Source organism: candidate division KSB1 bacterium (genome assembly GCA_022562085.1).
Taxonomy (GTDB): Bacteria; Zhuqueibacterota; Zhuqueibacteria; order Oceanimicrobiales; family Oceanimicrobiaceae; genus Oceanimicrobium.
Window position 1 is genome coordinate 1 of record JADFPY010000003.1, and the last position, 48,587, is coordinate 48,587.

A 48,587-nucleotide genomic window follows, 5' to 3' on the forward strand; every position below is an offset into this window, starting at 1 on the left:
CTCCTCTTCTTGTGCAGATAATGAAGTAGAAAAAATTAACAGAATCCCCAATATTAAACAAACAGATTTCATCAACCTCATCTAATACCTCCGATTTAAGATACCTACTTCGACTCCATCCTCCTAAAAATTCGTCCTCTTTTTAGTCATTCATGCTTCGCTGTCATTGAAAGAAGTGAATTTCTCCTATCTAAAATGACGTCCCGACGCTTCGGGACAACTGACCTAGTGACTTAATGACGAGTATTGTCATTCGCTTCGCGTCAGTTAAACATTTAAAGTGCAAAGTTCAGGAATAATATTATAAAAGTACATTAAGACTGCTTTCCCTGGGATAAATCAAGGCAAAGCATTTCTTTTTGGTTGCGCACGTAAAGCATTCCGTTAACTAAAGTCGGTACTGTCCAGCATCTGCCCTTTAGCACTTGCGCGCTGGCTTTTTGGACGAATGCCTCGGGAGTGGCCTCAACTAAAACCAGCAAACCTTTTTCGCTCAGCACAATCAGGTGCCCGTCTGCATACATGAGCGACCCTTTGCTGAATCCCCGTTTCGCCCATTTTGATTCCTGGGTGTTCACATTAACACAGCGCAGGGTTCCTTCATCGAACCCATACAAATGGTCGCCAACCAATATAGAGCTGGAAAAAAAATTACGCATGATGCGGCTCTTCCAAAGTGCCTCAACTTCAACCGTACCATTAGCAGCTTTCATTTTTAAAACCGCTGCACCCTTGTTGTTGCCGGAGGAAATGAACACTTTATCCGGCTTGATAAAAACCGGTGTGGCCGCGTTTACATCATAACTCGTTACCCATGAATAATGCCAATATTGCTTACCATCTTTAGGGGAAACGGAGACCAGCGCCTTACCGGCAAAAGAAAGAATCTGTCGTGTGCCATTTACAGTAACCGCAATTGGGGCTGAGTAACCCGGGATTCCGGAGTCGGATTTCCAGATCACCTTGCCGTCTTTCTTGTTAAATGCAACCAGTCCATGGCCGTCCTTGCCGCCGACATCTACTATAAGCATATTGCCTTCCACCAACGGCGATGTAGAAACTCCCCAGGTTGGGATTTTGCCGCCATATTCATTGTGTAAATCATGTCCCCAGACTTCTGTGCCTTTGGTGGCATTCAAAGCAAACAGCTTTCCTTTGCCGCTCAAAACGAAAACCAGATTGCCATCGACTGTGGGGGTAGCGCGGGGTCCGTGGCCAAAACTATTCGTGAATTTTGAACCCATCCTGAAACGCCAAAGCTCTTCACCGCTTGCGGCATCCAGGCAAATTGCGATTTCGTCCGAACCCTGGCCATACATTGTATAGAGCTTTCCGTTCGTTACTGACATTCCGGAATAGCCATCTCCCGAAGGAGCTGACCATAAGACTTTCGGGCCGCCTTCCGGCCAGGTTTTCAAAATACCCGTTTCTTTTGAAATCCCGTCGCGGTTTGGGCCGCGCCACTGCGGCCAGTCATTTTTGGTTTTTTTACCCGGGCCGGATGCAAAAGCAGCAACGGTCAAGCAACCCAAAAACAAATAGGCGAAGTATTTGAATTGGTTCTTCATAATGGCTCCTTGTTTTCATTTTATACACTTTTTAAAGGCCACGGATTTTCACAAATTATTTGAAAATTGAAAGAGTACTATTTTTTAATAAAAGAAATCAATGTTTAATCAGTGTAAATCCGTGGCTGAACACTTTACTTCATTGTTTTCTTCTTCAACGGAAAAAACGTCTCCAAAATCTTATCCGTGCGGTTGCGCCAGCTCGCCCAACCAAAACCATCGTTTACTTGCCCACCTTCAACAGAATATCCTTTTTCTTGCAGTGATTTCATGAAGTCTTCATTAAGCTGTATCCAGCTTAAGCCGTTTTGATAGGTGAGATCATACTTGCCCCAGTCCATGTAGATGTTGATGGGTAGCTTTTTAGACTCACTAACAATTTTTGTCAGGGCATCACCGCCCGCTGGTTTATGCAAATGTGTCGACTGCCCGCCAACATTATGGAAAACATCAGGATATTTGAAAGCAGTATAAAAAGCAGCAAAACCGCCTTCATCGCCGCCAGTCACAACTCGAGAATCGGCGTCGGCTTTCGTTCTGTATTTTTGGTCAATGTGCGGCACGAGCTCTTCTGCAAACATTTGAGCGAATTTATCCCGTCCATTTCTTGAATATTCCCTGGATGCCTGTCGCCGGTTTGATGATTGCTCTACAAAGACAGCAATGACTGGCGTCATTTCTTTTGCAGCGATAAGGTTATCAAGCGAATTCGGCATGAGCATTTGGTCTTTCGCACCCTTGCCGTTGTTGACGTAAAGAACGGGATAGCGATCCTTGCTGTCTGCATAACCTGCCGGCAAGTAAACATGAACATTCCGTTTGCTTTTTGAAATCTCGCTTTCGAACTCAAATGTTTCAATGGTACCGCGAGCGACGCCTGCTTTAGGCTCTTGAAAATGAGTTGCGGGTTTCCATTTTGGCATTCTCAGATCTGAGGCTTCTCCTTGCATATTAGGACCGCCGTCTCTAACTTTGTGCGGGTTCAAAGGATCGGTTATTACATTCTCAAAATGTTTCAACTGATAAGAGACTCTCGCATCCGGTTCCAGTTCGAAAGACAAGAAGAAGAAGTCTGTCCCTTCGACACGATTCATAGCGACATCCTGCCGAAAATTGAACATGTCCCCGGTAACCGCGACGTCTTTGGTTCCTATTTCATGATGAACAAGATGGACAAAGCGGTTATCCTCAATAACAGGAAAACTCTTCTGCGATTTCATAAACTTATCAACGAGCATTTTCTTGTCGTTTTCAGAAGCCGAGTCAACCTTATTTAAGAATTTTGCAAAGTCGCCATCAGGGTTGAGCAACTCAACTTCAGGTTGATCGAGGGTCAATTGATCTACTTTGGCGATATCAACCCGGGCAATTTCATAGAGGTTGCGCAGGTAAATACTGCCGTTGGCAAAGCTGGGAGCGGTCCAGGTTAAGCCATCAAACACCTTAATGCTTGCCAGCTCGATGTAATCTTCAGGAGATGCTTTTGCAACATGCAGCGTACCCTGTTTGGTGACAATCACCAGGTGATCGTCGACCATAATTAAAAAGCCATCGCCCGGAGGACGGGATTTCCAAACCTTCTCCCCGGTATTTGCGTCCACACAGGTAATAAAACGGCCGCTGTAACTATACAAATATCCGTTATGATAAACAGATGCATTAAACGTTTGTTTAATATCGCGGCTCTTCCAGAGTTCTTCAACTGAATATTTGCCATTCTCCTTTTTGACCTGCAGCATAAAAGATTCCCCGGGCCCGAAGACATGGTTCAAGAAAATCTTATCATTCTCGACAACAACCGGATTACTGCTGCCCGAGCCGTTGTTGAAGCGGTGTCTCCAAAGAACGTTACCGGACTTCGGATTAACGCCAAAAATTTGATGATCGCCAACACCGATGATTTGATCCTCACCCAGCAAATTCGTAAAAATCGGAGACTGGTAATTTACAGTATCGGAAATCGCCGACCATTGAACTTCGCCGGTATCTTTGTTGAACCCGCAAACCGTTCGGTCTGCCGTACCGCCAACCTGGCAAAACAGAATATCGCCAACAACAAGCGGCGATGATCCAAAGCCCTGCACCGGCTCCTTAGATTCTATTTCTTTGGTGACATCATGCGACCAGATTAGGCTGCCATCTTGGGCGCTCAAAGCCAAGAGCCTGCCGCGGCGAGTATAGGCAAAAACCTTGTCACCGGCGATAGTTGGTGTCGAGATTTGACCATTATGAGAACCGCCGCGAAATTTAAAGGTCGAGTCGATCTTAAACCGCCAGAGCTCGTCGCCAGAATTCGTATCCAAAGCAATCACATAATCAAACGTGCTGTCGGAATACATAGTGACCGCACGGCCGTCTGCAATGGAAACGCTGGAATAACTCGAGCCCAGCGGCTTCTTCCAGCCAATTTTCAAGCCGTATCCTTGATCAAATTTGAACACGCCTTTTTGGGATGCCTTGCCATCAGTGTCCTTGCCGCGCCAGCTCGGCCAGTCGTTGTCACCCGAATCGGAGCTGTGAGTGAACCCTGCGGTGAGTAAACTTGCAATAGCGACGAGTAGTATGATTCTTACGATCTTCATTTTTTACCTCTTTTTTTTTAATGATTAATAAAGTTACTTCTTTGATGTTTTGATTGGAAAAAACGTCTCGAGAATTTTGTCTGTACGGTTGCGCCAGCTTGCCCAGCCAAAACCCTGGTTCCACTCTCCGCCAGCAACTTCGTACCCTTGCTGCTTCAAAAACTTGTTGAAATCTCTGTTCAAATCCGTCCAGCGTAAGTTGGCGTTGTAGTTGAGATCATACTTGCCCCAGTCTTGATAAAGCTTAATTGAGACGTCTTTTTTCTTCACGATGAGCTCTCTCAATTCGGTGCCTCCGGCGTTGGGCATCAAATGGCCGGACTGGCTGGCAGCATTGGCAAATACTTCCGGATAGTTAAACGCTGTGTAGTACGCAGCATAACCACCTTCATCCCCACCCACTATTACCCTGGAATCCGACTTCGCAATAGTGCGATACTTGCTATCAATCATCGGAGCCAGCTCTTCGGCATACATACGCGCGTGCTGATCCTTCTGGTTTCGTGCATATTCGCGAAATGAGTTAGGAGCTTCAACGAAGACCGCAATGGCCGGCTGGATCTTTTTATCAGCAATCAGATTATCTAAAGTGACCGGGATGGCCTGAAAATCTTTGGCTCCGCGACCATAATTAACAAACAACACCGGATATTTCATGCCGCTGTCCGCATATCCAGCTGGGAGATAAACATGAACATTGCGCGTATTTTCCAAAATTGTACTCTCGAGTGAATCGGTTTCAATGGTTCCCTTGGCCACATTTTCGCGTGCTACGAAGTGGTTAACTACCTTTGCTTTCGGCATTCTAAGTATGGAGGCGTCACCTTGCAGTGTGGCGGGACCGCCGGGAGCCGTGCCGTTTTGATTCATCGCATCTGGAATCACAGTGTCAAAATCCCGGCGGATCTGATAGGTGATCTGCGTGTCCGGCTCCAATTCAAACGAGGCAAAGAAAAAGTTCGTGTCCGCGATACGGCGCATTGCTTGCTCCTGTCCGACGTCCAACATGTCTCCAATGACCGCGACGTCTTTTACTTCGCCTTGAAAAATGATATGAGCGTATTTATCCCCCTCGATGATCGGAGAGGTCTTATGTGATTCCATGAACTTATCGATGATGCCCTGTTTCTCAGCATCAGAAGCAGTTTCGACCTTTTTCACAAAACTCGCAAAATCGCCTGTAGGGTTGACATATTCAAATTTAGGTTTATCAATAGTCAAATCCATCTCAGCGACCTCGGCAATATCGACGCGCGCGATCTCGTAGAGATTCCGGGCATAGATACTGCCGTTGGCAAAACTCGGCGGCGTCCAGGTCAAACCAGTGAAGACCTCGGTGCTGGCCATTTCAATGTAATCCTCCGGTGAGGCTTTGGCCACGTGCATGGTGCCGCGCTTGGTCAAAACAACCAGATGACCATCTACCAGAATGAGGAATCCATCGCCGGGTGGGCGCGATTTCCAAACTGTGTTACCGGTCTCAACATCCACGCAAGTGATAAAGGAACCACTATAGCCGTAGAGATATCCTTCATGATGCACGGTTGAACTATAGGTCTGGCGAATATTTCTGTTTTTCCACAACTCTGAAACAGAATATTTTCCATCCGTCTTGCTGAGCTGCAGCATCGCCGACTCTCTGCGTCCCTGATTGATGAAAATTTTGTCGCTGCCAATAACAAGCGGATTGATGCCGTCGTAACGGCCATTATGACGATATTGCCACAGCATCTCTCCCGACATGGGATTAATGCCATAAATGTGATGGTCTGCCACGGCAACGAGTTGATCTTCGCCGAAAAAATTTGCAGTAATTGGAGACTGGTAATTGATGGTATCCGAACCGGTTGACCAGAGCAACTTACCGTCGTTCTTGTCGAACCCGCACACGGTATGACCGTCCGTACCGCCTGCTTGGCACATCAGCACATCACCAAAAACAATGGGTGAAGTACCAAATCCGTGAAACGGTTCTTGCGGCGAGATTTCGCTTTTAACATCACGCGACCAGAGTTCTTTACCCGTTTTGGCATCGAATGCCAACAGCTTACCCGTACGTTCATAAATGAAGACTTTATCTCCATCGATTGTTGGAGTCGAAAGTTGACCGTCATGGGAACCATCGTGGCCTTTGTAGGTTGAATCCAACTCGACTTTCCAGAGTTCGTTACCGCTGTCTACATCGAGAGCCACGAGGTATTCGAAAGTGCTGTCGGAGTACATGGTCACAGCCCGACCATCGGCTATCGAGATGCTGGAGTAACCGGAACCCAAGGTTTTCTTCCAACCGATTTTCAAACCATGACCTTCTTTAAAGACGTCGGTTTGCAGCGCTTTGCCATCCATGTTTTTGCCGCGCCAGCGAGGCCAATCGTTTTTACCCGAATCAGAGCTGTAAATTAAACCTGCTGCCAGTAAACTTGCAATAACGACGAGTAATGTAATTCTTACCACCTTCATTTTTTACCTCTTTTTAGTGACTAAAAAAATTATTTCTTTGAAGTTTTAATTGGAAAAAACGCATTCCTAAAGTAGGGTTTAAGTTGGTTTTAAGTATAACGTGAATTTTGATATTTCTCCTCGTAAAACTCGGGGAGCAAAGAGTCAACCTGAAGCAAGCCTTTTGGAGTCAGTTTTATTTCCCGACCGTTCAACGTTACCATGCCTTCTTGTTCTAGTTTTTGGTAAGACTTGGAAAATTTGCTTTGGATGTCAGAACCAAATTTTTCCTGAAAATATTCAGTGCTGATTTTGCCGAGTTTCAATTGTAAGATCATTTCGCGAGTTAGTCTTTCTTCATCATTTGATACAAAAGCACGGCTGAGCGGCAATTCACCTGATTTAAGCTGAGCAACATACTTGTCCCAGGAAGCGGTATTCTGAATGTGGACATGGCTCATGTGTCCGAACGAAGCCACACCGGTGCCGAGCATGTCCGTGCCCTGCCAAACGGAATCACGATAGACGAACTTGCAGGGTTTGTCTTTTTTAACCATTGTGTAAGCGCTTGAAATTTCGTAGCCAACTTTGGCAAGCTCTTCAAAAGCAAACTGGTTCCAATCCCGTTTTGTTGGCCAGTCGGCAACATGAATTTTTCCTTCCCCCAACTCCTTTGTGTAGACGGTATTAAACGGCAGCTCCATCTGGTAAATCGTGACGCTGTCGGGATTCAGATCGATGGTCTTTTGCACGTTGTCTTTCCAGCTCTCCCAGGTCTCGCCGACCATGCCGGCGATCAAGTCGATATTGAGCTGATCGAAATCAAGCTGGTTTATCCAGGGCATGACTTCAAAAATTTCTTTGGAAAGATGGGCACGACCGTTCTCTTTTAAAATGAAATCGTCGAAGTTTTCAATACCGAGACTCAGACGGGTCACACCAATTTCCCGGATAGCCTCGAGTTTGGATTGGGACAAAGTACCCGGCTCACATTCGAAAGTGACTTCTTCCGCGCCGTCCCACGAAATACTGGATTTGAGCTTTTCAGCAAGGTTTTGCAAATGCTTGACACTAATATAGGAAGGCGTGCCGCCACCGAAGTAAACGAATTTCAGCGGGCGATCTGCAACAGAAGTAAATTGACTGTAGATTTCTACCTCTTTGGCGAGGGCAGCTAAATACTCTTCAATTTGCGAAGCATTTTTATCCGTATAAATCCGGAAATAGCAGAACTTGCAGCGCTTCCTGCAAAACGGAATGTGCAAATAAAGTCCAAGCGTATTTTCAAGAGGCGGCGAGTTCAAGGCCTCGAAAGCTTCTGGAAGTTTATCCTCGCTCCAAAATGAATAAGGCGGATAATTGGAAACGAAAACGCTGCCGGCCTCGGTTTCTTTAAGATCGAGCCGTGAAGTTGCTGGTTCAGGTTGTGAAGTTTGTGGATTTGAAGTCATAAAATATAAAAATCCCAAAAATCAAATTCCAATCCCTATGTGAAATTTGGTATTTGATAAATTGGAATTTACCTCTCATTTATTTTTTTCCAAAACAAAAAACGATGCCATCATCGTTGCCGATAATAAACTTGCCGTCAGCAAAGCTCGCTGACGACGCAATTGCTGAGGCTGTATCGAATTCCCAAAGCAGTTTGCCTGAGTGAATATCAAAAATAAAAATGATGCCTCGAGTCGAGGCAATAATTGCTTTATTTCCTATAATGACAGGCGAGGATTCTATTTTAGCTTTCGCCTGATAAGTCCAAAGCGATTCGCCGGTTTTCGGATTTAAGGCATGAACCATCTTGTCCCGTCCACCAACAATGACCACTTTCTCAGTTACTGCTGCTGATGAGTAGTAAGGAAATTTCCTTTTGGGGTGCTCATATTGCCAGGCAATATTAGACTTTTTTAAATCAATGCAATAAACCTGATTTCCAAAAGAGCCGAAATATGCCCGATCGTTGTGAACTGCAGGACTTGCAGCCACATAGGCTCCCAGGTCGATTTTTTGCACTTCTTTTCCCGAAGGAATATCAATGACCCGAAAATAATAATCGCAGCCGGTAACAAAAGCATGGTCGTCCAAAATCGCCGGGGTACCGTGTACATAACCTTCCGTCTCAAATTTCCAAACCAAGCCGCCGTCTTTTGCCGAAAGGCAGTAAAGAAAATTATCATAGGCGCCAAAAAGCACTTTGTCTTTATAAAAATTTGCCGAGGAATTAATTTCGCCCTCGGCTTCAAATGTCCAGATGTTTTCACCGGTTTTTGCATTCAGAGCGTAAAATTTGCCAAGCTCATCACCAAAGTAAACTGTGTCGTTATAAATAGATGGGGATGATTTTATCGGGTCTGTGCCTTCGAGTTTCCATTTCAACTTTCCAGTGGCAAAGTCAATCGCGTAGAAATTGCCGTCGAGCGTTCCGAAATAAACGGTTCCGTTATAAATCGCTGCTGTAGATTCAACTGCATCGCTTGCTTCGAAAGTCCAGAGTGGCTCAGGGTTTTCAGGTAGTTCTCCTTCTTTCACGCCGGTTAGTTGGGGGTTGCCTCGAAACATGAGCCAATTGCTGGATTTTGATTTATCTGAGGCGTCATCATTGCCACCGATAACAATCGTGTTGGGAATGCAAAGCAAAAATAATAAATAGTACCTAAAGACTTCTGTAGGCCTAAACATTTAAACAACTCCTTTTATCGTTATCAAAAAGCCTTCTCATAAAGTTCCAGTAGCTCTTTCTCCCCAACCGGCCGGGGATTGAACTTTCCCGTCCACTGTTGCGCCGCTTCCTGAGCTAATTCGGGTATTTCGGTTTCACTGATGTGACAATCCCGAAGCCGCACCGGCAGATGATTCATTTCAAATAGTTCTGTAATCCGCGCCGCCAGGCTTTCCGCCCCGGATTTCAGCCCGGTGGTTTCGGCTAATTCGTCATAAAAGCCGTTTACTGTTTCTGCGTTAAACTTGATCACATGCGGCAGCATCAAACCGACTGCAATGCCGTGTGCTATGTCGAAATGCGCGGTCAAAGGATTGGCACAGGCATGAGCCGCGCCGAGCATCGAGTTTTCAATCGCATTTCCGGCGAAATGAGCGCCGAGAAGCATGTTTCCGGCCGCCTCTAAGTTTTGGCGATCTGAGATGAAGGCTTGATAATTTTCAGAGAGCAACTTCCAGGCTTCCCTGGAAAACATTTGAGAAATTGCATTCCGTTTCATTGAGACAAAACTTTCAATCGCATGGGAAATCGCATCAATTCCTGTAACCGCAGCAACTTTTCGGGGGACTGTCTGCAATAAAGTCGGATCCAGTATCACAGTCTTGAAGCGCGCCTTAATATCGCCGCAAGCCATTTTTTGATGCGTTTCCTCGTTCGCGATCAGGGCATATGATTGAGCTTCGCTTCCTGTACCGGCGGTGGTCGGAATACCAATTACAGGCAGCATGGGTTTTGTTGCCTTACCAGTCCCCCAGTAGTCTTCCATTCTGCCGCCATTGGTCAGCAAGAAATTGATTCCTTTTGCAGTGTCCATGGCGCTGCCGCCGCCAAGTGCGATGATGACGTCAATTGGTTCATGTTTCTTAGCAAACTGGACCCCGCTTTCTACATGTTTTGTCGTTGGATTTTCTTCGACGCCCTGAAAGACAACCGACTCGAAAGATGACCGACTGAGGCTCTGAACCGCGCGCTCAACATGCCCTGCCTTCGCCAGTCCGGGATCACTCACGAGTAAAGCTTTTTGGACCCCAAGTTCTTTTGTCGATGCGCCGAGTTGGTCAATGGCATTCTCGCCAAAGATTACTCTGGTTGTCGGATTGTAGTCGAAAATTTGCATATAATTGATTATTGAATATTGTTTATTGATTAATCTAACTAAGCTAATTTTATATTCTTTTGAGCGGTCTTTCTGGATGAAATAAAATATCGATGTTAATTCTTTGGCTTCGTTTAATAGCGGTAGCACTAATTCCTTCTTTTAGCAAATTCTCATCAACTATAAATTCAAACCAGAAAGTGGATTCATCTGCCTCCTCTATTACGATACTAATTTTTGTTACAAAAACATTTTTTGTTTGAGCTACACAAGTTGCTCTATAAATTCGCAGCAACTGAAGTAGCGCATCTTATTAATTGTCCTTGGATATTTCTACCTAACTTTATAGTTGGCAATGCCAACGCAAGCTTAACACATCTATGAGCAAAATCCTTAGTCCGTTTCTTAAGTTCTTGAAAATCAATTTAATTAATTACTAACATTTCTCACTTCAGTTGACATTGTAATTATTCCATTTAGGATGAAAAAATTCATTTAATGCAGAAATTTCATTTACAAGATTAATCGGCTAAAAATAGGAGTGCAAAAATCAGCGAAGCGTATTTTTGCAGAAACTAAAGCTAAACTCATGTAAAAATACGTTCGCTACACTCACTGATTTTTACACTCCTGCCTTGTCAAAGTGAGGAATGTTAGTAAATAATAAACAAAAAAACAAGTTTAGTTCTATATATGGTAGTGCAGTTTTTTATATATGCACTTTATTTAGATTGGAACTCATTCAATCGGAACGTGGTTAAACACACTCAAAAAAACAATGGCATAAAAATTATGTACACCCAGGTTTTAGTATTAAATGCCAGTTATGAGCCAATTCACATATGTGGGATCAAGCGGGCAATAATTCTCATCGTCAAGGGCTTAGCTCGAAGCGAGCAAAACACACCTCGTGTGATGCGGTCACCTTCAACAGTTTTTCCGGTCCCGGCAGTGATTCGCCTGTTGCATTATGTTCAAATTCCTTACCGAAAAAAAGCCTACTCTAAAAAGCATATTTATTTGCGCGATGGATATACATGTCAATATTGCGGTGACGTTCATACGCCGCATGAGTTGACGCTCGATCATATCCTGCCGCAGTCGCGTGGGGGTAAAAACGTCTGGGAGAACCTGGTTACTTGCTGTCGCAAGTGTAACTCAAAAAAGAGCGATCTCACGCCAAGAGAAGCAGACATGGTCATATTGAATAAGCCAAAGCCGCTTGGCAGCTATTTTTATCTGCATCTCGTGCGCTCAAAAGCACGCAATAATCAGTACTGGCGCAAATATCTTTATTACGAATAGAGTTTTAAATATTATGAATTGGGGTTTAAGCCTGATGGCGATGTCGTCAGGCTTTTTTTATGGGTTTTACAAAAAGTCAGCTTTTCTTTTCCACGGCAATCTTTTGACTTTTATCTTCTACGATGACTCTTACTTTAGCAATTCTTTGCCGATCAAGACCTTCGATGATAATTTTACCATTTTCGAAATCCAACTTGCTGCCCGGTTCAGGAATATTGCCGGCCATGCTGAATACCACACCACCCACAGTTTCAACATCAAACTCGGGAAGCTTTATCTTCAATCTTTCCTCGCATAATTTCACCGGGCAAAGTCCATCCAGTAAATATTCCCGCCCTCCAACCTGCCGAATGAAAGCGATCGGTTCGTCAAATTCATCATAAATTTCACCAACCAGTTCTTCGAGAACATCTTCCAAAGTCGCAACACCGATCGTGCCGCCGTACTCATCAATCAAGACAGCCATGTGAAGTTTTGTCCGTTGGAACTCCCGAAACAGAGCATCGAGTGTGATGGTCTCCGGATAAAAAAGGATATCGCGCTTTAACTTATTCATGCGAAGCCTCTTCTCACCCCTTGCAGTTGCAGCCATGACATCTTTGATATGGACCATTCCCAAAACTTGATCCAAATCACTTTTACAAAGCGGATAACGGGTGTGCTGACTTTCTTGTGTTATTTTCAGATTTTCCGAAAACGTGTTTGTGGTTGAAAGATAAACAACAGATGTCCTGGGAATCATAATTTGCTTGCCGATTTTTTCGTGCAAGGAAAGGACGTTTTCCATCATCTCGACCTCGCGGCGGGTGAGGTGCCCGCTTTGTGCCGAATGTGCAAAAATGAGTTTGAGCTCATCTTCCGAGTGCGCCATTTCGCTTTCGCTTTCGGGGTTGACACCAACAAGTTTGATCAGAAATAAAGCAGAATGATTTAAGGCAACAATAAACGGTTTAAAAGTTTTATAAAATGCATAAAGGGGTAAAGCAACCCACAAGGCAGTCTTTTCCGCCAGCCGAATGGATAAAGACTTCGGAGCCATTTCGCCAAGTACAATATGCAGGTAAGTAATGATTGTGAAAGCGACCCCAAAAGCAAGGCCGTGAATTATTGCTTGGGTTTTTATTCCCAATTGGGCAAAAAGCGGCTCGAACCAACTCGCCAAGTAGGGTTCTCCCAGCCAACCCAGTGCTAAACTTGCCAGGGTAATTCCCACTTGACAGGCAGAAAGATATGCATCTAATTCATCAAGGATTTTTTTGGCGATGCCGGCGGCAAAAATGCCCTCAGCAGCCTTTTGCTCGATTTGTGATGGGCGGACTTTGACAATTGCAAATTCCGCTGCAACAAAGAAGGCGTTAAGAAAAACAAAAAAGAAGATTACAAAAAGCTGAAAGAAGTATTCCATTGATGGGTTAAATAAAATCCTGGGAATCTAATTATTCATACATAATCGAGTGGTATAAGTTTCAGACCTTCATCCTTTAATGCTTTTAGTTGGAGGCTGTAGTCTGAATGTTATCGCCCTTTTTAAGAAAAGAGCTAATGAGCCCACGAACACTGTAAATAAAAAGAACAAAGAAAAAATAATCAGAACTGAACTGTTCAGGTAAATGATTAAAATAGAGCGTGTACCAAAAGGTGACTGCCAGAACTGCCCAAACAAGTTGACCGAAAAGTATTCTTATCTTTTTATTGGGCATCCAGCGTTTTAAAAATTTTGCATACCAAACCGTAAAAAAATCGATGAACAAAATCAGAATTAATGATGCAATCGAAATGGTTAGGAGTTTGGCTCCCATAAATTACTCCGCATTTTGTTTTTTTACTTATTTAAAATAGGTTGCTAACGGCAAATCAACAACTGTTGTTAAGCCCGGCGACGCATTAGAAACAACCGGAATCGCGTTGATCATTCGAGCAATTGTAGCCTTGTCTCCAAAAATCCCGCCCTCGACATTCAGGTGAATTGGCGGCTCGCCTTCTATCGTCACGCTGTCTCTTTCCTTTTCGGCGCCGATGAATATTTGCAACTCAAGTTTTATCAATTCTACACCATTTTTCAAAGCTTTTGCCACGTGTAAAATCCCTGCCACCTCACCCTGCTGCACAGTTAAATAATCCGTTTCAATGGTTTTAGTGGAAATTTGAGGATCGATTGTTTCTTTGAGTTCGTCGAATTGAAACCCGATTTTATCAGCGACGGCGTATAAAGACTCAACAAGTCCAATATGCCCGAGCTTTCCTTGCCTAACCAGATTTCTGAATTCATCCGGGGTCAGGCCAGCGCCTACTTTCTTCTGTAACGGCAGGCGCCTTTTGGATGCGTCAACGACACGGGTTGCGACGATTTTTTCAATTTTAGTACAAACGCCGCTCATCGCCAGAACAAGCACATCCATTGAAAATCCGGGGTTCACACCGGTGCCGACTACAGTTGTTTTGTTTTCCTCCGCCACTTTATCAATTCGTGCGCAGAACTTTGAATCCCGGCGATAGGGGTAAAACAACTCCTCACACGATGAAACGACTGAAGCGCCAGCCTGGAGACATATTCTTAACTGCTCCTCTACTTTGGCTAAAAAAGAGCCGGTTGAGTGCAGGACAATATCCGGTTGGGTCTCATTCAAGACTTTTTGTGGGTCGTTCGATACCGAAATCTTTAACTTAGAATCAAGACCAAGAACATCGCCCAGATTAACTCCGATTTTGTCCGGATCGACATCGATTCCGCCCACGAGTTTGAGACGTTTTTTTTGAAGAACTAATTTTGCGGCCTCGATTCCTATCGGGCCAAGTCCGTATTGAACAACTTTGAGTTGATTTTCCACTACCTATTTTGACCTCTTTTCAGCTATTCTCAAAATATCCTCATTCTGCGGCAGAAGACGAATTTCAATTCTGCGATTTTTTGCACGCCCCCGGCGCGTTTTGTTCGTGGCGATTGGCCGGTGTTCGCCAAAACCTGATGCTTCCAGGCTTTCGGCATTTAGGCCAACTTCTTCGGTAAGGAAGCGCACCACATTCGTCGCTCTGGCAACCGATAGCTCCCAATTGCTGTCGAATTGGCTTTTCAGATTGAGATGAATCGGCACGTTGTCCGTGTGTCCTTCAACCTTGATGCGCTTGTCTTTGGTCTGCTTCAAGATTCCCCCAACCTGTCCAAGAACTTTCATTCCCTTCTCAGATAGCTCAGCTTCTCCAGAGGGAAAAATAATCCGATCAACGATTCTCACTTTTAATTGGTCCGCCAACTGAGTTATGGTGATTTCTCCGGCCTCGACTTGTTCTTTTAGTTCGCCAATCAAATCTTCATAAGTAGATTTCAATTGGTTTATTTCTTCGTTTTTGGCGTCAGACAATTCTTGCACTTTTTGTTCAACCTGTTTGGTAAGAACCGCATTTTGTTGTTCGAGCTGCTCAACCCGAAAGCCAAGTTCTTCGTTTTCCTGACGAATCTCCTTTAACTGTGACTGAAGGGGTGAAACTTTATCCAGGTAAAAATATCCGGATATGCCAAGCAGCAAAACAAACAAGATCAGTAGAAAGGTCGAAAATGTGTTCATATTATGGGTCTAAGTCGTTTTTTGATTTAGCAATTCCGTAAACGGCGATTCCAAAAGCAACTGCGACATTCAAAGAAATTTTCTTGCCTCTCATCGGGATATTTATCAGAAAATCCGCTCTTTTTACAATCTCCTCGCTGACGCCGTTGTATTCATGTCCAACTACCAGGCACACTGGAAAACGAAAATCGGCCCGATCGTAAGGAATGCTTTTGTCAGTCGCTTCCAAGACAACAATTTGAATGTTTTCACGCTTCAGTTTCTCAACCAAAGTGACGCTTTCAGGAAAATACTCCCACGGCACACTTTCTTCAGCTCCTAAGGCCACTTTGCGAATTTCCCTGTGCGGAGGCTGGCCGGATATTCCGGTCAAAAATAGCTTCGTTACTCCGGCGCCATCTGCCGTCCTGAAGATAGCGCCAACATTATAAAGACTTCGAACATTTTCGACGAGAGCATAAATCATAATTCGGTTCTTGATCCATTTTCTATTGAGAAGAATCTAAAAGCACTCGATTCAGGACTTTGTTCAGTTCAGTGATTTTATAAGGTTTTGTAATCGCCGCCTCAAAACCATAGTCTTGAAAATTTTCCATAATTGGATCATTTAAATAACCACTACAAACAACGGCCTTAACATTCGGGTCATATTGACGAAGTTCTTTCAGAGTGTCGGTAGCCTCTTTACCTGGAATCACTAAATCCAAAATAACTAAATCAAAAGGGTGTTTAGCTTGTTTATAACGTTCGATTGCCGCAGAACCTTCCCCAACATATTCAACCTTGAAGCTAAGATGCTCAAGCATTTTGCACATAGCAACTCCGGCCCGCTTGTCATCATCAACAACAAGCACTCTTCTATCACCGGAAAATGAATTCTGCTCGTCAAATTGAACTTCTTTGCGAGGTTTTCCCGCAACGGCTGTATAATTTGATAAAAAGAATTGTTTGGTCAACTCTATTGCTTCATGAGCAGCACTTTCTGCCTCTAACAAAGTATTATCTAAATCACTTTCCGGTGAGGAGTCCATTCTGGCAATAGAAAGGTTGCTGATAATTGCAGTCAAAAGATTATTGAATTCGTGAACAAAGTCATTTGCACTCATCTCATCCGGTTCCGTTTTTAAAAACTGCTTGTCCGATTTGTTTTGATATAACATGAAACAAAATTTATAGTATGGAAGATGTATATAATAATTTTAAGAAAAATTTGTTTTGTTGTCAAGGACAAACATGAAAAATTAAATAGACAATTGTTTTCAAGTTATTTAAATTGATTTGACATGTGTTGAAAAATTGGCTCGTTGACTTAGGAACAACCACTCCCAATTTACGTTCAATAAAATCAATAAACAACCCGCCATTTTTTTAAAAACAAAAGCGATCTGCTATAAATGTTCACAAACAACAAAGTCGTAAAGATTCTTTTGGGATTGTTGGGCTGCCTTTGTATGGCAATATTTTTCGTAATGCAGGCCAATTCCAAAACTTCAAATCTCTTACGGCAAAACATTTCTAAAAACGAGATTCTCAAAAAAGCCGAAGAAGCTTTTCAAAATTCCGAACTTGCTGATTACGATCTAAAAAGAAGCATCGATCTGGATTTGGATAGTAATTTGTCTAAATACGCCCAACTTCACTTAAACAACGAACGACCGCAAGGCTTTTACCCAATTGGCTCATGGGACGTAGCATGGACAGGAAAAACACACACCAAGAAAGAGGGTGAAGTAGAGGTTCGTTTCCAAGTGAAATACGATTTTGATGGCAATCTCATCGAACGTCTGGAGAGTGCGCCACACCTGCGAAGACCCCCTAATTTCAAAGATTCTGAAGCGGCAGAGGAGGCTGCCAGACGTTTTCTGCACACCATAAATATTGACACCTCAGCAATTACGGTTAGAAACAGTGCGAGCAGCAAAGATGATCGGGTATTACTCTATGATTTTTCCTTCAGTAAACCTTCCTCAATATCTCCGGATTTAAGAGAAAATTACCAAGTGAATATTGCCGGAAGACGCATCACAAATTATCGTGCCCGGGTGATCGTCGATTCCGACAAAGCAATCTTCCCGAAAATCCATAGAACCTCAGAGACCGTTTCCACGATCATCGTAATAGCAATCTGGTTCATCATTGGGCTTTTCCTGATCGGCATATTTATTAAACGTTTAAGACACGATGAACTCGAATTTAAACGGGCATTTTGGTTGGGCGTCACCGGCTTCAGCATCATGTGGCTTGCCATGGCCATTAAGTTTTTCCCGGAATGGGAAGGGATGCTTTTGGGAGGTGGGCTGATCGGTCTGTTTACCGGACTCGGCCTCATTGTAGTTTATTCAGTCACGGATTCACTCAATAGAGACGTTTGGAGAGAAAAAGAAGTATTGTCCGACATCATCGTTAGAGGATTCCTGCGTGTTAAGGAAATGGGTGCAGCTATTCTTGACTCGCTGTTTATTTCCGGTCTAACCCTTCTAACCTTTGGCATCCTTTTCTGGCTAAGCAGTCAGTTCAACATCGGATTCATCGACTTTGATGCAGATGATCATTTTTGGATTTTCAAGGGAAATTTAGCGCTTCTAAAAAATATTTTTTTTACAATAATAAGTTCGCTCTTTATCGGACTGGTTTTACTTTCTTTCTGGTTTGCCTATTTAAAGTCAAAAGTCCGGTCGAATAAAATTTTGATCATTCTATTTACGATTTTTATTAACCTTGCCGGGCTACATCTATATCAAATCCGTCCGACGTATATGGCATTTTTTTTGTTGCTACCGGTTGCATTTCTTTGGGCCTACTACGCTTTTAAAAGTAATTTTATTTCTATATTTCTTTCCCTGTTCACAGTTAATTTTTTCTTAGAGCTTTCCTTAATCGGCAATTTACCCCATGGATTTTATAGTGTCCCAATGATTTTCTCCGGAACGTTTATTCTGGTTTTGTTTGCTTCGGGTGCCTACATTATCCATAGTAAAGTAACCGCAAAAGATTTTGCGCACTATGTGCCGGAATACGTGGGTCGAATTGCAGAAAGAGAAAGATTCTTAAAAGAGTTAGAAATTGCCCGCACCGTGCAGCTACAGTTTTTGCCTCAGTCGATCCCGGAGTTTCCGCATTTGGATATCGCTTGTGTCTGTAAGCCAGCGATGGAAGTAGGGGGCGATTATTATGATTTTATGCCTAATGGTAACGACTCTTTGGGAATTGTCATAGGAGATGTTTCCGGCAAAGGGGTTTCCGCCGCTTTCTACATGACCATGGCAAAAGGGATCATAAAAACACTGTCAAAATCAACCAGCAATCCAAAGGAAATTCTCACCAGGATGAATGAGATTTTTTATGAAAACGCCCCGAAGGATGTTTTTATCAGTGTCATTTATGGTCTTTTTGATAAAGAAAACAATCAACTTGTTTTCGCACGGGCCGGACACAATCCGGTGATCGTTCGCAAAAAGATGGCCAAAAAACCGGAGTTTCTGAAACCAAACGGATTGGCAATCGGTCTGGAAAAAGGTCAGTTATTCTCACAAACAATTGAAGAAGCCACCATCCCCATGGAAAAAGATGACATTTTCGTATTCTTTACCGATGGTGTTTCAGAGGCCATGAACAACAATGGCGATGAGTTTGGTGAAGAGAGGCTTCAACAAATTATCAGTCAAAACGGTCAATGTTCTGCAGACGACCTCCTCAACAAGATAACACGGGAAGTCAAAAAATTTGCGGGTAAAGCCAAGCAGCACGATGATATTACTATGGTTGTGGTTAAGGTGGGGGGTAAGTAACAATGCTAAAGTGTTGCATATGCTAAAAGTCGTTGGAGTTTTGGATGAATAGAGCAATAGAGTCAAGATAAAGGCCTGGGGTTATATTCCCGGCCTTTACTTTTTTTCAAAAAAGAAATAAAAATCATCACCGCTCCCGAATTTCGATATTCCCACCGGAAGACCTCAAGGTCACCAACTTACCGCCGCCGTTTATTTCACCGCGCAAAGAACTTTTGCCGAAAGTGCCTCTGACCGTCAAGGGTAGATCCGAGTAAACGCGCCCGCCGGAAGTTGAGGCATCGATATCTGCTCGGAAGTCAGGAGGGACTTCGAGTGTAATCCCGCCGCCGGAAGTGTGCAAATCCATCGGTTTATCGATCTGCTTGAGCAATTCTGCCAGAATCGAGCCGCCCGAGGTCTTGGCGGTGAGGTTGCCGTTTATGTTTCTCAATCGTAACCCGCCACCGGAGCTGCGTGCTTTTAAGTCTCCGTTCACGCCGTCGACAGAGATAGAACCTCCGGAGGTTTTTGCATCCAGCGAACCACCGATTTCTCCTAGTCTAATGCCACCACCAGAGGTGTGAATATATGCTTCTCCCGTTGAGCGTTTCAGTGAAATACCGCCGCCAGAAGTTTCCGCACGTACCCGACCGTCAATTTCGCCTATTGAGATACCGCCGCCTGAGGTTTTCAACTCAACCTCTCCGATTAAGTCGGTGACTTTAATTCCGCCACCTGCGGTTCTAACGTCCAGATTGTACTCTTCAGGCACTTGAATTTCATAACGAACGTGCAAGCGATTCCTGCGGTGTGACCGGCGATCAAGCCATTCGCCAATTATTTCGACATCTTTGCCGCGGTGCTCAAAACGAATGTCAAATCGGTCAAACCACTCTTGAGCTTGCTCTTGACTGCGCACATCTGCTTCCAGAAAAACCAGAACTTCAACTTCTTCTCCGGCATGGCTGCGAACCTCGACAGACCCTTTGTCTGAATCCAAATAAAGTGTGCCGCCTTTTTTAACTTTGAAGTTTTTCTCAATGCGCTGCTCAAATTCACCTGCACTTACCTGGCTTACAATCAGCCCAGCAAGAAAAAAGCTTATCAAAATATTTGATTTTTTCATGAATTCCTCCAACTACTTTCTCAGCTTTTTAATATGAATGTCACCATTTACCGTGTAAAGTTCAATGAGATCACCGCCACCGTTGATGTCCCCTTCGCTGCGAATTGATCTGCTGCGTCGATGACGCCGCCTTGACCTTCTCTCTTCTCCGGTGTCCTCAGTGCTCGTCAGTGGAAAATCAGAATAAATATTGTAATCATCCCAGCGATCCGAAATTTCGATTTCGGCTCGAATGGTCGCCGGTAACTTTTCCGGAATGTAGATAACCAACTCACCGCCTGCTGTGCGCAAATCCACACGGTGGTTCTTTTTAAAATCTTCGAGGGTAATTTCAACTGAAATATCCCCGCCGGCTGTTTTTCCCTCAACGCCACCTTTGACATCTTTCAAATCAATGTCGCCGCCGGATGTTGACGTCTTAACACTGCCATTGATCATATCTCCTTTAACATCTCCGCCCGAGGTTGAGGCATCCAACCTGCCGCCGATGTTGCGCAAGTCGATATCACCGCCGGAGGTGTGGACTTCAACATCTCCTTGAGTATTAACCACTTCAATGTCACCGCCGGAGGTGTGCGCTTTAACTTCTCCCCCGACATCTTTAATTTCGATGCTTCCGCCCGAAGTGTGCAAATCAATGCGGTTTTTTGAATTTCTCAGCACAATATCACCACCGGAAGTTTTCGCAACCAACGGTCCACCGATATTCTCAAGCTCAATATCTCCGCCGGAAGTTTTAATTCGAACACTCTTGGTAGAATTTGTCACCTCAATATCGCCGCCGGAGGTATGGGCATCTACTTCGCCATCGATTTCCTCGAGAACAATATCACCACCGGAAGTTTTTAATTTCACATCACCATTTAATCGGCTGACGCTGATATCACCACCCCGGATTTTGATGTCAACCATAAAAACTTTTGGCACGGTCACATCAAACTCACTCTTAATCCAATCCCTCGAGTAATATTCACCGCCAATCTCAATTGTATTTCCGCGTTGCCGATAGTTTGACTTGGACTTTTCAAGAACGGTCCTGGCTTCCTTCTCAGTATAAACATCCATTCTCTTCAGCTCTTTCACGAAAACCTCTTTTTTGTCCCAGGTCGTAATCCGAACATCCCCGCGTACATCAGAAATAATTAATTGTCCACCTTCCTGTACTTTAAAGGTTTTCGTTATTTCCGCAACATAATATCTGCCGCGCTTTGTAAGCTCTTGCGCAAAAACCGAACTGGTTACACAAATTGCAAATAGTAAAAGAATCAACTGCATTGAACGTTTTTTCATTGTTTGTCTCCTTACCGATTTTCGGTATTCTTAATGTTAGGGTTCTGTAGTCTTTCCAGCGCCTTCGATGCTTGCAAGCGAACGAATTCATTGTCATCATCCTGCGAAGCACCCCTGAAAATGGGACGAACATCCGCCTCATCTTCGATTCCACTCAAAGCATTTAAAGCTTCAATCCGAATGGCTGAATTTGTGTCTTTTAATAGTGCGCGAATGAAGGCTCTTTTTATTTTTTCATTCATAGGTAAATTCGTTAAAACGTTAGCCGCTTTCAGACGAACCCCGTCTATTTCATCATTTTGCATCGCGTAAATGAGCGCGTCTTCGAGCTCCTCATCTGAAAAAGATTTTGCGCCGGAGGCTCTCACTGCAGTCAATCGGCGACCCGGGTGCTCCTCCGTCCGAATTGCATGCACCAGCAGTTTACGAATTGCAGGGTCTCCAACATTCCCGTGCAGCGAAACATCCTTGATGCTTTTGTATTGCACGGTAATATTTCCCGACTTGGGATCATATTGAATTAAATCAACACTGGCCATAAACGGCAAACTATTCTCTTCCTGCAACCCAGCCGCAAATTCTCCTTTAAATTGGGTTTCAGTATTAGCAGGTAAAAAAGCAGCCCGGCCGATTAGAATACCAACAATTAAGAAAGCGAGTGCACCGGCCAGTTGGATTCCTGCGCCTCGTTCAGAAATTTTTTCAATAAATCTATCCCACCAGCTCTCGTTGAATTCTGCTTTGCGCTCATCGCGCAGCCGCTCCCGCAAACCGCTTCGCAATTTTGACATCAAAGATTTCGAGGGTTCCAAACTAGCTTTTTCACCCAAGGTATTGTGTAGAGTCCGCGTCGCTTCTAATTGTTCACGGCACCGTCCACAATGGTCGAGATGCGCCTCAAATTCTTCCTTCTCAGCCTTCCCTAATTCGCTGTAAAGATAAAGAGGAATCTGTTTCTCTAAGTGGTTGTTTTGTTTCATAATACTTCCTTATACTTCCTTTAAATTTTGGAATATTCCTTTAACTGCCGCTGCATTTTTTGGGTAGCCCGAAAAAGATAATTTTTAACCGTCCCTTCCGAGCATTTTAATATTTCAGCAATTTCTTTAAGTTTATGTCCATGGTAGTGGCGCAGTATAAAAACAGTTTTTTGCTTAGGTGATAACTGTTGCAAAGCTGCTTCGATTTCCCTGGACAATTCCAGGTTCAGAAAAGACTCCTCCGGGTTTTGCTCTTCAGACTTGACACTCTTTTTCCAGTTTTCATCTCCATTTTGAAATTCCCTGTCAATAGAATAAGCTTTCAGACGACGTCTCTTTTTATTAAAATTTATGCAATAATTCACTACGACCCGGTAAAGCCAGGTAGAAAATTCGCTCTTGAATTTAAACCGATGTAGATTTTTATAAACCCGCACCAACACTTCCTGGTAAATATCCTCAGCGTCCTGAGTGTTATTTACCATGTTGTAAGCAAGCTGCAAAACCTGCCTGTCATAATTTTTTACAAGTGATTCAAATGCCAAAATATTGCCTCTTTGGGCTTTCTTGATTAAAGCTTTTTCGTCATGACTCATCGTTCAATTTCATTAGACCGGAAAAATCAAAAATGGTTTGCATGAATGCGCCAAAAAGCACTTGCATTTTGCCATAGAAATAAGGAAATTATTTTTGAATTATTCAAGGATTATCATCATCACTGTTGGGGCGATTGGGTGAATCGCTCTTACGGTTAACTCAAATCAATCAAAATCTTGTTTAAATCAAACTACATCGCCATCGCAGGCAATATCGGGGTTGGCAAAACAACACTCACCAAACTCCTTAAAGAAAGATTTGGCTGGCAAATTTTCTGTGAACCGGAAGTAAAAAATCCTTACCTCGAGGACTTTTATGAGGACATGCGGCGCTGGGCTTACCACTCACAAATCTTTTTTCTTACCGAACGATTTAAAGATCATCTGCGAATTCAAAAGAGTGAAAAACCGTGCGTGCAGGACCGAACGATCTATGAAGACGCCGAGATTTTTGTAGAAAATCTTTACTCGCGTGAACTGATGCCGGAGAGGGATTACCAATCTTATCGAAATTTGTATGAAGCAATGGCCGAATCTTTGCAAAATCCGGGGCTGGTCGTTTACTTGAAAGCCTCAACCTGGACGCTCATCAGCCGGATTCGCAAGCGCGGTCGCAGCTACGAACGCGATATCGACCGGGAGTATTTGGCACAGTTGAATATCGGCTATGACAACTGGATTAAAAAAATCTCAGAGGGTTGGAATGTCCTTGTAATCGATACCGACAATTATGACATTGACCGGGATGTGGATTGGTTGGAAGGAATTTTGGAGGAGATTCGGGAGAAAGTGAGAAATAAAAATTAGCTGATTTTATTGAAAACCAGCGGATAAGTCACCGTCACCGTTCCTTGGTCAATGGCTTCGTATTTCCACTTACGGACGAAGTTCAAAATCTCGCGTTCGAATTCGGGCTTGTTCAGACTCGAAGAAAGAAGCTTGATACTCGAAACAGCGCCGCTTGCTGCAATTACCACTTCCACCACCATTTTCCCGCCCAGGTCAGGATTGTGCTTCAAATACTTGTTGTAAATATAAGTCAATCGTCCGGTGTAATTCAGCATGACCCTCCGCACAGAATCTTCGGAGCGCTTGCCGAGACCGGTGCCGGTGCCGGTCAGGCTGCCAATTCTATCCACGCTAATCCGGCCTTTTTCGCCAAATGACACCGATTCAACTTGATCTAGGTTACCGAGAATATCTTCAATCCCCCCACCTGCCTCACTTGCTGCAATCAGGTCGTTTAAATCATCGCCTGCTTTGCCGTTGCCGGGACTCCTGCCGATTTGCAGAGCGGTCGTTGACATCACTTCGTCCAGTTCTTTCACGAGGCCTTTGTCCAGTAAAAAATCGGCCAGTGGACTGGACTGCTCTGTTCCGCCGACGCCTGTCAGCAAGCCAAGAATCCCCTGTCTTTCAGGTGGGGCTTCGCTGCCTTTTTTAGCTTTGCTTGCAATGTCAGTTTCTTCAGCATCTTCACGACCGCGTCTAACAGTGGAATCTTCGTCTATAAAACCAACCGGTCTGTTTTTGACGATAATTTTTGCAAGTCTTTCAGGCACCCTGATTGCATTAACTTGAGTTGTAATATCCGTCGGCAACGTATTCATATATCTTAGGATGAATACGTGCAGAACGATCATTAAAATCAAGATGATTTTAAAGGGCAAATCTCGGCCTAAATCCTTAAATGTCGCATAAATCCATGAATAGCCTTTGAACTTCGGGAGAGTTTGTGCCGCTTCCTGAGTACCGTCGACAAACTGAAAGGTAATTTTAGCATCGCCGGCGACAATAATCCCTTTTTTACCTTCAGTAATTGGATAAGTAAAACTATCTTTTTTTAGTGGGAGCAATTGATGGGCGATCATGTCGTGGAAAGATAACCTTGATTCCCCGGCATGAACTTCTCCCCGCATATGCTTATTAAAATTCAGCTGGAAGTGATTATTTTTTCTCGTAAACAAGTCATGTCGTTTAGGGAAATGTTCACCGTAAATAGTGACATCGTTGTTGGGATGCTGGCCAATAGTGAGGCGGTCTCGTTTTCTCAGCCGCCTGTGGCTGACTTTACCGGACTGCTCTATTTTTACCAGAAGTTGTTTAACCGATTTAGCCATTTAAATTTTAGCTTTGCTCCGCCTGATTTACCACTAACAACATATCGTTAAACCCCACCTGACCGCAGGTGAACATAATCTTCTTTAAAAGACCGAACGGAATGTCCTTATCTCCCTGGATCGCTATATTCCCCTTAAAACGCATGTTTGCGTTCAACTGCGCTAGATCTTCGGTAAAGGCACGAATTTGCTGGAGTTGCGTTTTCAGAGGATTGATAATGTTTCCTTGCTGATTTAATACTGTCGCGACTTTCTCAACCGGTGTGCCGTCCAGGATAATCCATTCGTTTGTCACCACCAGGATGGGAGCCGCTTTTGGAGGTGTCTGAGCCGTGGATTCCGGGAGGTGTAAATCCCTGGCCACGCTCATGATCTCGCCCTCCACAGAAAAACTCTTCAGGAGGAAAACCAACAGAATCGTAAACATGTCGATCATCGAAGTCAACCGCAAAGTAAAAGAACTGATCGACTTCGACCTGCGTGGTTTTACGATAAATAAATGATCGTTTTCTTCTTCAAAATTGAAATACATTTTTAACCTGAAATTGAAATATTAAAAAAGCCGTTCTCCCGGCAGCGATCCATGACTTTGATGATCGTATCATATTTAATCGAAAGGTGCGGTGCTAAAATAATGTCTTCTGTTTGCACGTGTCTTTCTTTGATTTTCTGCAGCTTCTCAACTAGGGTTTGAAAATCAAAATTAGCTTCTTTTTTTATAATGAACGGGATCTTCATCCCTTTGGTTTTTAATTCGAAGCCCTTTTCGGAAATTGCCAAAATTGTAACCACGGGATTATTTAGCGGTTTTTGCGCTTCACCGGCCTGAGTAGAAGTCGGCAGTGAAAACTCTAAAATTGATAATTTCACAAAAACTGCGGTTAAGAGCAAGAATGGCACTAAAATCAAGAATATGTTCATCACCGGTGTGATATTGAGCTCAGCTTCCTCGTAGCGGTTTTCTCGATGCAGAGCCTTTTTCAGATTCATAATTAGGCCTTCGCGCCAATCAGACGTTGGTAAATTCGGGCAATGTTTTCATTGATCTCATCGATAATCGAATTGGTCTTCGATTGGATGTAAGAGTGGAAAACCATGCTTGGAATGGCGACCATCAAACCAAATGCGGTCGTGTTCATAGCAACGGAAATACCCGCGGAAAGCAGCGCCGCTTTTTGAGACGAATCGGCATCAGCGACAGCCTGAAAGGATTGAATCAATCCGACAATGGTCCCGAGCAATCCGAGCAGAGTTGCGACATTGGCGATCATGGAAAGATAATGAGTCCGTTTTTCCAGTTTTGGAATTTCAGACATTGCGGCAAGCTCGAAAGCGCTTTGAATCTCTTTCGGCCCTTTATTGTATTCCTGCAGTCCCGCTTTGGTAATGGTCGGCAAGGCGGCATTGGAAATCATGCACAAGTCAACTGCGCTCGAAACCTTTCCGCTCTGTATGAATTCGATGATTTTATTAACAAATTTCGTTGTATCAATGCGATTTTTCACATTGATAAAAATAAATCGCTCAACGATAATTGCCAGACCAATAATCAAAGTTGCAAGGATGACGTACATAAAAGGTCCGCCGGTTTTAAAGGCAAGATTAATGTATTCCAATTTTGATACCTCCTGTTTTAATTGTTAAATCTTCTCTTCAGAAAAAAAATTCAAAATCTCAAATTCAAATGAATACAAAACTTTTCTTCAATCACTACCTTTAATTTTATATTTTTTGGCCATTTGAATTTGTGTAGGAATTCGGATTTGGTGTTTCGGATTTGCTTTGATCGCCTGACTTGAAGTTTACCTTCCCGGTTTCACAATCTCTTTTCGAATTTGATCAATTTCAATCTTGCGGAAAATCTCTTTAAAAAACGACCGATCGATTTGAATGTCGTCCACAGTCGGGTTTTTGCCCGGAATGATAAACACGGTCTGCGGCTTTTCGATCCTCCCTAAAATCTCAATTTTATCAAGAAATATCTTTACATCTGATTTCTTAGTTTCCAAATCGAGAGCAACGGCTTTTTGAATACTATCTTGTTTCACAGTAACTTCTTGCGCAAAGGAAGGCATTGCTACCAACCCCATCAAAATAAAAACGAAAACCATAGATAATTTTATTTGCAAAGAACGTCTGTTCAAGAACCGGCCTCCTGACTTAATTTCACTTGAGTAACTCCGAGCTCGGTGCTTAACGCCTCAACTCGTTTTTTACTCTCCAAAACCCAATTATTTTTAATGTTGTTTTCCGCCGCTTGTTTTAAGTTTGCCTGATAGGCTTCAAGTGCTTTTTCTTTAAAAGGTACAACCGTTTTCCATAATTTGTCATCATATTTTTTCAAATCTTCGCCGGATAAACCTCTGGGACGCGGTGATTTAAACACGGCATCGGCGAAAGCCTCAAAGGTCGCGCCTATTTTATAGGATGAAGCTGTCGTCCAATCCGCTACTTTAAATTTAGCAGCTTCGGTGTAGGCTTTGATCGCTTTTGTAAACGCCAACCTTTTTCGTTTGAGATTCCGTTTCAGGGGAGGTTTGAGCTTGATTTTATCAAAAGATTTGAAAGAAATTTCAGCAATCATGAACTGCGCGTTGGCCGGAATATAACTTTCCACGGCGATATTTTGCCCAACAAATTTTTTATGAGCATCGATCACAAATCCAAAATCTATTAATGCAATTTCATTCAAGTTTTGATTATAAGCAATTTCGCCTCGTCTGAAAGCGGCTTCCATATAGCGATCAGGGTCATCCGCATAACTGATGGTGTATTCCTGAAAATAGCTTCTGGCTCTATCGAAATCACCGACGTTTTCATAACATTTGGCCGCAAAAAACAAGCTCTTTGCAGCGTACCTCGAGTTTTGATCGTGTTTATACAAGGCTAAATAGTTCGTCGCGGCTCGCTGCCAATTTTCAAGATCTTCGCTTAAAACGCCCGCTTTAAAAAAGGATTCATCAATAAGCTGCGACTCAGAAAATTGCAGCGACATCATTTCGTAGAGTTCGATAGCTTTATTTTTATTACCAAGATTTTCATATTGCAGTGCAGCTTCAAATAATGCTCGTTCTGCGATTGCCGGATCTGCGGTCAAGCTTGAGATTTTCTCGAACTCTCTTGCGGCAAGAGTACTGTCCCCGTTTTGCAAATGCATCTCAGCGTTTTTGAATCTCGATGAGGCAATCATTTTGTTCGCTTTAGAAACATACTGTGAAGAATCCGGAAATAGCCGGACAACGGTCTGAAACAATGAATCTGCCTGTAAATAATTCTCCTGTTTAAAATCGCATTGAGCCATCATCATGTAGGCCTGTGGCACCAAAGGATTCGAAGGCGAATGGTCCACAACTTTTCGGTAGACCTCCCTTGCCAAAGAAACGTACTCAAGCTCGTAGAGAATTTGAGCATAATTCATTAAAACCTCGGGGAGCTTGGGACTCCCGGAATGGAACAGGTAAAAATCGTTGCAGGCTTGCAGTAACTGCGCCTGGTTGCTACTTAAAACATCTATTACATCTAATTTTTCTAGCGACTTACCGAGAAAGTTGAACAGGAAAAATTCCTTCGAATCGACTATTCCGTCATTATGCAGGAGATGATTATAAGCGAGCACACGGTTGTAAGCTGAGGTATCGCGAAATTCCGAATCGGGATATTTTAAGATTAAATCGTAGTAAGACTCGGCGGCCTCAACGAACTTTCCAATTTCGTAAAAACATTCAGCGAGGTAAAATTGTACTTTGTGGGCTCTTTCAGAGGACTCAAATTTTTCAATGAATTCTTTATATTTATTAATCGCCAACTCATAAGCTGCACTCTTTTCAGATTGCCGCGCTCTTTCATGGGCTTCGGAACCGAGAGTGTACAAAAACTCCTCAGCAATGTCTAAGATTTCCTGCCGAACTTCGCCCTTCGGAATTTGCTTTAACCACGGACTGCCCGGACCATACTGGTCAACTAATTTTTCTCTTTCTGCGTCAGCCCTGCCTTTTGCACCGGCTAATTCATAATTATCAACAATTGTTTTCTGGAATATTGCTGCTTTTGGTTTATTCGGATAAAAACCAATAAGAACATTCAGAGTTTCGATGGCATCTTCATAAAAATTTCGCTTTTGGAAAATCTCCGCCAGATGCAGCAATATCTGTTCTGTGAAATCTTTATCTTTATATTCCTTTAAGAATTCACCCGCCTTAGCAGCGCCACCAAATTCAGCAAAATTAATTGAGACATTCTTGATGGCTTCACTGCGTAAATCAGCCTTTGTTTTTCCCAGTTCGGTTTCAAGGCGTTCTAATAATTCCGAGTCCTCAATCAGAAATAAAAACGTTGCGATGGATTGAGAAAAATCGTCCACGTTGTAGTAGCACCATCCCAATTTATACAACGCCATATCAAAGTATGGACTGTCCCAACTGTTCAGGAGACGGTCGTAATAAACGACTGCTTTATTATATACTTTTTTTTCAAAATAGTGCTCGCCCAATCGAAAATAGGACTCCTCGAGAAGCTGCTTGTCATTTGTTTCTTCGGCGAGTTGATCAAAATACTCCATGGCCTTCTTTTCACTTCCCGCTTCAAGCCGGCAATAAGCAATTCTATACATGACTTTGTCGCGAAAGCCGACATTTGGAAATTTTTGCAGCAACTCCTCAGCCAGTTTAATGGCAGCCCTGTAATCGATTCGCGGAAGGCCAGGCTCCTTTTTCAGCAGCCCTTTTTCAAAATTCTTCTCCTCTTCTTCAAAAACCAGCATCTCCCGTTGGAATTTTAGGACCGAACGTTTTGCGTAAAGCTCGACAAGCTGGAACATGACGTTCGGGGTAAAATTACTTTCAGGATACTTGGCAAGCAGCTCCTCAGACCCTTTTATAGCTTCGGTTAAATTACGAAACTGCTTAATGTCCTGGCCGGGAGATTCCTGGCTGTGCAAAGTGGAAAAAAATAAAACAAAGCTCAAAATCAGGAAGCAGACAACTGAGATTTTATGATTTTCAAGAATCATATTAGACGGTTTTCAAAATTTCTATTTAGTAGAATTCGCCGCATCAGTAACGGAACTCACCAGAAGTTCCGGGGTTAGCCCTCCCGAAGTGTGGCCACTTTCCTAGCTTTCATTGAGGGACGGTTTTCAAAAAAAGTGCTCTGGCTTTGCCATAATCAGCATAAGCCCGCCAGTCCCTGTTGATTTGGTCTTTATCAATCTGCTTTTTCAGACTTAGTAAAGAGTTTTTCAGGGTCTCAAAATTTCGACGTTCTTTCCCAAGGGTTTCATATAATGCCTGGCTTTTCTCTTCCATCTCCTTTTGGTCTACCGAGATAAAATCCATTGAACCGTTGCTTGTAGTAGTGAGCGTCCTTTCAAGTAAAAGCCGTGATTCCAAAACGAGCAACTCTGAATTCAGTTCCTCCAATAGCTTTTCTTGAATTACCAACTCCTGACTCGATTGCTCAAGCTTGGCTGCGTAATCAGTTGGTTTTGGCTTTTTCTTAGTTATTTCGTTGTACTCCTTAACCGCAAAATCATAATAGCCGAGTTTCAAATAACATTGACCAATTACAAAGTGAGCTTCTTCCAGGTTAAAGTAACTTGGATAATTTGTCACAAGGCCGCTTAGAGCGCTTAGTGTAGCCTGGTAATCCTGTAACTTTAGCGCCGACCAACCGATTGCCAAAAGAACTTCCGGATAATCATAAAACTCCGGCGAAATAACCCGCAAAAAATCAAGTGCTTTTTTATAACTTGATAACTCAAAATAAATATAACCTACCGTCAACCGGGCAGAATTAATTAATTCCCGACGTTCAGGAGTCTTAGCAGAAACCTGTGTGACGGTTATGAAATTGGTTAAGGCTTCTCTTATATTTTTTTTTTTAAGTTCATGAGGGCGACTGAGTACAACCCGAATGGATAAAAATTGCTCTTTTGTTTGATTCGGTTCAAAATATTTAACGATAGATTGTAATCTTCCAGTAGAAAATAAGTTTGTCCGGCATAATAGCGTGATTCGTCAATTCCTTTTTGATCAGAGTAATGTGATTCAAGGGCTTTGTAAAATTTTAGACTTGTCTGGTAATCCTTTTTTTGGTAGCAAACTTTTTGCAGTCCAAGAATGGCCTCCGCTACCAAAGGCGTTTTCGAATAGGTTTTTAGCAAATGCCGCAGCATCTTATCCGCGCTTTCATACATCCTCATTTCATAAAAGCAATTTGCCAGCAGATATGTTACTTCGTCGGATTTTGTAAACTCCGGATGAAAATCGAGAACCGCGAGCAAATCAACCGCACTTGTCCGATACACTTTCTGTTTAAATTTCTTGGCTGCGGATTTGTGCAGTTTCTTGGCAGCATCTTCGAGCTCCTCGCTCGTCATCTCTTGTTGAATAATTGAGACCGCAAATGTCTTATTGGAATCCAGTGCTGCAATTTGGAAAGCAAAGGAATTACCGGCAGTACAAAAAATAACTCCCAGAAAGCAGAAGCCCGGGATGTGGAAGTTTTGGCGACAGAATTCCATATATCTTTTATTTATTTTTTTTAGTTCCTTTTTCTAAGCTCTTACGCTTTTCATTTAAATTCTGATCAACATTTTGTCTTTTTTTCTTGAGAGCTTCCAGTGCTTTGCTCTCTTTTTTGCGATCGATTTTTGTTTCTTTGGCGGCGTAACCGTGAACTTTGTCCATTTTAAAATGATAGGTTAATCCGGTAATGATTTTCCAGTCGGCATATTTATGAACCGGCCCTGGGTAACTTTCCAAACCGCGGCTCAAACCAATATCCAAACCAAAATCAACAATAAGGTTAAGCGGCCCTAAAAATTTAAACCCCTGGGTTAGCCTCATAGAGTTGTCACCAAATTTAATAGCGTTATTGTTTAAAAAAAATTCTCCTGTATATTCAGTATAAATTATAAAAGGGGATGCGGAAAACTTAAACCCAAACCCAAAAAGAACTTGATCTGTATCACCCTTAGACAGTAGAGTTTCAATATTGTGATCCAAATAACCGAAATTTGCGTGTATCTTAAGCGGGAGTTTTCCGAAAGAATTAGTCAAATCAAAAGAGAGCAACCCCATGATCCCCCAGGCAACTTGATCTGAAGAATATGGCTCAAGTGGTGCATTGTGCTGAAGCGCGGTTGGTAGAATAAACAATCCTCTCAATCCGGCCGAGAATCGTGAACTTGCCAGGGGCAAGCGCCATTTAATTCCCAATTGTGTATCGCCTGGCGGCCCCCAATTGTGTTTTTGATCGTCTTGATAAGGGACAACCAGCGCCGTCAGTTCTACGTTGTTGGTGACTCCGTAGGTCAAACCCAGGTTTAAAGTCTGATCTTTTCCCAAACTTCTAAAAAATGACAGATAAGACCAATTCAGGAAAATCGAGCCTGCCTGGATGGTCTGCGCGGAAAAAACCCGAAACATGCCACGTCCGCCGGCAAAGGTTGTTTGCGAAAACGCTGGAGCCACTAGTGTAAAAATTACAAAACTTGTTGAAAAAATTCGAAAAAGAAAACGCATATAATATAGAAAAAGAAATTTCGTTTAAAGAATCCTTAAGACATTGGTGGAAAGTGTATCAATATACATGCCAGGAATGATTTACGAGAACCTTTTTTCCAAAATTCCTGCAAGCGGATAAGTGATACAAACCACTAAAATACCGGCAATTGGATCGACTGCATAATGATACTGCAAATAGACAACTGACACCGTCAAAGCCAGAGTTAGCGGGAGAAGGGTCAAGCCCAGCCACTTTTTAAAACGAAACATATAAATCAAGACGACCCATACTGCGGCCACGTGTGAACTGGGAAAGGCAGCTCCTGAAATCGAAGCGGCGTCTTGAATGGATTTAACGAATTTATCGAATATAAAAACATACTCGCGATCTAAATGCAAAGATGCCAGGGTTTCATGCGGTCCTCGGGCGCCCAAAAACAAGTATAAAAAATAGCAAGTCAACAAGGTGAAAGATAATCTGAAAACGAAAGAAAAATAAAGAGATTTATCTTTTTGAAAATATAAAGTGAAGCCCGAAATCGGAAAGAGAATGTAGTAAGACCAATATGAAAATGCCATCAATTCCGTTAACCAGGGCCGGTAAAATTGCTGCACCCAAACTGTTGGATGAGTCCCAAAAACTATTAAATCCCAGTTGATTAAATGAGATTCCAGCCAGAACGGGAATAGTATATTGATAACAAGCGCTATTTCCTTAAACACAAACGTGAAAATAAAAAAAGGGTAGCAGTCTCGGAAGAACGTTAGGATTTTGGAGGATTTTCTATCGGCGAGCCGAATGTAGTAAATCAAACCCACGATAAATGCAAAATTGCCCAAGACAAAAAACGGCCAATTTTCAACCCCTTGATGGAAAAAAATCAGAAGAATTGCTACAGCGCTAAGGTGTATACTGATGGCAATATCGACCAGTCGAAGGTGGCTTAGGAGACGGTGGTTTGAAACACCTTTGTTTTTCTCTGCAGGTTTCGCACTTTCGGCTTCAGAACTTCTTTCAACAAACATAAATTTGAAGGCAGACAGTTGATTATCTTGCTAATTTAAAGCTCTAATTTTACAAAAAGTTAGAGTAAAATGCAAGGTGAATGTTGTCTGAATCCTGTGCTGAAAACTTTAGGAATGAGGTTGAATGCGGATTACAACAAATGTGGAAATGAGATGGCTTTCATTTTCCTTAATTCTGGAAAAGAATGGTAGACAGTATATCGAGTTTACTCAATCACTTCAAACTTTTCAAAGCATTGGTAGCCAAATTGGCTTGCCGCTTTTATTTGATCGGGAGCGCCATACCAGGTTTCGAACCCCTCCTGCTTTGCTTTCCACTCACAGTCCCAATTGAAAGAAATTTTTGTCTGGTTGGGGCCAAAAGTAAGCGTGCCAACATACCCTGAACAGGAAGAAGCCCCCTGAATATCAACTTCGCTAATTTGCTCATTCCGATACGCTTCCAGGAGTTTCATCAGGACTCGCTGAACTTTGACTTTCGGAGAGCCAAGGGAATATTTAATCAACTGCGCTTCTCTGCCATCGGCAAAATCTTGAACGGCATTCTTAAAGGCATCTGAGGCCTTGCTGTTTTCTAAAAGGGTTTTTAACTTAGTCTCACTCATCTTCCACAGGTTCATTTGGGTTAAGACTTTCCATAAACCGGAATCACTGCACCGTTAATATCGCCGGCCGCCTCAGAACATAAAAACAAAATAGTTTCTGCAATCATTTCCGGTTTCACCCAGTTATCAAAAATGGCAGCCGGCATGGCATTGCGGTTGTCAGAAGTATCGATGATACTCGGAATAACCACATTGGCGGTGATATTCTGCTCGCGCCCCTCTTCCGCCAAAGCTTCGGTAAAATTAATCAAACCGGCTTTTGAAGCGGAGTAGGCAGACATTCCGGAAACCGCCTTTACGCCGCCTTTGGCGCCAATTGTAATAATTCTACCTGATTTTTGTTTGATCATGACCGGCAAAATATTTCGGCAATTGAAAAATACCGATTTCAAATTCAGGTTCATCATCTTATCCCATTGCTCTTCGCTTGTTTCAACAATGGAGACGCCGCCCAAAAATCCGCCGACCAGGTTAACTAATATATCGATTCTTCCATGATTTTCTAAAACTTCTTTGACCATTTTTTGAACACTTGCCTCATTCAGAACATCAGTCTTGATTGCAACCAACTCCTGAGTTACTTTCGATTTAAGTGTTTCAAGACTCGATTCTCTGCTGTACAACGCCACAACTTTAGCTCCGGCAGCGAAGAGGGTTTGTGTAACTGCCGTACCGAGTGCACCGGTACTCCCGGAAATGACCGCTACTTTATCTTTAAGATTCATCGAAGGTTGATTACTTTAAATTAATGCCTACGAATGTCATTTCAATGGATGAGGCCACTCCCGCTACCGCTAATCATTTGGCTCTTGAAGCAGGGTCAAAATATTGCCGTCCGGATCTCGAAAATGAATCATGAGACCTCCCCAAAACTGCCTTACGGGAGGGTGCGTAAATTCAACTCCTTTCCCTTGTAACTTTCGATAGGTTTCAGCAATATCTGATACAGCGAACGATAGACCAACAAACCGGCCTACCAGTTCTTGCGCTTCAGCTTCATTTGGATAGAACTGTTCTAAAACAAATTTTGTTTCACCAGTCAAGAATGAAGCCAGCAGCCCTTTTCAGCCACCATACGCTTCTAAATCAAATCCAAAAATATTGACAAAAAAATCTTTTGAACGATGAAAATCTGTGGTAAAGATCCGCACAGCGCTGATCTTGTAAGGAATATCATCCTTCATTTTTCAGCTAACAAAACTTTCTCAACAAACAACGGTAAAAGCCGGTAAGTTTCCCTGGATTCTCGATATGAGTTTCTAATCAAGTCAGCATCCATGCGGGTTTTTTCATTTGTATATTGGTCAATATAAATTTCAAAGCGCTCGCGGTTTTGTGCCATGGTTAACTCGGGATGGAATTGCGTCGCATAAATTGGTTTGTTTTCGATTTTATAAGCTTGACAAGGCGCTTTAGCGCTAAATGCCAGATTCACAGCTCCGTTTGGCAGTTTTTCAGCCCGATCCTTATGTCCAACTTGACCGTAAAATCGTTGTGGCAATTGGCCAAACACCGGATCAGATTTTCCCTCATCCGTCAACTGCATTTCATAAGTTCCCACTTCTGCATTCTTGGCATCCCGGATCACGTTTCCTCCCAACGCTTGACACAAAGCCTGAAATCCAAAGCAAGATGCAAACATCGGAAAGCCTGCCTCACAAACATCACCAAGAAATTCAAATAATGGTTTAAGAAAGGAATGTCCATCCATTACCCCAAAATCTCCAGAGCCGCCTACTAATATCGCATCGGTTTGTTCGAATAGCTTTGTCTGGGGTAATTCTTCGAGAAGATTTACGTCGGTTACAATAGAACCGGGAGAGTTCAGGGCTTGATAAAAGCACTGAATTTCCTGTTCACGCATGGGATCCTGAGGATTGCGGCATTGGATGAGCGTAAATCTCAGGTTCTCCATCCCGGGGCGGATTAAAGCGACTCTTCCAGAATACGTCGTTTTTCTTGGCGGGAAGTGCGAGAGGAGGTTGTTGCCCCATAAGCGTATTGTTTGAAATACTCAATTCTTTGTGCCAATTCGAGCGGCACAATTTTTCGAACACGCTTCTTTTTAAATCCGGAATTGACTTCCTCAGAACTGATGATCCCTGACCAGATCAAATTCTTCTCTAATGCTTTTAACATAAGTGGTTTCAGCGCTTCGTCGCGAAGATCCATAAGCTCACTTACCAATAAGCCAATAAATTCAGAATCTTCGTTTTCCGATTTCAAAAGTTCTGTAAATATCTCAGAAACGGTACGCTTCTTCGCTTGGAAATTCAAAGCAATTTGAATCAATGCAGTACAAACTGCAAGCCGGGCAAAGCAGTTGTGTTCTTTATTTAGGACGAACCCTTGCAACTTTTCTAACTGATTCTGGCCCAGCAAATAAACGATTTCCCAAATATCTTCATTTAGAAAATCGTGAAGCCAGTAATCCAAAGTTTCCTGCTTTTGTGAGAAAAATTCCAAAATGGCGTCAAGGGAATCTTCCGAACGCAGGTGGGCTAATAAATAAAGTGAATAAGCAGGTACAAACCGGCCCGGGTTTCCGGGTATTTTCAAATCAATTCCAGTGCTCTTACTTGCAGCATCCTTTAGAATGCGTTCTAAATGTGGAACCGTTTGAGAACCAAAAGATAAAATTTCATCAATTTGACTCTCATCGATCCATTTATCATTTAAACGAAACTTTTTGACAATCTGGTCTATGTTAAGTTTTCCACCCTGTTTCATTTGGCCTCCAATCCTTGTACAATCAAGGCATCTACCTTCATAAAACGACTAAACTTATCCGTGCCAATTGGTAAGATAAACTTGCAGTAGTATTTGATTCCTCAAAATTGAGTTCGAATCGGTGCTCGATCAAAGAAGCGGGTGCAAAAATGATGCGGTAAGTTCTATTAATGAGTATCTCATATTTAAAATAAAGCTTGCCTTTAATAATGTCAAGTGATTTTATTCGCACCTTTGTATCAAAAAAACTCAATCCGTCTCAAAGTTAAACAGTATATACTGTAAAGAAAACGGAATTGCAGAAAAATGATACACATAATGGCATTTATTTAATGAAAATTACAACTCTTTCACCACTCAAATTTCCAGATGACGTCCAGTGCGGAATTTTCTCTTCCTTCAGTAGAAGCCTGTAAAAATAGGTTGATCAATCGAATTTTTAGCGGGATTTCATATTCCAGCTCAACTCGCCGATTGCCTTCAGTGCTGAAATCCTGGCTGACGCTCACAAACACTTCCGGAGTCAAATATTTGCCGACCCGGACTTTTGTATCTTTCCAGTCTTTACCGCGCTCGAACTGAATGACATCCAAATCTAATTTTTGACCTATCGTACCGGTCAATCTTCCTATCGCCTGTCGGGTCAGGATTCCCGAAACACCTGCACTTTGGCCCGCTGTCAGGTCGTCGAATTTTTGGCCAAATAATAAAACTGAGATTATATCTTCCTGTTCCGCCTCCTGACCATCCAACTCAAATCTGAATGCGGGTAAATTTAAAGTCCCGGAAACCAAAACTTTAAATTCGTGTATCTCGGAATCCTGCCCGGAATCATCTCTAAATTCATGTACTGCCTCGATTGAAACATCCGGATCGGGTTCGGGTTGGCCTTTAAAAACAATCTCCCCTTCTTCAATTTGAAATCTTCGCCCAAGCAATTGATAAAACCCGCGAACGGTCGAAAGTGAACCAAATAAGACAATATCCTGGCCTTCTTTTGTAGCCGTTAGAGCTCCATTGATTTCAATGTTGACGTCATTGCTGCGTATCCAGGCATTTCTCGGGAAACGAATGGTTATTTCACCGCGTGAACTCTTGAAAAGCGGCAGCTCGGTTATGCTGGTTTCGGTTTTCTGAAATGTTTTTTGAAATTGTAAAGCGCCCGTTGAGTCAAATTCAGTCGAACCTTCTGAAATTACAAAAAACGGTTTTCCTGTGAGCAGGACTGCTGTGTCTTCTTCAAACCATTCCTCATAATTAATTCTCGCTTGATCCATAGTGAGGTCTCCGGAAAACTGTGGAGATTGAATGCTTCCTGAAAGGGCAATTTCCCCGCTGACTCTGGCTTTCATTTTCTTGTTATTCATTAACTGAAAATTTTCAAGTTTAAACTTTGCCACGAAATTTTCCAGATTATATTCAGAGACAGAAAGAGCGCCCTCGATAATTTTCAAAACGCCATCGCCTGAGCGCATCCTGAAATCCCGAAGTATTGCTTTTTTGTCTTGTAAAAGCAAAACAACATTTACCTTTCTATATTTTGTGCCCATCTCCGGCACTGCAAATTCGCCATTAATTAATCGGATGGGGCCGGCGCCTTTCAGATCGTTTAGAGTGTTACTAATAACAACATCGGCGATCAGTTTGCCTTTAATATTTGTCACACCCGGAGTAAAGGCCTGGAAAAGCGACAGGTCAAGCCCCCTGCTGCTAAGCTTGCCCACTAATTGTTCATCCTCAAGAATTTTGTGCTCAAAAGGGTTTAAGGAAAGTAGCATTGGTAACTGGCCGCTCGATTCCATCAAACTGTCATCCTGGGTTTTGGAAAGCTGGCAGCTCCAGTTGAAGGTTCGCTGGTTGTAATCAAACTCGCCGGTAAAACTGTCAAAAGGCACTTTATAATAACTCCCTTTATTTAGTTGTATTTCACCGTGTAGTTTTGGACTGTTTAAAGCTCCCTTTAATTCCAATGCAACATCCAACAAGCCTTCAAAATCACTTTCCTGAACAAATAATGAATCATATCTAGAAATATCAAAATTTGAGATATTGAACTTCAAATCGTTCTGTTTTTCAATATCCAGCTTGCCGGCCAGTGAAATAGTTTGCTCCCCGGAAACGAGATTAAATTGCGAGAAGTCGTATTGAGATCCCTTGATTCGAAGCCCAATGGGTTCGTTTGCGTTCTTCCATGTTTGGTTTAAGTAAGCAATATTCAAGTTATCAAAAATAATATCGGTTTCATCTTCCGCTAATCTTTTCAATTTTCCATTCGTTGCAATTTTAAGTAAATCACTTTGCCTAAGATGGATTTCAAAATGAGAAAGCGAATCCGAGTAACTCAAACTCAAATCCGCAGTTTCTATTTCCAGGCCGGAAGCCGAAACCTCACTTGCCTTACCTTTAAAATCGAAAAAAAATCCAGCTTCTGAAAACAAACCGGAAAAATCACCATTGAATTTTCCAACGGTGATATCATTCGTACCGACTTGCTCCAATTCAAAATTTACGAGTACTTGAAGTGAATCCAGGGGTCCTTTTGCTTGCGCTGCAAAGGTTCCTTTGCCGTGAATAGAATCCAAAGGCAGCGATTCCGAGAGCACGGAAAAATCCGTAAAATCTGCTTTCAGAGCCAGTGAATTATCTTGTTGAAATGAAATATGCCCTTGCGCTGAGATTTTTCCTAAAGGTGAGTCGATGGCAAATTGATTCAAGCTTATGACGCCGTTTTTTAAATCTAATTTAAATCGAGCCGAGTCTATCGGAACATTATTAATCTTCGAAGGCAAAAGCCAGAGATTAGCAAAACCGGACATGGAATCGAAATCCTTGCCCTTGCCTTCTAATTCAACATCAAAGGCCAAGTCACTTGACAAACCATCTATAGGGTAAAAGCGTTCTATGGACAAAGATCGGATCTGACCGCTAAGCAGGTACTCTAAATTTGAGGAATTGTAAACAACCGAACCACTTAATTTACTTTTTGTCTCTTCGGCAAGCGCGTCCAGAGAAAAATCTACAGTATCTTCTTTGACATCAATGTCGAAACCGGACGGCTCAATTTGCATCTGATAAAAACGACTGCTATCCAAATCAACCGAGGCAGAGCCCCGCATTTTTCCCCACTCAATACCCTGACCTTTAACCTGAAATTGCAGATTCAGGTCGCTCTCAAGCTTGGGCTGCCTGGTGATTTCGGATAAATTCAGACGTGAGATCTTGCCGGTCAAATCGTATTCGTAAGGCGTCCGCATTGCCTGAATCTTCCCGGCAACATCCACCCTGCCGCTGCCAAGTTCGACAAAAGCCCTTATTTTCAAAGCATCCAGGGGCCCTTCAGCTTCAATCTCAATCCTGGGCCGGCCGTAAAGCTGCAAATCCGGAACGGCGCCTCGAATTTCAGACAACGAAATCGGATGGCCTTTCATTAAAACATTTAAAACCGGATTTTCAAAATTTTTAACGTCAAAATTTGAAGAAAATTTGGAGCCGCCCGTTTCAATTTCAACATCCTTTGCTTGAAAGTTTACAGAATCAAGATTTATTTCGGATTGAATGGTTCGAACGGACAAATCCGGATCAAAAGCTTCAAAGTTCAAATTCTGCAATGAAACTTTCGTTTGGTTCTTCTGCAGCCAGACTCCCAGGTCTAAATCAAAATCTCGAATCTTAGCCGGAACCCGTAATGAAATGTTTTTTAAGGTTTGGATGTCCGCAGCGCCGGCGCGGACTTGAATCGTTGGCGCAACAAGGTGCCAGTCAGTCCCGGAGGCTGTTGTTTCAGTTTCAGTTTCAGTTTTACCAGTGTTCAAAAAACCGGAAAAGTTCCAGGTTGTCTCGTTACGTTGCACCAAATTGAGTTCCGGTGATTCTAAAATAATTTCCCGAATCACAATTCTTTTGAAAAATAGCCCCAAAGGACTGTAATGAAGCAGCACCCTTTTGATTTTTACAAATGGCTTGTTTTCTAAATCAATCGAAAGGTCTTCAATCTGCAGATAGGTAAACAAATTTCCTTCAAGCGATTGCACCGTGGTCTTTGAACCAAATTTTGCGTCCAAAGCCGCGATTGCCCTGTTTTTCAGCCAACTTCTAAAAATAGGCGTTTGGGTAAAAATCCCGGCCACGAGAATCAAAACAATAAGTCCGAGGAAAAGAAGAGAAATATATTTGGCTACTTTTTTCATTAAGATGATTGTATTTACTCAAAGCGAATAAAAACCCACCCCTAAATCCCCCTTCGGCAGGCTCAGGGCAGGCTCTCCAAGGAGGGGACTTAATTCCCCTCTTGAGAGGGGTGCCGCGAAGCGGCGGGGTGTGTTAAAACGCCTGCCCGATACTAAAATGAATTTCATAATTCTGGGTGTCGTGCTCTTGCCGATTAACTTTCCAGGCAAAATCGATGCGGATTGGCCCAATAACCGTGTCATATCTTAAGCCGCCGCCAATGGCCGAATGCAAGTTCGAAAAATCGAATCCATTCCATTCCGGCCAGACGTTGCCGAAATCAAGAAACATTACGCCGGAAAATTTTTTATAGATGGTTTTTCTGAGCTCCAGACTTCCTTCAATGATGCTGTTTCCTCCTTCAGGGATTATCTCACCAGTTGAATCCGGACGAACCGGGCCCAAGAGCTGCCGTTGCCACCCCCGTACTGAAAAACTGCCCCCGGAAAAGAAACGTTCTTCGGGCGGTGTTTCCGTTTGCCCTGCGCGCAGTTTCATAGTTCCTGCAAATAATCGCAGCGCCAAAACCTCACCGGGCCGGGACTGGTGATAAATTTTATGCTCGGCCGACAGTTTGATGTATTCAAACTTAGTTTTCAAAAACCTCCCGGCATCTTCAATGAAAAATGTAGAAATCGAGCCACGGGTCGGCGAGAACAAAGCATTTGTGGTGCTGCGCCGAAATCCAAGCTTTAAAACAGATTTGCTATATAAATCTTCAACTTCCGGTACAATGGTTGTGCCCTTTAAATCTACTGTGTCACGCTCAACCCTGGTTGATACAAACAGGTTTGTTTTTGGTGTGATTTGCCGATTGATACCGATTTCAATACCGATACGGCGGGCCTTGAAACTTAATTCATCTTGAATAATGAAGAACGGTTTGATAATTAAATCATTCTGGTTATCCAGAAAATAAGGCTGGCTAAGCTCCAGCTCCAGTTCAACAGGCAGAAGCCGGGTTGAATGTTTTGCTTTGGCTCTTAAAATTCTGGCTCCACCCAAAAAATTCCTGTGGCGCCACTGCAAAAATGTCCGGAATCTTTCTTCAGAGCCATAACCGGCTCCAAATTTGAGCGTGCGCAAAACCGACTCTTTAACCCGAACCTCGATCGGAACTTTACTGGGTTGTTGTTCGAGGTTGGTTGCTCTCAGACTGACAAATTGAAAGAGCTCCAACCGGTAAACCTGGCTTTGTGCATTGAGCAGTTTTTTGTGTGCAAACGTTTGCCCGGTTCTAAACCCCAAACCACGACGGATGACACTATTTGAAACGCTGTTATTACCAGTATATTTAATTTCACCAAAAGTACAAAACGGCCCTGGATTGAGCTGCCATTCCAGATTCACCAAATGATTTTTCTTATCCATGATTGGCTTCACCCTGGCCTCAATGTAAGGATAGCCCCGGTTGCTGAAACGTTCCATAATTTTACTGTAATCGGTTTTTAAATCCGACTCACGATAACGTTTACCCTCTTTCAGTTTTACAGTTTTCAGCATTTTTTCAGAGGAAAAATCCTCTTCCGGCTCTTTTGGATAAACAAAAAGCACACTATTTACTTTTGTCTGCTCACCCTCATCGACAAAAATTACCAGTTTAACTTCTTCACGTTTTTCGTTATAATTTATCTGGTAATCCGTGACCCGCGCTTCCAGAAAACCCTCTTGTTCATAAAACTTTTCCACCCGCAGTAAATCATTTAAGAATTTCTGTTCGTTAAATATCTTGGAATCCATCCAAAATAAGAATAAGCGGTACCAGGGATTCGCTTGCGTTTGAATCGCCTTTTTTAATTTTCCCGAGGACATTTTTTTGTTGCCTTTAAACTGGAGATCTTCTACTCTTATATCCTGGGCAAAAAGCACGGAGGTCATAAAAAGGCAGAAATAAATAAGGAGAGTTTTTAAAATGAATTGATTCATCGAGACCCTAAGAAATTGACTGTTTATTCAATGAATCGTTAAGTTAAAAAGAATTACTAAAATTCAAAAGAAAACATTTTATCAGCAGTAAGTTCATAGAGAAGCATCACACGTTGCCGAGGCAGGATAGAAGAAACTTTTAGTTTTACAACAAATATTGAGGATATAGTTTACCCATGCTGAAGAAAATATTGTGGACAATCGTCGTCGTTATCATTGTTACTGTGCTCTATTTTGTCGCGTGGCCGGTACCAATCGATCCGGTTGCCTGGAAAGCTCCACCCAACCCGGGTTATAGTGGACCCTTCGCGCCAAATCAACGCCTGACAGGCATTGAGACCTTACCCCTGGGCGATAATCATGGGCCGGAGGATATAGCCATCGATGCCCAGGGCCGCATTTATGCCTCTACCCATGAAGGTCGTATCGTGCGCCTGCAGGCAGATGGTTCAAACCCGGAGAATTGGGTAGAAACCGGCGGCCGCCCGCTGGGTATCGATTTTGACAATAGCGGAAATTTGATCGTCGCAGACGCTTTTCGGGGTCTCTTATCGATTGCCCAAGACGGCGCCATCTCTGAACTCGCAACAGTAGCGGATGGAATTCCTATTCGCTATGCAGATGATGTCGACGTAGCGGCCGACGGCAAGATTTACTTTTCAGATGCTTCTACAAAATTTGGTGCAAAAAAATGGCAAAGCACCTATGAGGCCAGCCTTCTTGATCTTATGGAGCACGGCGGCCACGGCAGGCTGTTGGTTTTCGATAGGGCTGAAGGCAAGGCGAAGACACTGTTGGACGACCTGAATTTCGCCAATGGTGTTGCCGTTAGCCACGACCAGTCCTATGTGCTGGTCAACGAGACCGGGAATTACCGGGTGATTCGTTACTGGCTCACGGGTCCGAAAAGCGGGCAAGCCGAACCGTTTATTGAGGAGTTGCCGGCCTTTCCGGATAACATATCAACCGGTTTAGGGAGTCGTTTCTGGGTGGCGCTGGTCTCGCCTCGTAATGCGTTATTAGACAAACTTTCCGACCAGCCCTTTATGCGCAAGGTACTCCAGCGTCTGCCGGCATTCCTTCGCCCCCAGGCCATTGCTTACGGCCATATCATCGCTGTTGATGGCGATGGCAAAGTTGTTGAAGATTTACAAGATCCGAACGGCAGCTATCCGATTAACACGAGCGTGGCTGAGACTGAAGATTACCTGTATATTGGCAGCCTGGTTGCGCCGGCTTTAGGTCGTCTGCCGAAGAAGATTGATTGAGGAATGAAGTGTTCAGGTGTTTGGGTGTTAAAGGTGTTAAGGGATTCACAATAATCCAAAATAACTTAGGAAGAAAGGACTTTAACACTTCTAACACCTGAACACTTCACAAGGAATCCCCAACGAGCGAGGTATTTTTTTCATGTGATCCCAGGCAGTACCATTGGATAATATTCATATCATGATGTTTAGCAGAAACTGCATAACTCGTGGAACGTACGAAAATTTATTAGCATAATGCAATAATTTTTATTGACTTTTGACTTAATATGTATTATAAAATTAATGTTATTCAGAAATCGTACAATCACTGGTTAGGCTTTGAAATTGAAGAGAGATGATGTGAAAGAATACATTTATGAGGTTATCTCGAACTCAATGATTTTGATCACAATTTTCGTTATCATGATCTTGGGGGTCTCGCCGACGACTTTGGTTTCAAGTGCCGCCGCACAAGATGCAAAAAAATCATCTGAGACAAACAGTTTGACAAGAAGCAAGCTTGTAGAGCTTAGGAAAACCACGTTACTCCAAGAGATTCAATCGTATCAACCAGGCGCAACCTCAAGATTTCTCCACAAGTGGGAACTTAGATTACTATTACTTGCGTTGACCGCTAGCTATTTGGCGTTTAGAGTAAAAGGAGAACTAACGGTTTTAAGATTCAATAAGCGAGGACTGTACATAGCCGCGGCCGTGATACTTCTCTCAATGCTCTATGATGCTCATCTTGCAAGCCTCGATGCAACGGTTAATCGAAGGAGGACCTTGCTTTATGAAGAGTTGTATAGGTTACCTAGTCTTGATCGTGAAAAACTCCTTGCTCTGAAACCTGTAGCCTCTATTGAAGAGCTGCGAGGAAATCTCTACAAAAGGTGGTGCCTGAGATTCAAGAAATTGCTAAATCTGGATTCGGTACTCTTCTATTCCGTAGTAGTGGCCATCTGGACTGTGGGGTATGCTGGACTAAAGGGAACCTCAGAGTCATGATTTCAAAATGACTGTCTCGTTCTGATTATAGTAGTGATTGAGTACGGTGAATTGCCTAACGATTTTTTGCAGTTAACCCGAGGAGTGCAGTTTTTTTTAAGGAGCTCGGTGGCCGCGCGAAGGGACATTCTTGGTTATTGCCCAGATCTCCGAATCCCTGGGGCCACTGAAAAACGTCGTTATACATTATGAAACATTATTTTAGCGTGTATGTATAGTTGGCCGAAAGGACAATGAAGATACGAAAAACCATAACTTACGACGTAGCGCCCTTTGCGGCGAGAAGATGATTGTAACAGGAAAGGATGTACACAATGGGAGACAAAGGCGGCAAGAAGGATAAGAACAAGGGTCAGAAACAGAAGAAAAGAAAACAGGAACAAAAGGCAAAAAAGAAATTAGATAAGCAACCGAAAAGAACCCCGTAACTGGAAGTCCTAAAGAGCAATGTAGGTGCCTAACAAAACAAATTCAGCCGACGCGCTTTAGTTGCATGATTTCTAATTCTCAAGAGATGCGGGACTTTGTACATCTCCAGAGTCTTGCGTCAAGCGCGCGCCTGATTTGCGTCGTTGAGACTGACGAAAAAGGTCTATATTTGGAAATTCTTGCAAAAGGGCGCCAAAATCACCATACTAAAATGGTGAAACAGGTCGAGATTCGTCGTCCACAAGCCAAATACGGAGCTCGCTATTTTTGAAGAAATTAGGGCCCAACTTAATCGACAGTCTCGTTAGGCCGCGGATCGATTGAGAGAGCTCTATGGCCTGGAAGAAAGGCTTTAGGAACGATGGACAGGAATGCTTCAGACAATACACACCGGCGAATAGGTTTAATACTATTATTTTTTGCTTCTTATATTGTAAGTGCTACGGTTTTTCAACTACGTAGTGAGACACCACCATGGGTCGATAGCTCACCCATTGAGTATTTCACGGGGGGCTGCTTTGGATGTCGAGTTTGATAAGCCTGCTTATGGCGGAGATACTTCTAACTGAGAGCCGGGAATTGAATTCCGCCGTTAACAGCAACATTAACTATCAGGAGAAGTTCGATGCAAGAAAAAAATAACTCACAAAGCACTAACATTAAGAATAAACTAGATGAAGCAAAATCGATCTTAGACACGCAAAAGGCACTCAAACTAAGAAATCATTGGGGAAGTTGGTTGTTAAAAATTGGCCAATACCTGACAGGTGCCATACTGGCGTCTTCTTTCTTTCAAGACGCTCTTTTGGCCCAAGTAGTTGGATTTCTCGGTTTGCTCGTCTTATTATTCACATTTATGAATCACCGCTTCCGCCCTGATATTAAGTTCATGAATGCGAAAACGAGAATCCTGAAGTTGACAAGGCTAATTCGTACAGCAGAAGATTGCTTATCCGCACTGGCTGCAAAGGAGAAAGATGCTCCTGATGAGTTTACAATAATAAAAAATATTTCCGAAGGTATAGATGAGGTTGAACGCTCACAGCACCTGGATTACGCATTAATGCGGCGTAAATTATCCAGTAGATTTGCAAAACCCGTTAATGCTGTTGGCAACAAGGAATGACAATTCTTTTTCAGGTCAATTTGAAAATGAACGTAATGAAGTAGGTACAAAAAGGTATTTAACAAAGAATTCTTAAGTTTGTAAAGGACGTTGGATGGTAATCCTACCTCCTCAAAATTGAACTATGCCCTTTTTGCACCAACGTCACTTAATGCTTTAAAATTTGTATTCCACAAAATTCTGTGAGGGAGATCAAATGGATAATCATAATTTATGCGTAGATAATGTGCCCAACAAGTTCCGTAAGATTCCAAAAAAAGTGCGTAAATTTCCGTTTTTCGTAAGCACTAAGAAGTATTTGGGTGCACGGAATGATGGAACTATCCCGTGGCCAGACTACACGACCTCCGGTGATAACGAATTGGGGCTCGGGGAGCATTTCCAGGGCATTCAGAGAATCGGCCAATATTTGATTCTTTCTGGTGGCATTAAGACTGGTATACGACGTTCTCAGTTAATTGTGATTAAGATGGGAACCCAATCAGAAACCGGACCGTGGGCGCTACCAAGGTACGGATTTTCTTATAAGAAGCCGCCCCCAAACGACAGAATCGTAAAAGTTGTCGACATCGACCGGGTGAAATGGCATGCAGGAGGAATCCAAGCCATGGGTAAGATTATAGCGGTTCCGATTTACGGTGGCCCTCCAGGCTCGGGAATACGCTATTTTGATTTCAGTGTTCCGGAAAACGGTCCAGTGGAAATCGAGGGCATCAGGCTAACTAAAAGTGATATGAAATCCAAAGCAGTAGCCGTGACTCAACTTCCGAATGATCATTACATGACAATGGTTTGGGACGATGAGTATCTAGACTTTCACTATAGCAATTCCGACGATATTCAAAACGGTTTTCAGACAACCCATACACGTGTACATAAAAATGAGGTCCAGGGTGGCTTTCAGCCCGGAGGAGCCGGTATTTCGGGATTTGGTACTTATCAGAGCGTTAATTTTGTTCGGGATTGTGACAATACCGTGTATTTTGTTGCTGCACGTAATCAGCAAAAAGGGTCGCCGACCTTCCCGGGCGATGACTACGCAGATCTATACAAAGTCCTTTGGCCTAACGGTTATGAGGCAAAGCCGGAAATCTCCCTCGTCGATCATAGGCAATTGTATTGTTATAACCAGCAGTGCAATTTTGGAGCCGGGGCGGGAATTTATGTTGACGATGAACAACATTTTTTTCTGTATGGGGCTTCTCATTGGCTCCATGGTGGCAACGCCAGATATAATTTTAATGAGTACTCCTACACTTAGTATATTTGGGTGGATATTATAAATTACGAGTGACCCCTTTGGGTGATACCGTGGTTGGCAGCGCGACGGGTGCCCCAGACATGAAACAAGAGACTTGTGTGGCACGTTGGCTTTAGCCCGTGATTAACCACAGGTTCTAATGAGCAAACGGGTGCCTAACGAAGCAAATTCAGCCGACGCGCTTTTCGTGCGTGATTTCTAATCTCCTAAGATGCTAGATTCTTGCACTTCTGCGGAGTTGAGCGTCAAGCGCGCGCCTGATTTGCGGCGCTATAAAATTGAAAAATGAGCAATAAAGCAGAAAAAAATAAAAAGTGGCGTGAAGCAAAAAAGAAATTCAGGC

40 protein-coding genes and 1 pseudogene are annotated in these 48,587 nt (G+C 43.0%); 7 read left to right on the forward strand and 34 right to left on the reverse strand.

The window, feature by feature from the left end:
- Positions 1–314: 314 nt before the first annotated feature.
- The 7 genes and pseudogenes from IH879_00450 to IH879_00480 all read right to left on the reverse strand — a co-directional run bounded on the left by IH879_00450 (position 315) and on the right by IH879_00480 (position 10,826).
- Complete coding sequence (locus IH879_00450) at positions 315–1,568, reverse strand: PQQ-like beta-propeller repeat protein (GenBank protein ID MCH7673403.1); 1,254 nt, start codon at positions 1,566–1,568, stop codon at positions 315–317.
- Positions 1,569–1,702: 134 nt separating this feature from the next.
- On the reverse strand, positions 1,703–4,150 hold the full coding sequence (locus tag IH879_00455; protein ID MCH7673404.1) for a PQQ-binding-like beta-propeller repeat protein: 2,448 nt from the start codon (positions 4,148–4,150) through the stop codon (positions 1,703–1,705).
- Positions 4,151–4,183: 33 nt separating this feature from the next.
- Positions 4,184–6,610: a PQQ-binding-like beta-propeller repeat protein gene (locus IH879_00460; protein ID MCH7673405.1), complete on the reverse strand. Its 2,427-nt coding sequence runs from the start codon at positions 6,608–6,610 to the stop codon at positions 4,184–4,186.
- 89 nt (positions 6,611–6,699) lie between these two features.
- Positions 6,700–8,040 carry a coproporphyrinogen III oxidase family protein gene (locus tag IH879_00465; GenBank protein MCH7673406.1) on the reverse strand — a complete coding sequence of 447 codons (1,341 nt, stop codon included), beginning with the start codon at positions 8,038–8,040 and terminating at the stop codon, positions 6,700–6,702.
- Positions 8,041–8,119: 79 nt separating this feature from the next.
- Positions 8,120–9,265, reverse strand: coding sequence for a PQQ-binding-like beta-propeller repeat protein (locus IH879_00470; protein MCH7673407.1), 1,146 nt, complete (start codon positions 9,263–9,265; stop codon positions 8,120–8,122).
- A gap of 23 nt (positions 9,266–9,288) precedes the next feature.
- Positions 9,289–10,422, reverse strand: a complete 1,134-nt coding sequence (locus IH879_00475; GenBank protein ID MCH7673408.1) for an iron-containing alcohol dehydrogenase — start codon at positions 10,420–10,422, stop codon at positions 9,289–9,291.
- 49 nt (positions 10,423–10,471) lie between these two features.
- Positions 10,472–10,826 (reverse strand): annotated as a pseudogene (locus IH879_00480) (four helix bundle protein).
- A 367-nt stretch (positions 10,827–11,193) separates the two neighbouring features.
- Here IH879_00480 and IH879_00485 point away from each other — a divergent pair.
- Positions 11,194–11,706: an HNH endonuclease gene (locus IH879_00485; GenBank protein ID MCH7673409.1), complete on the forward strand. Its 513-nt coding sequence runs from the start codon at positions 11,194–11,196 to the stop codon at positions 11,704–11,706.
- Between the two features lie 76 nt (positions 11,707–11,782).
- Here the strand turns inward: IH879_00485 and IH879_00490 are convergent, their stop codons facing one another.
- From IH879_00490 to IH879_00515, 6 genes are all read right to left on the reverse strand, one after another.
- Positions 11,783–13,111 (reverse strand): HlyC/CorC family transporter, encoded by a 1,329-nt coding sequence (locus IH879_00490; protein ID MCH7673410.1) that lies wholly within the window; start codon positions 13,109–13,111, stop codon positions 11,783–11,785.
- An 85-nt stretch (positions 13,112–13,196) separates the two neighbouring features.
- Positions 13,197–13,505, reverse strand: coding sequence for a hypothetical protein (locus tag IH879_00495; GenBank protein MCH7673411.1), 309 nt, complete (start codon positions 13,503–13,505; stop codon positions 13,197–13,199).
- Between the two features lie 27 nt (positions 13,506–13,532).
- The gene (locus tag IH879_00500; GenBank protein MCH7673412.1) at positions 13,533–14,534 is read right to left on the reverse strand and encodes a dihydrodipicolinate reductase; all 1,002 of its coding nucleotides are present in this window, start codon (positions 14,532–14,534) and stop codon (positions 13,533–13,535) included.
- A 3-nt stretch (positions 14,535–14,537) separates the two neighbouring features.
- Positions 14,538–15,269: a flagellar motor protein MotB gene (locus IH879_00505; GenBank protein ID MCH7673413.1), complete on the reverse strand. Its 732-nt coding sequence runs from the start codon at positions 15,267–15,269 to the stop codon at positions 14,538–14,540.
- A 1-nt stretch (position 15,270) separates the two neighbouring features.
- The gene (locus IH879_00510; protein MCH7673414.1) at positions 15,271–15,735 is read right to left on the reverse strand and encodes an RNA methyltransferase; all 465 of its coding nucleotides are present in this window, start codon (positions 15,733–15,735) and stop codon (positions 15,271–15,273) included.
- A 22-nt stretch (positions 15,736–15,757) separates the two neighbouring features.
- Positions 15,758–16,375, reverse strand: coding sequence for a response regulator (locus tag IH879_00515; protein ID MCH7673415.1), 618 nt, complete (start codon positions 16,373–16,375; stop codon positions 15,758–15,760).
- A 345-nt stretch (positions 16,376–16,720) separates the two neighbouring features.
- Here IH879_00515 and IH879_00520 point away from each other — a divergent pair, with 345 nt between their 5' ends.
- Positions 16,721–19,057, forward strand: a complete 2,337-nt coding sequence (locus IH879_00520; protein MCH7673416.1) for a PP2C family protein-serine/threonine phosphatase — start codon at positions 16,721–16,723, stop codon at positions 19,055–19,057.
- A 127-nt stretch (positions 19,058–19,184) separates the two neighbouring features.
- Here the strand turns inward: IH879_00520 and IH879_00525 are convergent, their stop codons facing one another.
- From IH879_00525 to IH879_00540, 4 genes are read right to left on the reverse strand one after another with little or no spacing between them, the layout of a single operon-like run.
- Positions 19,185–20,165, reverse strand: a complete 981-nt coding sequence (locus IH879_00525; protein ID MCH7673417.1) for a DUF4097 family beta strand repeat protein — start codon at positions 20,163–20,165, stop codon at positions 19,185–19,187.
- Between the two features lie 12 nt (positions 20,166–20,177).
- Complete coding sequence (locus IH879_00530) at positions 20,178–21,455, reverse strand: DUF4097 family beta strand repeat protein (GenBank protein ID MCH7673418.1); 1,278 nt, start codon at positions 21,453–21,455, stop codon at positions 20,178–20,180.
- An 11-nt stretch (positions 21,456–21,466) separates the two neighbouring features.
- Positions 21,467–22,435, reverse strand: a complete 969-nt coding sequence (locus IH879_00535; GenBank protein MCH7673419.1) for a HEAT repeat domain-containing protein — start codon at positions 22,433–22,435, stop codon at positions 21,467–21,469.
- 20 nt (positions 22,436–22,455) lie between these two features.
- On the reverse strand, positions 22,456–23,031 hold the full coding sequence (locus tag IH879_00540; GenBank protein ID MCH7673420.1) for an RNA polymerase sigma factor: 576 nt from the start codon (positions 23,029–23,031) through the stop codon (positions 22,456–22,458).
- A 177-nt stretch (positions 23,032–23,208) separates the two neighbouring features.
- Here IH879_00540 and IH879_00545 point away from each other — a divergent pair, with 177 nt between their 5' ends.
- On the forward strand, positions 23,209–23,838 hold the full coding sequence (locus tag IH879_00545) for a deoxynucleoside kinase (GenBank protein MCH7673421.1): 630 nt from the start codon (positions 23,209–23,211) through the stop codon (positions 23,836–23,838).
- On the opposite strand, the gene IH879_00550 is transcribed toward IH879_00545, so the two are convergent.
- From IH879_00550 to bamA, 17 genes are all read right to left on the reverse strand, one after another.
- Entirely contained in the window at positions 23,835–25,151 is a 1,317-nt protein-coding gene (locus IH879_00550; protein ID MCH7673422.1) for a TonB family protein, read from the reverse strand. The two genes, IH879_00545 and IH879_00550, sit on opposite strands and share 4 nt — an antisense overlap.
- Positions 25,152–25,158: 7 nt before the next feature.
- On the reverse strand, positions 25,159–25,683 hold the full coding sequence (locus IH879_00555) for a biopolymer transporter ExbD (GenBank protein ID MCH7673423.1): 525 nt from the start codon (positions 25,681–25,683) through the stop codon (positions 25,159–25,161).
- 2 nt (positions 25,684–25,685) lie between these two features.
- The gene (locus IH879_00560) at positions 25,686–26,141 is read right to left on the reverse strand and encodes a biopolymer transporter ExbD (protein ID MCH7673424.1); all 456 of its coding nucleotides are present in this window, start codon (positions 26,139–26,141) and stop codon (positions 25,686–25,688) included.
- A gap of 2 nt (positions 26,142–26,143) precedes the next feature.
- Complete coding sequence (locus IH879_00565; protein ID MCH7673425.1) at positions 26,144–26,767, reverse strand: MotA/TolQ/ExbB proton channel family protein; 624 nt, start codon at positions 26,765–26,767, stop codon at positions 26,144–26,146.
- A 186-nt stretch (positions 26,768–26,953) separates the two neighbouring features.
- On the reverse strand, positions 26,954–27,295 hold the full coding sequence (locus tag IH879_00570; protein MCH7673426.1) for a hypothetical protein: 342 nt from the start codon (positions 27,293–27,295) through the stop codon (positions 26,954–26,956).
- Entirely contained in the window at positions 27,292–30,159 is a 2,868-nt protein-coding gene (locus IH879_00575; protein MCH7673427.1) for a tetratricopeptide repeat protein, read from the reverse strand. The genes IH879_00570 and IH879_00575 overlap by 4 nt, the downstream gene beginning before the upstream one ends.
- Before the next feature lie 109 nt (positions 30,160–30,268).
- A complete protein-coding gene (locus IH879_00580; protein ID MCH7673428.1) occupies positions 30,269–30,931 on the reverse strand; it encodes a hypothetical protein in 663 nt (220 codons plus the stop codon).
- An 83-nt stretch (positions 30,932–31,014) separates the two neighbouring features.
- Positions 31,015–31,671, reverse strand: coding sequence for a hypothetical protein (locus IH879_00585; GenBank protein MCH7673429.1), 657 nt, complete (start codon positions 31,669–31,671; stop codon positions 31,015–31,017).
- Between the two features lie 7 nt (positions 31,672–31,678).
- A complete protein-coding gene (locus tag IH879_00590) occupies positions 31,679–32,578 on the reverse strand; it encodes a hypothetical protein (protein MCH7673430.1) in 900 nt (299 codons plus the stop codon).
- Positions 32,579–32,755: 177 nt separating this feature from the next.
- Entirely contained in the window at positions 32,756–33,682 is a 927-nt protein-coding gene (locus IH879_00595) for a phosphatase PAP2 family protein (GenBank protein ID MCH7673431.1), read from the reverse strand.
- A 206-nt stretch (positions 33,683–33,888) separates the two neighbouring features.
- Positions 33,889–34,287 carry a hypothetical protein gene (locus IH879_00600; protein MCH7673432.1) on the reverse strand — a complete coding sequence of 133 codons (399 nt, stop codon included), beginning with the start codon at positions 34,285–34,287 and terminating at the stop codon, positions 33,889–33,891.
- A 20-nt stretch (positions 34,288–34,307) separates the two neighbouring features.
- On the reverse strand, positions 34,308–35,012 hold the full coding sequence (locus IH879_00605; protein MCH7673433.1) for an SDR family oxidoreductase: 705 nt from the start codon (positions 35,010–35,012) through the stop codon (positions 34,308–34,310).
- Positions 35,013–35,081: 69 nt separating this feature from the next.
- Entirely contained in the window at positions 35,082–35,330 is a 249-nt protein-coding gene (locus IH879_00610) for a VOC family protein (GenBank protein MCH7673434.1), read from the reverse strand.
- A 137-nt stretch (positions 35,331–35,467) separates the two neighbouring features.
- Positions 35,468–36,202 (reverse strand): type 1 glutamine amidotransferase, encoded by a 735-nt coding sequence (locus IH879_00615; GenBank protein MCH7673435.1) that lies wholly within the window; start codon positions 36,200–36,202, stop codon positions 35,468–35,470.
- An 11-nt stretch (positions 36,203–36,213) separates the two neighbouring features.
- Entirely contained in the window at positions 36,214–37,017 is an 804-nt protein-coding gene (locus IH879_00620) for a DUF1186 domain-containing protein (GenBank protein ID MCH7673436.1), read from the reverse strand.
- Positions 37,018–37,367: 350 nt separating this feature from the next.
- Complete coding sequence (locus IH879_00625) at positions 37,368–41,204, reverse strand: translocation/assembly module TamB domain-containing protein (GenBank protein MCH7673437.1); 3,837 nt, start codon at positions 41,202–41,204, stop codon at positions 37,368–37,370.
- A gap of 133 nt (positions 41,205–41,337) precedes the next feature.
- Complete coding sequence (gene bamA / locus IH879_00630) at positions 41,338–43,170, reverse strand: outer membrane protein assembly factor BamA (protein ID MCH7673438.1); 1,833 nt, start codon at positions 43,168–43,170, stop codon at positions 41,338–41,340.
- Positions 43,171–43,346: 176 nt separating this feature from the next.
- On the opposite strand from bamA, the gene IH879_00635 reads away from it, so the two are divergent.
- From IH879_00635 to IH879_00650, 4 genes are all read left to right on the forward strand, one after another.
- Positions 43,347–44,438: an SMP-30/gluconolactonase/LRE family protein gene (locus tag IH879_00635; GenBank protein ID MCH7673439.1), complete on the forward strand. Its 1,092-nt coding sequence runs from the start codon at positions 43,347–43,349 to the stop codon at positions 44,436–44,438.
- A gap of 327 nt (positions 44,439–44,765) precedes the next feature.
- Positions 44,766–45,428, forward strand: coding sequence for a hypothetical protein (locus tag IH879_00640; protein MCH7673440.1), 663 nt, complete (start codon positions 44,766–44,768; stop codon positions 45,426–45,428).
- Positions 45,429–46,482: 1,054 nt separating this feature from the next.
- Positions 46,483–46,983 (forward strand): hypothetical protein, encoded by a 501-nt coding sequence (locus IH879_00645; GenBank protein MCH7673441.1) that lies wholly within the window; start codon positions 46,483–46,485, stop codon positions 46,981–46,983.
- A 196-nt stretch (positions 46,984–47,179) separates the two neighbouring features.
- Positions 47,180–48,244 (forward strand): hypothetical protein, encoded by a 1,065-nt coding sequence (locus IH879_00650; protein ID MCH7673442.1) that lies wholly within the window; start codon positions 47,180–47,182, stop codon positions 48,242–48,244.
- The last annotated feature ends 343 nt before the right edge of the window (positions 48,245–48,587 follow it).

Excerpts from the sequence above, each read along its gene's own strand:
- IH879_00450 (MCH7673403.1), bottom strand. The coding sequence starts at position 1,568 with ATGAAGAACCAATTCAAATACTTCGCCTATTTGTTTTTGGGTTGCTTG.
- IH879_00455 (MCH7673404.1), bottom strand. The coding sequence starts at position 4,150 with ATGAAGATCGTAAGAATCATACTACTCGTCGCTATTGCAAGTTTACTC.
- IH879_00460 (MCH7673405.1), bottom strand. The coding sequence starts at position 6,610 with ATGAAGGTGGTAAGAATTACATTACTCGTCGTTATTGCAAGTTTACTG.
- IH879_00465 (MCH7673406.1), bottom strand. The coding sequence starts at position 8,040 with ATGACTTCAAATCCACAAACTTCACAACCTGAACCAGCAACTTCACGG.
- IH879_00470 (MCH7673407.1), bottom strand. The coding sequence starts at position 9,265 with ATGTTTAGGCCTACAGAAGTCTTTAGGTACTATTTATTATTTTTGCTT.
- IH879_00475 (MCH7673408.1), bottom strand. The coding sequence starts at position 10,422 with ATGCAAATTTTCGACTACAATCCGACAACCAGAGTAATCTTTGGCGAG.
- IH879_00485 (MCH7673409.1), top strand. The coding sequence starts at position 11,194 with ATGTACACCCAGGTTTTAGTATTAAATGCCAGTTATGAGCCAATTCAC.
- IH879_00490 (MCH7673410.1), bottom strand. The coding sequence starts at position 13,111 with ATGGAATACTTCTTTCAGCTTTTTGTAATCTTCTTTTTTGTTTTTCTT.
- IH879_00495 (MCH7673411.1), bottom strand. The coding sequence starts at position 13,505 with ATGGGAGCCAAACTCCTAACCATTTCGATTGCATCATTAATTCTGATT.
- IH879_00505 (MCH7673413.1), bottom strand. The coding sequence starts at position 15,269 with ATGAACACATTTTCGACCTTTCTACTGATCTTGTTTGTTTTGCTGCTT.
- IH879_00510 (MCH7673414.1), bottom strand. The coding sequence starts at position 15,735 with ATGATTTATGCTCTCGTCGAAAATGTTCGAAGTCTTTATAATGTTGGC.
- IH879_00515 (MCH7673415.1), bottom strand. The coding sequence starts at position 16,375 with ATGAGTGCAAATGACTTTGTTCACGAATTCAATAATCTTTTGACTGCA.
- IH879_00520 (MCH7673416.1), top strand. The coding sequence starts at position 16,721 with ATGGCAATATTTTTCGTAATGCAGGCCAATTCCAAAACTTCAAATCTC.
- IH879_00525 (MCH7673417.1), bottom strand. The coding sequence starts at position 20,165 with ATGAAAAAATCAAATATTTTGATAAGCTTTTTTCTTGCTGGGCTGATT.
- IH879_00530 (MCH7673418.1), bottom strand. The coding sequence starts at position 21,455 with ATGAAAAAACGTTCAATGCAGTTGATTCTTTTACTATTTGCAATTTGT.
- IH879_00535 (MCH7673419.1), bottom strand. The coding sequence starts at position 22,435 with ATGAAACAAAACAACCACTTAGAGAAACAGATTCCTCTTTATCTTTAC.
- IH879_00540 (MCH7673420.1), bottom strand. The coding sequence starts at position 23,031 with ATGAGTCATGACGAAAAAGCTTTAATCAAGAAAGCCCAAAGAGGCAAT.
- IH879_00550 (MCH7673422.1), bottom strand. The coding sequence starts at position 25,151 with ATGGCTAAATCGGTTAAACAACTTCTGGTAAAAATAGAGCAGTCCGGT.
- IH879_00555 (MCH7673423.1), bottom strand. The coding sequence starts at position 25,683 with ATGTATTTCAATTTTGAAGAAGAAAACGATCATTTATTTATCGTAAAA.
- IH879_00560 (MCH7673424.1), bottom strand. The coding sequence starts at position 26,141 with ATGAATCTGAAAAAGGCTCTGCATCGAGAAAACCGCTACGAGGAAGCT.
- IH879_00575 (MCH7673427.1), bottom strand. The coding sequence starts at position 30,159 with ATGATTCTTGAAAATCATAAAATCTCAGTTGTCTGCTTCCTGATTTTG.
- IH879_00585 (MCH7673429.1), bottom strand. The coding sequence starts at position 31,671 with ATGGAATTCTGTCGCCAAAACTTCCACATCCCGGGCTTCTGCTTTCTG.
- IH879_00590 (MCH7673430.1), bottom strand. The coding sequence starts at position 32,578 with ATGTTTCGGGTTTTTTCCGCGCAGACCATCCAGGCAGGCTCGATTTTC.
- IH879_00595 (MCH7673431.1), bottom strand. The coding sequence starts at position 33,682 with ATGTTTGTTGAAAGAAGTTCTGAAGCCGAAAGTGCGAAACCTGCAGAG.
- IH879_00600 (MCH7673432.1), bottom strand. The coding sequence starts at position 34,287 with ATGAGTGAGACTAAGTTAAAAACCCTTTTAGAAAACAGCAAGGCCTCA.
- IH879_00605 (MCH7673433.1), bottom strand. The coding sequence starts at position 35,012 with ATGAATCTTAAAGATAAAGTAGCGGTCATTTCCGGGAGTACCGGTGCA.
- IH879_00615 (MCH7673435.1), bottom strand. The coding sequence starts at position 36,202 with ATGGAGAACCTGAGATTTACGCTCATCCAATGCCGCAATCCTCAGGAT.
- IH879_00620 (MCH7673436.1), bottom strand. The coding sequence starts at position 37,017 with ATGAAACAGGGTGGAAAACTTAACATAGACCAGATTGTCAAAAAGTTT.
- IH879_00625 (MCH7673437.1), bottom strand. The coding sequence starts at position 41,204 with ATGAAAAAAGTAGCCAAATATATTTCTCTTCTTTTCCTCGGACTTATT.
- bamA (MCH7673438.1), bottom strand. The coding sequence starts at position 43,170 with ATGAATCAATTCATTTTAAAAACTCTCCTTATTTATTTCTGCCTTTTT.
- IH879_00635 (MCH7673439.1), top strand. The coding sequence starts at position 43,347 with ATGCTGAAGAAAATATTGTGGACAATCGTCGTCGTTATCATTGTTACT.
- IH879_00645 (MCH7673441.1), top strand. The coding sequence starts at position 46,483 with ATGCAAGAAAAAAATAACTCACAAAGCACTAACATTAAGAATAAACTA.
- IH879_00650 (MCH7673442.1), top strand. The coding sequence starts at position 47,180 with ATGGATAATCATAATTTATGCGTAGATAATGTGCCCAACAAGTTCCGT.